The 57,671-nt window shown below is 59.8% G+C and carries 43 protein-coding genes (1 of these 43 running past the window's edge); 30 read left to right on the top strand and 13 right to left on the bottom strand.

Features of this window, described 5'->3' with window-relative positions; translation table 11 throughout:
• Positions 1 to 35, top strand: the end of a protein-coding gene (locus tag AC0L2K_RS14275) for a hypothetical protein (protein ID WP_473531629.1). The gene continues 115 nt to the left of window position 1, outside the view; the window shows 35 of its 150 coding nt (coding positions 116-150); the start codon falls outside the window, past its left edge; the stop codon is at positions 33 to 35.
• Between the two features lie 203 nt (positions 36 to 238).
• On the opposite strand, the gene AC0L2K_RS14270 is transcribed toward AC0L2K_RS14275, so the two are convergent.
• Positions 239 to 787 (bottom strand): hypothetical protein, encoded by a 549-nt coding sequence (locus AC0L2K_RS14270; RefSeq protein WP_473531628.1) that lies wholly within the window; start codon positions 785 to 787, stop codon positions 239 to 241.
• A 10-nt stretch (positions 788 to 797) separates the two neighbouring features.
• Entirely contained in the window at positions 798 to 1,973 is a 1,176-nt protein-coding gene (locus tag AC0L2K_RS14265; RefSeq protein ID WP_473531627.1) for a zinc-dependent alcohol dehydrogenase, read from the bottom strand.
• A 641-nt stretch (positions 1,974 to 2,614) separates the two neighbouring features.
• Here AC0L2K_RS14265 and AC0L2K_RS14260 point away from each other — a divergent pair.
• The 6 genes from AC0L2K_RS14260 to AC0L2K_RS14235 all read left to right on the top strand — a co-directional run bounded on the left by AC0L2K_RS14260 (position 2,615) and on the right by AC0L2K_RS14235 (position 9,477).
• On the top strand, positions 2,615 to 4,408 hold the full coding sequence (locus AC0L2K_RS14260) for a putative bifunctional diguanylate cyclase/phosphodiesterase (RefSeq protein WP_473531626.1): 1,794 nt from the start codon (positions 2,615 to 2,617) through the stop codon (positions 4,406 to 4,408).
• Between the two features lie 69 nt (positions 4,409 to 4,477).
• Entirely contained in the window at positions 4,478 to 4,999 is a 522-nt protein-coding gene (locus AC0L2K_RS14255) for a ubiquinone biosynthesis methyltransferase UbiE (RefSeq protein WP_473531625.1), read from the top strand.
• Positions 4,996 to 6,174 (top strand): class I SAM-dependent methyltransferase, encoded by a 1,179-nt coding sequence (locus AC0L2K_RS14250; protein WP_287177776.1) that lies wholly within the window; start codon positions 4,996 to 4,998, stop codon positions 6,172 to 6,174. Before AC0L2K_RS14255 ends, AC0L2K_RS14250 begins: the two co-directional genes overlap by 4 nt.
• The gene (locus AC0L2K_RS14245; protein ID WP_473531624.1) at positions 6,171 to 8,555 is read left to right on the top strand and encodes a SpoIIE family protein phosphatase; all 2,385 of its coding nucleotides are present in this window, start codon (positions 6,171 to 6,173) and stop codon (positions 8,553 to 8,555) included. Before AC0L2K_RS14250 ends, AC0L2K_RS14245 begins: the two co-directional genes overlap by 4 nt.
• A 2-nt stretch (positions 8,556 to 8,557) precedes the next feature.
• The gene (locus AC0L2K_RS14240; RefSeq protein ID WP_027154850.1) at positions 8,558 to 9,118 is read left to right on the top strand and encodes a slr1658 superfamily regulator; all 561 of its coding nucleotides are present in this window, start codon (positions 8,558 to 8,560) and stop codon (positions 9,116 to 9,118) included.
• 20 nt (positions 9,119 to 9,138) lie between these two features.
• Positions 9,139 to 9,477 (top strand): slr1659 superfamily regulator, encoded by a 339-nt coding sequence (locus AC0L2K_RS14235; RefSeq protein ID WP_023797948.1) that lies wholly within the window; start codon positions 9,139 to 9,141, stop codon positions 9,475 to 9,477.
• Positions 9,478 to 9,717: 240 nt separating this feature from the next.
• Here the strand turns inward: AC0L2K_RS14235 and melA (AC0L2K_RS14230) are convergent, their stop codons facing one another.
• The 6 genes from melA (AC0L2K_RS14230) to melA (AC0L2K_RS14205) form a co-directional block, all read right to left on the bottom strand.
• Complete coding sequence (gene melA / locus AC0L2K_RS14230) at positions 9,718 to 11,091, bottom strand: alpha-galactosidase (RefSeq protein WP_473531623.1); 1,374 nt, start codon at positions 11,089 to 11,091, stop codon at positions 9,718 to 9,720.
• Between the two features lie 22 nt (positions 11,092 to 11,113).
• Positions 11,114 to 12,784, bottom strand: coding sequence for an ABC transporter ATP-binding protein (locus tag AC0L2K_RS14225; protein WP_473531622.1), 1,671 nt, complete (start codon positions 12,782 to 12,784; stop codon positions 11,114 to 11,116).
• 13 nt (positions 12,785 to 12,797) lie between these two features.
• A complete protein-coding gene (locus AC0L2K_RS14220) occupies positions 12,798 to 13,925 on the bottom strand; it encodes an ABC transporter permease (RefSeq protein WP_473531621.1) in 1,128 nt (375 codons plus the stop codon).
• On the bottom strand, positions 13,922 to 14,926 hold the full coding sequence (locus AC0L2K_RS14215) for an ABC transporter permease (RefSeq protein WP_473531620.1): 1,005 nt from the start codon (positions 14,924 to 14,926) through the stop codon (positions 13,922 to 13,924). Before AC0L2K_RS14215 ends, AC0L2K_RS14220 begins: the two co-directional genes overlap by 4 nt.
• 122 nt (positions 14,927 to 15,048) lie before the next feature.
• Positions 15,049 to 17,133: an ABC transporter substrate-binding protein gene (locus AC0L2K_RS14210; protein WP_473531619.1), complete on the bottom strand. Its 2,085-nt coding sequence runs from the start codon at positions 17,131 to 17,133 to the stop codon at positions 15,049 to 15,051.
• A gap of 226 nt (positions 17,134 to 17,359) precedes the next feature.
• Entirely contained in the window at positions 17,360 to 18,832 is a 1,473-nt protein-coding gene (gene melA, locus AC0L2K_RS14205) for an alpha-galactosidase (protein ID WP_473531618.1), read from the bottom strand.
• Positions 18,833 to 19,063: 231 nt separating this feature from the next.
• On the opposite strand from melA (AC0L2K_RS14205), the gene AC0L2K_RS14200 reads away from it, so the two are divergent.
• The 4 genes from AC0L2K_RS14200 (at position 19,064) to AC0L2K_RS14185 (ending at position 24,044) form a co-directional block, all read left to right on the top strand.
• On the top strand, positions 19,064 to 19,930 hold the full coding sequence (locus AC0L2K_RS14200) for an AraC family transcriptional regulator (protein ID WP_051407739.1): 867 nt from the start codon (positions 19,064 to 19,066) through the stop codon (positions 19,928 to 19,930).
• A gap of 466 nt (positions 19,931 to 20,396) precedes the next feature.
• Positions 20,397 to 21,611, top strand: a complete 1,215-nt coding sequence (locus AC0L2K_RS14195; RefSeq protein WP_023797956.1) for a glycosyltransferase family protein — start codon at positions 20,397 to 20,399, stop codon at positions 21,609 to 21,611.
• Position 21,612: 1 nt separating this feature from the next.
• Complete coding sequence (locus tag AC0L2K_RS14190; protein ID WP_473531617.1) at positions 21,613 to 22,857, top strand: glycosyltransferase; 1,245 nt, start codon at positions 21,613 to 21,615, stop codon at positions 22,855 to 22,857.
• Positions 22,854 to 24,044 (top strand): glycosyltransferase family protein, encoded by a 1,191-nt coding sequence (locus AC0L2K_RS14185; protein ID WP_473531616.1) that lies wholly within the window; start codon positions 22,854 to 22,856, stop codon positions 24,042 to 24,044. The genes AC0L2K_RS14190 and AC0L2K_RS14185 overlap by 4 nt, the downstream gene beginning before the upstream one ends.
• Positions 24,045 to 24,135: 91 nt before the next feature.
• Here the strand turns inward: AC0L2K_RS14185 and AC0L2K_RS14180 are convergent, their stop codons facing one another.
• Positions 24,136 to 24,807: a methyltransferase domain-containing protein gene (locus AC0L2K_RS14180; protein WP_473531635.1), complete on the bottom strand. Its 672-nt coding sequence runs from the start codon at positions 24,805 to 24,807 to the stop codon at positions 24,136 to 24,138.
• A gap of 187 nt (positions 24,808 to 24,994) precedes the next feature.
• Here AC0L2K_RS14180 and AC0L2K_RS14175 point away from each other — a divergent pair, with 187 nt between their 5' ends.
• The 4 genes from AC0L2K_RS14175 (at position 24,995) to AC0L2K_RS14160 (ending at position 29,727) form a co-directional block, all read left to right on the top strand.
• On the top strand, positions 24,995 to 25,255 hold the full coding sequence (locus AC0L2K_RS14175; RefSeq protein WP_473531615.1) for a hypothetical protein: 261 nt from the start codon (positions 24,995 to 24,997) through the stop codon (positions 25,253 to 25,255).
• A 17-nt stretch (positions 25,256 to 25,272) separates the two neighbouring features.
• Positions 25,273 to 27,987: an ABC transporter transmembrane domain-containing protein gene (locus tag AC0L2K_RS14170; protein ID WP_473531614.1), complete on the top strand. Its 2,715-nt coding sequence runs from the start codon at positions 25,273 to 25,275 to the stop codon at positions 27,985 to 27,987.
• Between the two features lie 300 nt (positions 27,988 to 28,287).
• Positions 28,288 to 28,737, top strand: a complete 450-nt coding sequence (locus AC0L2K_RS14165) for a cyclic nucleotide-binding domain-containing protein (protein WP_287072643.1) — start codon at positions 28,288 to 28,290, stop codon at positions 28,735 to 28,737.
• Positions 28,738 to 28,872: 135 nt separating this feature from the next.
• Positions 28,873 to 29,727: an MBL fold metallo-hydrolase gene (locus AC0L2K_RS14160; RefSeq protein WP_473531634.1), complete on the top strand. Its 855-nt coding sequence runs from the start codon at positions 28,873 to 28,875 to the stop codon at positions 29,725 to 29,727.
• Position 29,728: 1 nt separating this feature from the next.
• Here AC0L2K_RS14160 and AC0L2K_RS14155 read toward each other — a convergent pair whose 3' ends face one another.
• Complete coding sequence (locus AC0L2K_RS14155) at positions 29,729 to 30,493, bottom strand: polysaccharide deacetylase family protein (RefSeq protein WP_473531613.1); 765 nt, start codon at positions 30,491 to 30,493, stop codon at positions 29,729 to 29,731.
• The gene (locus tag AC0L2K_RS14150; protein ID WP_473531612.1) at positions 30,490 to 31,578 is read right to left on the bottom strand and encodes a glycosyltransferase family 4 protein; all 1,089 of its coding nucleotides are present in this window, start codon (positions 31,576 to 31,578) and stop codon (positions 30,490 to 30,492) included. Before AC0L2K_RS14150 ends, AC0L2K_RS14155 begins: the two co-directional genes overlap by 4 nt.
• A gap of 73 nt (positions 31,579 to 31,651) precedes the next feature.
• On the opposite strand from AC0L2K_RS14150, the gene AC0L2K_RS14145 reads away from it, so the two are divergent.
• From AC0L2K_RS14145 to AC0L2K_RS14110, 8 genes are all read left to right on the top strand, one after another.
• Positions 31,652 to 32,830, top strand: coding sequence for a DUF3095 domain-containing protein (locus AC0L2K_RS14145; RefSeq protein WP_031254510.1), 1,179 nt, complete (start codon positions 31,652 to 31,654; stop codon positions 32,828 to 32,830).
• A gap of 110 nt (positions 32,831 to 32,940) precedes the next feature.
• A complete protein-coding gene (locus AC0L2K_RS14140; protein WP_031254512.1) occupies positions 32,941 to 34,284 on the top strand; it encodes a nucleotide sugar dehydrogenase in 1,344 nt (447 codons plus the stop codon).
• A 205-nt stretch (positions 34,285 to 34,489) separates the two neighbouring features.
• Positions 34,490 to 35,830 carry an adenylate/guanylate cyclase domain-containing protein gene (locus AC0L2K_RS14135; RefSeq protein ID WP_473531611.1) on the top strand — a complete coding sequence of 447 codons (1,341 nt, stop codon included), beginning with the start codon at positions 34,490 to 34,492 and terminating at the stop codon, positions 35,828 to 35,830.
• Between the two features lie 165 nt (positions 35,831 to 35,995).
• Entirely contained in the window at positions 35,996 to 37,891 is a 1,896-nt protein-coding gene (locus AC0L2K_RS14130) for an ABC transporter ATP-binding protein (RefSeq protein ID WP_287259353.1), read from the top strand.
• 26 nt (positions 37,892 to 37,917) lie between these two features.
• Positions 37,918 to 39,786 (top strand): ABC transporter substrate-binding protein, encoded by a 1,869-nt coding sequence (locus AC0L2K_RS14125; protein ID WP_473531610.1) that lies wholly within the window; start codon positions 37,918 to 37,920, stop codon positions 39,784 to 39,786.
• 2 nt (positions 39,787 to 39,788) lie between these two features.
• Positions 39,789 to 40,787 (top strand): ABC transporter permease, encoded by a 999-nt coding sequence (locus AC0L2K_RS14120; protein WP_473531609.1) that lies wholly within the window; start codon positions 39,789 to 39,791, stop codon positions 40,785 to 40,787.
• The gene (locus tag AC0L2K_RS14115) at positions 40,784 to 41,965 is read left to right on the top strand and encodes an ABC transporter permease (RefSeq protein WP_091594734.1); all 1,182 of its coding nucleotides are present in this window, start codon (positions 40,784 to 40,786) and stop codon (positions 41,963 to 41,965) included. The genes AC0L2K_RS14120 and AC0L2K_RS14115 overlap by 4 nt, the downstream gene beginning before the upstream one ends.
• A gap of 209 nt (positions 41,966 to 42,174) precedes the next feature.
• Positions 42,175 to 42,654, top strand: coding sequence for a class I SAM-dependent methyltransferase (locus tag AC0L2K_RS14110; protein WP_128173712.1), 480 nt, complete (start codon positions 42,175 to 42,177; stop codon positions 42,652 to 42,654).
• A 51-nt stretch (positions 42,655 to 42,705) separates the two neighbouring features.
• Here the strand turns inward: AC0L2K_RS14110 and AC0L2K_RS14105 are convergent, their stop codons facing one another.
• Positions 42,706 to 44,121: an adenylate/guanylate cyclase domain-containing protein gene (locus tag AC0L2K_RS14105; protein ID WP_023797974.1), complete on the bottom strand. Its 1,416-nt coding sequence runs from the start codon at positions 44,119 to 44,121 to the stop codon at positions 42,706 to 42,708.
• A gap of 191 nt (positions 44,122 to 44,312) precedes the next feature.
• Between AC0L2K_RS14105 and AC0L2K_RS14100 the strand changes: the two genes are divergently transcribed.
• The 5 genes from AC0L2K_RS14100 (at position 44,313) to AC0L2K_RS14080 (ending at position 51,466) form a co-directional block, all read left to right on the top strand.
• A complete protein-coding gene (locus tag AC0L2K_RS14100) occupies positions 44,313 to 45,137 on the top strand; it encodes a hypothetical protein (RefSeq protein ID WP_473531608.1) in 825 nt (274 codons plus the stop codon).
• 74 nt (positions 45,138 to 45,211) lie between these two features.
• Positions 45,212 to 45,736 carry a GNAT family N-acetyltransferase gene (locus tag AC0L2K_RS14095; RefSeq protein ID WP_287240414.1) on the top strand — a complete coding sequence of 175 codons (525 nt, stop codon included), beginning with the start codon at positions 45,212 to 45,214 and terminating at the stop codon, positions 45,734 to 45,736.
• A 58-nt stretch (positions 45,737 to 45,794) separates the two neighbouring features.
• Complete coding sequence (locus tag AC0L2K_RS14090; RefSeq protein ID WP_287173337.1) at positions 45,795 to 47,180, top strand: hypothetical protein; 1,386 nt, start codon at positions 45,795 to 45,797, stop codon at positions 47,178 to 47,180.
• 287 nt (positions 47,181 to 47,467) lie between these two features.
• Positions 47,468 to 50,767 carry an adenylate/guanylate cyclase domain-containing protein gene (locus tag AC0L2K_RS14085; RefSeq protein WP_473531633.1) on the top strand — a complete coding sequence of 1,100 codons (3,300 nt, stop codon included), beginning with the start codon at positions 47,468 to 47,470 and terminating at the stop codon, positions 50,765 to 50,767.
• Positions 50,768 to 50,785: 18 nt separating this feature from the next.
• Complete coding sequence (locus tag AC0L2K_RS14080) at positions 50,786 to 51,466, top strand: redoxin domain-containing protein (protein WP_027154820.1); 681 nt, start codon at positions 50,786 to 50,788, stop codon at positions 51,464 to 51,466.
• A 59-nt stretch (positions 51,467 to 51,525) separates the two neighbouring features.
• On the opposite strand, the gene AC0L2K_RS14075 is transcribed toward AC0L2K_RS14080, so the two are convergent.
• Positions 51,526 to 54,504, bottom strand: a complete 2,979-nt coding sequence (locus AC0L2K_RS14075; RefSeq protein WP_473531607.1) for a trifunctional glycosyltransferase/class I SAM-dependent methyltransferase/polysaccharide deacetylase — start codon at positions 54,502 to 54,504, stop codon at positions 51,526 to 51,528.
• Between the two features lie 917 nt (positions 54,505 to 55,421).
• On the opposite strand from AC0L2K_RS14075, the gene AC0L2K_RS14070 reads away from it, so the two are divergent.
• Together AC0L2K_RS14070 and AC0L2K_RS14065 are read left to right on the top strand one after the other, a co-directional pair.
• Positions 55,422 to 56,084 (top strand): coiled-coil domain-containing protein, encoded by a 663-nt coding sequence (locus AC0L2K_RS14070; protein WP_287240417.1) that lies wholly within the window; start codon positions 55,422 to 55,424, stop codon positions 56,082 to 56,084.
• A gap of 7 nt (positions 56,085 to 56,091) precedes the next feature.
• Positions 56,092 to 57,671 (top strand): protein kinase family protein (locus AC0L2K_RS14065; RefSeq protein ID WP_473531606.1); only part of this gene is annotated, 1,580 nt, incomplete at its 3' end.

Genomic DNA, 57,671 nt, shown 5'->3' with positions numbered 1-57,671 from the left:
TCGCTACAAAGAAAGGACTTGGTCGACCAGAATAGACTGCTCGCGGCTGACCGAAACGCAGGATGTGGCAGCATCACGCGTCACCTTGCCTATCTGCAGCTTTAGCCGGAACTTGCCATCGGGAACGGTGCGCCCGCGGCAGGCTCGGGCATGCGGCAATGCCTTGGTCGCCTGGAGCAGCGCCAATCGGCGCCGTGTGTATCGGCGGCAATCACGAGAGAAGGAGGATCAGGTTCGCTCAATTCTGGCTGGCAGGTGACGACATGTCTTTTCGTGCAAGGCCCCGCACAGCTTCAAGACCCCGTGGGAAGCCGCTGCGGTTACTAAAATCCTGCGGTTGCCGGCGGCCTCGAGCGTGCCGGGCGCTTACCTTTTGCGCCGTCAATAAATCGATGAGTGTCACACCGGCAACGAGCACCAATGCAAGTCCGACGTTGTCACGTTTTGGATTGTCATGCCGGAACGCCCATAGGAGTGTTCCGACGTCGAGCCCATCACCGGCCACACGGCTCCAAAGCCCGAACTGTCTGTCTGCCGACAAGGACAGAATGCCGCTGCTGAGTTCACGCGCTCCATAGGCGCGGATCACGCCTTCCTTACCAGGTATGCCGAGTGCGCGGGCGATGCGCTCGGAGGCTATGAGTTCGACCATGCCCAGCGCAATGCTAAACCATCCGAGTTTGCGCGCTACCATATCGGAGGGCGCGAGCGCCTTCGGGCCAGATTTTACGACCTTTGGGTCGCTTGGCCGTCTGCTGAGATTGCCGAATTTGCTAAGCATGTTCATGACACTGATCCTATGGCTTCAGTACGACTTTGACGCAACTGTCCTGCTTGTCGCGAAAGATCTTGTACATCTCGGGTCCTTGTTCGAGCCCGGCAGTGTGGGTGATGACAAACGACGGGTCGATCTGACCTTCTTCGATGCGGCGCAGTAGGTCGTCGGTCCAGCGGTTCACATGGGTCTGGCCCATCCTGAAGGTCAGGCCTTTGTTCATGGCTTGGCCCATCGGGATCTTGTCGACGAACCCACTGTACACGCCCGCGATTGAGATGACGCCGGCTGGCCTGCAGACATAGATCATTTCACGCAGCACGTGGGGCCGATCGCTCTCCATCAGCATCATCTGCTTCGCGCGGTCATAAACGGTGTCTGGTTGACGAAAAGACACGTGACTTTCCATCCCGATGGCGTCGATGCATTTATCTGGCCCCTTGCCGCCTGTAAGCTCGTTCAGCTTTTCAACAACGCTCTCCTCCAGGAAGTTGATGGTGATCGCGCCGCCCGCTCCGGCCATGGAAAGGCGTTCGGGCAGGCAATCTATGCCCACGACCTGCTTGGCACCGAGAAGAATGGCGCTGCGGATTGCCATCTGCCCCACCGGGCCACAGCCCCAGATCGCGACGGTATCGGAGGGCTCGATTTCGCACTGGACAGCAGCCTGCCAGCCAGTTGGCAATATGTCGCCAAGGAAGAGGACCTGCTCATCGGAGAGCCCGACCGGTACCTTGATGTGCGTTGCATCGGCAAATGGTACGCGAACATACTCGGCTTGTCCGCCCGGGTAACCGCCGGTCAGATGGGTATACCCAAACAGCCCAGCCGTCGTGTGACCGAACGCCTTGTCGGCGATGTTCTTGTTGCGGTTGGTTCGTTCGCAGACCGAAAAGTTCCGGCGCTTGCACTGGTCACATTCCCCGCAAATGATGGTGAAGGGAACGACGATGCGGTCTCCCTTCCTAAGCGCGCCGTTTACCCCGGATCCAACTTCCACCACCTCACCCATCATTTCGTGGCCCATAATGTCGCCTGGCAGAATTGCCGGAATGAGGTTGTGATAGAGATGCAGGTCCGAGCCGCAGATCGCGCAGCTCGTCACCTTGACGATGACGTCGCGCGGGTCCTCGATCTCGGGATCGGTAACCTCATCGCAACGTATGTCTTCTTTTCCATGCCAAACCAGCGCTCGCATGCTTAATCTCCCGTAGGCCCGGTTCGCGGCGTCGTGAGAGCGAGCTCGGCCGCTTTCCTTCAGGCTGCGAATTAGCTTTCCGAGGTCCAACCGCGAGGCAGCATCCATGTTCCCCGCCTCCGTTAAAAAACTTAGGCCGGCTTTTGAAGGTGGGGCTGACGGCATTGTCGGAGCGTCGAGAAGGCGGTGGCCGCCCTGCCGGACATCGTTAAGAAGGTCAAGGAAGATTCCCGGCTTCGCCGTGGGCGTGGTGCATGGCGGCAACGTGAAGGGGCCGGTTGCGAGTCGGGGTGGAGAAGGTTGGATTTCAGGTGCTCTCCCGCTATCACCTTCAAAATTGCCCAAACAATTCTCCGGCCCCTTCATGGCTTCCCGGAAGCCCAGCGTTTGCGGGATGTGCGGCCGAAAGCTGGGGAGAGCGGAAACAACTTTCCCTTCAATCTGCTCTCCGAATGTCCATCATTCTCCGAAGCTGGGGAACCTTTTGGATCTTCGCTCCGGCCCATCCGCGGGCACAAACTTTGCGTTTCCGCCAATGGTTCGGCCAATGGCGTCTCTATGACTTGCCCGCAAGCACCGCCGCAACCTATAGGTTTGCAACTAGCCTTATGGTTTGCTAGCTTCACCGTAGGGATGAGGAGATGCGGATTTTGTACCGCCTTTGGAAGTGGCTCTTACGTCCGAAAGCGCTGGGTGCCGGAGCGAACAGGGAGGAGCTATCACCGAGTCATCCGTCCTCCATCAGCGAAGCACGTCTCCTGGACTTTTTGGCGAACACGACTGATGGTGTGTCGTTCTATGATCAGGACTTCCGCCTGACGCACTACGCAACCAACCTCAAAAGCATCCACAGCCGCCCGCTAGTTGCGGGCGACGCTCTGTGGGAGATTTATCCGAACGTCGACACTGAGATCATCGAAAAATTTGTTCGCGTGCTGCGCGGCGGCACTCCAATAAATGTCAATCTCCAGCGATCGCTGGGGGAGGCGCCCCGTTCCGCTGTCGTTTTCGGCGCTGCGAATGGAATTGGAATCATCGAATCCAGAGAAAGGGAGCGGGGCGGGCGGGGCTCACCGGAAGAGCAAGAGCGTATGATGCTCCTTCATCAGGCGACGCACGACGCATTAACCGGATTGCAGAACCGGCGGGGGTTCAGCGAAAACCTGCAACAAGCTCTGTCGGTGGTCGATGAGCCAAATGCCACTGCCCTGCTGCAAATCGACCTTGACGGTTTCAAAGCGGTCAATGACACGCTCGGCCATGGCACGGGCGATACGTTGCTTCAACTGGCGGCAGGCCGGATCCGGGACACGCTGCAGGACGGCGAACTCGCATACCGGTTAGCTGGAGACGAGTTCGCCGTCATTCAATCGCGTACGGGACAGCCCGCCGAAGCGGAACGCCTCGCGGGGGCGTTAATTGAAGGATTCAAGGCGCCGTTCATGATCAACGACATCCCCGTCTTCGTCGGCGCGAGCATCGGAATTGCATTCGGACCGGGACACGCGACCGAGGGCGAGCAGTTGATGAAGGCCGCGGATATCGCCCTTTATGCAGCCAAAAGAGACGGACGCGGCTGTGCGCGAATTTTCAATCGCTCGATGCAGCTCCTGCTCGAACAGCGTGAAAACCTGAGGCGCAGTCTTCGAATGGCGCTGGACCGGAACGAGCTTTATCTTGAATATCAACCGCTCATTCGGGCTCCCGCGTCGGTCGTGGGCTTCGAAGCGCTGTTGCGATGGCGGCATCCCGAAGTCGGGACCATTCCACCGAGCGTGTTCATACCGATCGCCGAAGCCGACGGTCTCATGGACGAGATTGGACGATGGGTGATCGAAGAAGCCTGCCGCCAAGCAACGAGATGGCCGTCTTCACTGACGGTCGCCGTGAACCTATCGCCGGCGCAGTTCCTGAGCGGTTCGCTCACGGACACGGTTGCTCAGATCGTCGACGCAGTCGGAATCCGCGCCGACCGGCTTGAGCTCGAGATTACCGAAACCGTTCTTCTCGAGCAAACCGTCGACAACATTGACACACTGAATACCCTGAATGTCCTCGGGATAAGGATCGCGCTAGACGATTTCGGCACCTACTACTCCTCGTTGAGTTACCTTAAGAACTTCCCGTTCGACACATTGAAGATAGACCGATACTTTATAAAAGACTTAGAAACCGATCGAAAAAGTCAGACGATCGTGCGATCGATCATAGGCATGGCGCACGGCTTGGGGATAAGCGTCACCGCGGAGGGAGTTGAAACGCCGGGACAGGCACAGTGGCTGATCAGGGAAGACTGTGATTACCTCCAGGGCGATTTCCTGGGACGGCCACTCGGAGCCGAGGCGACGCGCGATTTCATCAGGCGATCTCCCAAGGAACTAATACGCGAAAGTGGGGACGAAATTTGGCGATCCAGCGTCCGGCCCCATGCATAGCGGCGTGGACGAAACTGAGGGGTCGCATCGCTCGACTAAAATGCAGCCAGAAACGAGTGAGGAACGCCGATGAATATTGCTTCTCATGACGAAGATGGCGAAGCACTCTTTGAGACAATGATCCAGATCGATTTGGACGTCAAAACTTTTATGTCTGATTGGATACTCTGCGATCAACTCTCGACCTACTCGGCGCGAATGATCAGCCATAACAGACCTGATTCCGTACGGCATTCAAACCTCTTTTCCTCTGCGTTGAACGAATTATTGGAGGTCGCCTTTCGTACGCGGCATTACGGCGGTGAAATAGCCTGTAGGGTGTCCCGCCGGGGTGAGACGGACAGGATCGAACTGACATTCCCTTGCATGCCCGAAGAACGACAATTCTTTGAAGAAGCGGTGTTTCAAATTACGGGATCCGAGGCAATGGAGCGCTATCTCAACTCAGTGTCCGGAGACCTCGCGCCCAGTCGTGAAGTCGTTCTCTTGGAACTCGCCATCGACTACAACGCGACCCTTCGAGTCGAGCAAGTCGGCGCTGATATCATCACCCTTGTCGTCGATCTTCCGCTTGAGGGCATGCCAAGTTGAGCGCGTACAACCTTTTCCCGCGTTTCAGAGCGCAATACGATGTAAACGATCAGGAGTTCTCGATATCGGGAATACTGCGGCCCCAGTCGATCGATGAGCTTGCGCCCAGCATTGCCCTGTTGAAGGAATCAATCGCTCGTGTACGCGGCACCCTGTACGTAAACGTCAAACGATTGACGCAAATGAACAACACCGCATTTCATGCTTTCTCGCGGGTCATTATTGACGCCTGTCGCGCTCGACCAGATCTCAGGTTCGTACTCGTAACGTCAAGCGTTGTCGGGTGGACGACCAGAAAATTCGGGCGCCTGAACGGAATCGAAGCGAACATCACGGTTCAAGAGTATGACAGTGATTTCTATCCGGGGCAGAGCTTCCTCGAAGAAGGCGGGTTCATTCCGATCCTCCGCACACAGACGAAGATGACTTGGCGCCACGAGCGCACAATCTTGCCGCGACACGGCATGCAATCCGGTATCATCATGGCCGACATCTGTTGCGGAATTGGTGATTTCGCCGTACTCGTGCAGAAAGAATTTCAGCCGTCACGGATTGTCGCTCTCGACCATTCCAGGTCAAGCCTTGCTTATGCGCGAAGCGTGGCTGCGGCGTTCGATATCGGAGGAATTGAATACACCTATGGCGACGCATCAGAAATGCTGCTCGACCAAGATCAGTTTGACTTGGTCACATGCCGACACTCCCTGCAGGTGTTCAACAAGCCCGAACTGATTCTCAAGGAACTCTTTCGCATCTGCAAGCCGGGCGGACGCGTCTACATCACGAATGAAAAGAACTCGCACTGTCTGGGCGAACCGCGCGCCGATAGCATCCAGTGGACCTATAATGAAGTCGCCAAGCTTTGGGCGCACTTCCAGATGGATATCGAGCTTGGCCCCAAAAGCCGTCGATACCTGGTCGAGGCGGGGTTCGAAGACATTCGAGTCGAGTCTTTCGTGGTCACCAACCACGACGGCGATCCGCAGGACTTCGCAGATGTCGTCGCGGCATGGGAGAACGTTTATGCAGGCGAGATGGCGACAAAGCGAGGTGACCCGCCGGCGTTCATCAGACGGTTCCGACAGGGTTTCCAGGATCACATTTTCGCTGCGCTCCACCCCAAGGGATACGCCGGCTGGCCAATCTGGGTTGCATCGGGACGTAAGCCACTGTGAGCGAGTCGCATGCCATTTCCCGCAAACCCTGGTCCGTTTTCCGGCCTAACAGCTTCCGCGCGAAATTCATAATCGTTGTAGGCGGGGCGGTGCTCTTCGACCTCCTGGTCGGTGGGAGCGTGGCCCTTTGGAACGTCAACCGGCTTTCCCGCGACGCGACGTACCAGATCGAGAGCGGCCTCACCAAGGCGAGCCAGGAATACCTCCAGAATTATATCGAGACGACTGCTCTGCGCGCCGATCTCCTCTTCGACCAAATGCACTCCGAGGTTACCGCACTTGCAGGCTCCATGCAGAGACTGATCGACCATCCAGAGGCGAAGGAGGCAATCGGCAACGCGCTGGCGACGGACTCCTATTTCAATGCGCCGCTCATACATGACCCCAAGGGAAACTGGATGCAGAGCCCACAAGGGTCGCCTTCGGTCTTGAGTATCTGGGGATATCTTCTCTCCCCCGATGGCCGACCGAAGCCCGAAATTCTCCACAAAATTCAGGAGAGTGCGGCGTTCGACATTTTTGGCCCAAGCCAAATGGCAACAGGCGCCAGGAAGTTGCAGGTCTATTACGTTGGACCGAAGGCAGCACCTATCATGCGCACGACTCCTTACTCCGATCAGGCGCAAACCTTCGACAAGCTCTATCCGGGCCACAACAACGCAAATTTCTGGGATTTCTTCTTTCCTGGCGTCTATGAGCGCTGGCAGGGGTGGATCAGGGACCCGAATTCGCGCCCCGTAAAAGGCGATGACATCACGGCGACTGCCCCATATATCGATGCGATTACCGGTAAGCTCATAGTGAGTTTCTTCCATCCGCTCTGGACGAAGGACCGCAAGGATGTCGCCGGCATGGTCGCTTCCGACGTAACGCTCGATCAACTCGCTGAAATCGTCGAAAGCGTGAAGGTCGCTGAGACGGGCTTCGGTTTTCTCACCATGTCGAATGGCAATGTGCTCGCGATCAAGCCCGAAGGCGAGAAAACGCTCGGGCTCAAGATTGCAAGTGGTGCGGCGGGTCAAGGCGTTACCGGACTCGATCGCTCGCTCAAAAAGAGTACGCATTCGGCCGTTGCGGCGCTCGAACTTCCTGCCGACGACAAGACGGTCATCAAGCATATTTCGATTTGGGAGGATGGCGAAGCCGAACCTCACATCGTCGCGCTTCGCCGACTGGAGGCAGTCAATCTCTGGAACAGCACGGGGTCCATCACAGCCGAAAACCAGATGCTCGGCTTCGTCGTCCCGGAGCGGGAAATCTATGCTTCCCTGCTTGCAGCGCAACAGAGCATTTCCAGCGCGACCAACCGGATCCTGGTCTCCCAGATCATCGCAATTATCATTTCGCTCCTGATTGTCTTTGCGGCTGTCTTCGGAATCTCAAAGCGGATCACCGCAGGCCTCAGCGCGCTTGCAGCAGCCGCAAAGCGGCTCCAGGCACAAGACTATTCAGTTCGAGTAAGCATTCCGACGCATGACGAAGTGGGAGAGGTGGGGGTCGCGTTCAACCGGATGGCGGAGGAGATCAGCTTCCATACGGAAAATCTCGAGCAAATCGTCGATGAAAGAACGAAGGAGCTTGAAGACGCAAATCAGGAGATTTCCGCCCTCAACAGCAAATTGCGAGATGAGAACCTCCGCCTTGGTGCAGAGCTTGCAGTTGCCAAACATATCCAGATGATGGTTCTGCCGAGAGCCAGCGAACTCGAAGCCATCCACGGGGTCGAAATCGCCGCTTATATGCGGCCGGCCGACGAGGTCGGCGGCGACTACTACGACGTCTTGCAAGAGGGATCGCGGGTCAAGATCGGGATCGGCGATGTGACAGGCCACGGGCTCGAAAGCGGTGTGCTGATGCTGATGGTTCAATCCGTTGCACGCGCACTGCAGGAGACTGGCGAGGACAATCCACGTCAGTTTCTCGATCGACTGAACAGAGCCATCTATAAAAATATCGAACGGACCAACACCGACAAGCATCTCTCGCTGGCCTTTCTTGACTTTGAGAATGGGAGGGTGACCCTGTCAGGGCAGCATGAGGAGGTTCTCGTCGTTCGTGCAAATGGAGAGATCGAGCGTATCGATACCGCCAATCTTGGTCTGCCGATCGGCCTCGAACGCAACATCTTGCCGTTTATCGCAACGCGCGACATTCCGTTCAACAGCGGCGATGTGATCGTGCTCCACACGGATGGTGTGACCGAGGCGGAAGATCAGGAGGGAAAATTGTTCGGTTTGATACGCCTCTCTAACAGTGCGCGCCACTATCATCGCAGGAGCGCCGAGGAGATCAAAACTGGAATTATTGAGGACCTGATGGCGCATATCGGAACACAGAAAATCCACGACGACATCACGCTCGTGATCATGAGGCACAAGTAGGAATGACAACACTGTTCGGAACAGCCGACTTTGCAATTGGAATGAGAGAGAGCGTCAGCCGCGTGCGATTGTTCGATGGACCTCTCGACCTGAGTTGGCATCATTGCGCTACTACTTCGGACTTCATCGCGGACGTTTTTGCCCTGCGCTTCCAGTCTTCTCGCAACGACTACAGGGAAGTGCGACACAGCATTGGCTATCTAGTCAACGAACTGATTGAAAATGCGGTCAAGTTTCGTGCGCCCGGCGAGATCACGATCGAGGCGGCCATGGAATCGGAAAGTTTTAAAATCAAGGTTTCGAATGTTGTTGACGTCGAAACGACCGCTAAATTTCAAAATCTTCTGTCGGAGATCACGGCCGGCGATCCGGGTGAGCTCCTGATCCAGCGAATCGAAGAGAATGCCGCGGACCCTCAGACAACAAATTCCGGTCTTGGATTGCTGACGTTGATGAGCGACTATGGCGCGAGCCTGGCTTGGGTCTTCAGCCCCGCCGACGAAAGGGACCAGGTTCGCCTGGAAACATATGCTTCAATTCTGGTATCAGAAACTTACAACTAAAACGAAATGAAGACAAAATCGTGGACATAACAACGACAAATTATCGCGTGTGGAACGAAGGAAGCGATGTTTATTTTGACGGCGTAATGAGGTTGTCCAGTTCTGAAGCCTATGCGCCCATTTTGCAGCTAATGATGAATGTCCTTACCTCCAATCCTACTACTATAACGATACATGTATCAGACTTGGAGTTCCTTAACTCGTCGGGCATCAATTTATTGGCCAAATTTACCATAGAGGTCAGAAAGCATCCAGAGATCCAACTCATTGTCCGGGGAAGCTCGGAAATACCTTGGCAGTCGAAATCGCTGCCAAATCTCAAAAAACTACATCCTGCGATGGTACTCTTCGTTGGCTAACAGGCGGGTTTATCCAGGCGTCAAAGACCATTCGGCTACACTTTCCGGACGTCTGCCTTTTGAGATGCGAATCGAATCCGTGTGCAAAGGACGGGAGCGGGCTCATACGCTCTGGCATCCGGCTGAATGCCGCTTCCGAGGCGGCGGCCGAAAGGCCGGTCAGGGTCATGACTTCCGGTACGGCTGAACGTCGGCTTTGGAGACGCCATATCGCGGCTCCAAACCGGGACCGTTCCGTCCTTACGCTGCCTGCACGTTTTTCGAGATCCGCGCCCACTCCGGAATCCAGTCGCGGTGCGCGGCGAGCAGGTCGTCGACCAGCGACCAGATCTGGTCGAGATCGAGCTCCGCGGCGGTATGCGGATCCATCATCGCCGCGTGATAAAGATGCTCGCGGTTTTCCGTCATCAAGGCCGCGACAGTCAGTTCCTGCACATTGACATTGGTGCGGATGAGCGCCGTCAGTTGCGGCGGCAACGCGCCGATGAAGGTTGGCTGGATACCGGACGCATCGACCAGGCACGGCACTTCGGCCGCGCAATTTTCCGGCAGCGAGGTGATGCAGCCATTGTTGCGGACATTGCCGTAAATAACTGAGGGCTCGCCAGTCCAGACCGAGTTCATGATCGAGGAAGCATATTCATGGCTCTCCTCGATCTCGATGTTCTCGGCGCTCCGGTAGGCGGCCGCCTGCCCTTTCCACCGCTCGATCTGCTCGATGCAGCGCTTGGGATATTCATCGAGCGGAATGCCGAATTTCTCGATCAGATCGGGCCTGCCGTCCTTGATGAAATAGGGCGCGTATTCGGCGAAATGCTCCGAGCTTTCGGTGACGAAATAGCCGAGGCGGGTCAGCATCTCGTAACGCACCTTGTTCGGGCAGCGCGGATTCCAGTGGCTGGGTTTCGGAAATCGCCCGTCGCGGTAGCCGCGCACGAGATCCGGATAAAGGTCGCGGTAGCTGCCATCGGCCTGCCGATGCTCGAATTTCAGGTAGAAGGCCATGTGGTTGATGCCGGCGGCACGGTAACGGATTTCATCGAGCGGGATTTCGAGATCTCGGGCGAGTTCAAAAGCCGTTCCCTGCACCGAATGGCAGAGACCGACCTGCTTGATGAGCGGATACTTTTCCGCAATCGCCCAGGTGTTGATCGCCATCGGGTTGACGTATTGCAGGAGGATGGCGTCGGGGCAGATTGCCATCATGTCTTCGCAGATTTTCCAGAGATGCGGCACGGTGCGCAAACCCCGCATGATGCCGCCAACGCCGAGCGTATCGGCGATCGTCTGGCGCAGGCCGTATTTCTTCGGCACCTCGAAATCAGTGACCGTGCAGGGCTCGTAGCCGCCGATCTGGAAGGCAACGACGACGAAATCCGCGCCTTCCAGGGCCTTGCGCTGGCTGGAATGCGTCTCGATGGTCGCCGCAGCGCCAAGCGTCTTGACCAGCTTTCCGGCGACGATCTCGCTTTCTTCCAGGCGCTGCGGATTGACGTCCATCAGCGCGATGGTAGCGCCCGAAAGAGACGGCCGCTGCAGCACATCGCCGATGACATTCTTCATGAAGACGGTGGAACCGGCCCCGATGAACGTGATTTTGGGTTGTCTCGTCATGAATTGCGCCTCTTGTCTGCGATTATGCGGCTACCTCGAACGCGGCCTTGACGAGCCGTTCAGTGTAGGCGGTCCTCGGATGGGAAAGAACCTCGTCGACGGGTCCCTCCTCGACGATTTTACCGTGCTGCATCACCACGACCCGATGACAGAGCGCGCGTACGACCTTGAGATCGTGGGAAATGAAGAGATAGCTCAGGCCGCGCTCATCCTGCAGCTTGCGCAGGAGGTCGATGATCTGGGCCTGAACGGAGAGATCGAGCGCCGATGTCGGCTCGTCGAGCAGGATGAATTCCGGCTCGAGTGCGATTGCCCGCGCAATAGCGATGCGCTGGCGCTGTCCGCCGGAAAACTCGTGCGGAAAGCGCGACAGGATGTTGTGCGGAAGCCCGGCGCTGACAAGCGCCTGCTCCACGCGCTGCAGCCGATCACTTTTGTTGTCGCCGAGCCGATTGACGATCAGCCCCTCCTCGATGATCTGGCCGACCGACATGCGCGGATTGAGCGAGGAGAACGGATCCTGAAAGACGACCTGCATGCGCGATCTGAGCGGCCGCATCTGGTCACGTGTCCTTGCGTGGATCGGTTCGCCGTCGAAGAAGATTTCGCCGCCGTCGGCCGTCAGAAGCTTCACCAGCGCCTGCCCGAACGTCGTCTTGCCGGACCCGGATTCGCCGACCAGCCCCAGCGTTTCGTACCGGTGAAGCTTTAGGCTGAGGCTGTCGACGGCGACGAGTTCCTTGAGCCGCGGCTTGAAGAACCCGCCATGCTTCAGCATGAACGACACCCGCACATTGCTGCCCTCGAGAATGACGGCTGAGTCCACCGGCGTCGGATTGGCCATGCCCTTTGGTTCGGACGCCAGAAGATGGCGCGTATAGGGATGCTGCGGGTTCTTGAAGAGCGCTTCAGTGGTGTTGTGCTCCTTCACCTCGCCCTGGCTCATGACATAGACGTAGTCGGAAAACTGGCGAACGACCGTCAGATCGTGAGTGATCAGGATTACCGCCATACCTAGCTTCTGCTGCAGATCACGGATGAGGTTGAGGATCTGCGCCTGCACGGTGACGTCGAGTGCCGTCGTGGGTTCGTCGGCGATGAGTACGTCCGGATTATTGGCGAGCGCCATGGCGATCATGACGCGCTGGCGCTGACCGCCTGAAAGCTGGTGCGGATATTGGTTGAAGCGGCTTTCCGGGTCCGGAATCTGCACCTGCCGCAACAGCTCCAGCGTACGCTCCGCTGCTTGCCTGCGGCTCATCTTCTGATGAACGCGGATCGCCTCGATGATCTGCGCGCCGACCGTGTAGACCGGATTGAGCGAGCTCATCGGCTCCTGGAATATCATCGAAATGCGGTCGCCGCGCAGCGCCCGGCGCTGCCGGTCGGAGAATTTCAGCACATTCTTCCCATCATATTCGATCCGCGAGTGCACGGCCACGGTGGCGCGCTTGGTGAGCAGGCCCATGACCGTGCGCGCCGTCACCGACTTGCCGGAGCCGGATTCTCCCACCACAGCGATGGTCTCGCCGCGATAGAGCTGAAACGAGACATCCTTGACCGCGTCGACGGTTCCGCCTTCTACCTTGAAGGTCACCGCGACATTGCGGGCGTCGATGATCGGACTGCCGGTCCTCACCGCATGATCGTGACGTTCGTCCGGCGCCATCAAGGTCTTTTCCGTCAGAGCCATGGTGCCGGCCTTCTCAATAGGGATCGACGGCGTCGCGAAGACCATCGCCCAGCGCATTGAACGAAAAGACGGTGACCAGCACGAAACCCACGGGGGCAAGGATCCAGGGATAGGACCCGATGACGGAGTATGTCGCGGTATCCTGCAGCATCAGCCCCCAGGAGACCAGCGGCGGCTTCACCGCGAAACCGAGGAAGCCGAGGAAGGATTCAAGCAGCACGACATTGGGGATCGCCAGCGTGACGGCGACGATGACGTGGCTCATGACGTTGGGGAAAATATGCTGAAAGATGATCCGGCGGTCGGTTGCGCCGATCGCCATCGCCGCCCGCACATAGTCGATCCGCGCCAGCGCCAGCGTCTTGCCTCGAACTTCGCGCGACAGCTGTGCCCAGCCGAGCGCCGACATCACGAAGATGACGAACGCGAGGAAGACATTGGTCGGCGCCGTCACCGGAATCAGCGAGGTGAGCGCGAGATAAAGCGGCAGTTGCGGAAAGGCGAGCACCAGTTCGACGAAGCGCTGTACCCATGCGTCGAACCTTCCGCCGAAATATCCGGACACCATGCCGACCGTCGTGCCGACTACCGTGATGATGAACACCACGGTCAGGGCGATCATCAGCGAAATGCGCGAGCCGTAGATGATGCGCGACAGCACATCGCGGCCGAACTTGTCGGTGCCGAGGAAATTGACCGGGCTTCCGTCGGTGGCGCCGAAGAAATGCCGCTGCGCCGGGATCAGTCCGAAAAGCCTGTATCCGAACCCTTTGACGAAAAAGCCGAGCGTCTGCGGGTTTTCGTAGTCGGGGCCTACGATCGGCTGGAACGTGACGGGGTCGAATTCATCTGTTTCACGAATCGGATAGCTGCGCGGCGGAAAGACGAAGTTCCCGCCCCGATCCGTCATGCTGATTGTCTGAGGCGGCGCGAAACCGACGCCGGTCAGCTTCGGATCGACGGGTGCGAAGAACTCCGCGAATATCGTCATGATCATCAGGAGGCAGACAAGGATCAGCCCTATCATGCCGGTCCAGGATCGCTTCAGACGGCGCCAGACAAGCGCGGTATAGGTTTCGTTGCCATTGCCTTTGGCCGGCGGCACGGAGGCGCAGATTATGGATTGGACGTCGGCTTTCATGCGTTGGTCCCTCCCCCAAGGCGAACGCGCGGGTCAAGTGCCGCGAGCAGCATGTCGGCGATGATGTTGCCGACGATCAGGGTCACCGACAGAACCAGCATGAAGGTCGCCGTGACATAGACGTCGCCGATCCACATCGAGCCGACGATGGCCGGGCCGACCGTCGGCAGGGCGAAGATGATCGCGGTTTCGATCTCGCCGGTCAGCATGTAGGGCAGCACGACGCCCTGATACATGACGAGCGGATGCAGCGCGTTCGGCACAGCGTGGCGCATGACCACCGTGCGCTCGCTCAAGCCCTTGGCCCGAGCCGTTTCGACATATTGGGCGTTCAGCGTATCGAGAAGATTGCCCCGCATGACGCGCATGTTGTAGGCGAGCCCGCCCAAAGTGGCGATCGCGATGACCGGCCAGACATGCTTGACCAGATCGACGAACTTGCCCCACGACCAGGGCGCCCCGCCGTAGCGGGCGGAATGGAAACTGTTGATCTCAGTGACATTGAAGTGGAACACCAGGATATAGACGATGATCAGCGCAATCAGGAATCGCGGTACCGTCATGCCGAGAAACGAGATCCCCGACAGCACGCTGTCCACCCAGGAATATTGCCGGGTTGCCGCCAAAACGCCGAAGGTGATGCCGATCACCGAAGCCAGGATATGGCAGACGAGCGCCAGCGCCAGCGTACGGGGCAAACGTTCGCCGACCACATCGGCGACAGGCTTGTTGTAGAAGAGACTGTGGCCGAAATCGCCGCGGGTGACGATGCCGGTGATCCAGTTGACGTACTGGAGGGGCAAGGGCTTATCGAGGCCATGCGCGATCTTGTAGGCCTGCGCCTGGGCGTCGGCCTTTTCGAAGGATGCGCCACCCTGGTTGATCAGTTGCGAGCGCACATAGTCGCCCGGCGGGGCCTGGATGATCGCGAACGTCACGACGCTCAGGACGAAGAGGACAGGAATCGCCGAGGCGATACGCACAAGCAGAAATCTGAACATGATCGTGTTTGCTTCTCTTGTGGCTCGTGGCGATCTGCTCCTTCACGAGGCGCGGTATCTCCACGGTTCAATTCGCAACCTCCCCTCCGGCGGATGCTCGCCGGAGGGGAGATCGACTGCGGTCAGTTGATCGGACCGCCTTCACCGGGCTTGCCCGGAAGCTGCTCGGGGAACAGCTCGTAGTCGCCCTGCTTGTCGGCCGCGACGAAGACCCGTTCACGGATGATCGTGTCCTCCGCCCAATTGAACATGAAGATCGGCACGCCTTCCGGAATGTTGGAGAAGCGCTTGTTGATGATGAGCGCACCCGGATATTCTGTCAGGCCGATCGTATCGAGATTCGTCGTCGAGACCTTCTGGAACTGCTTCATCAGATCAGCCCGCTCGTCATTGTCGTTGCTGGAGATGAACTTGTTGACGACGTCCACGAGTTCCTGTTCGAACGGCATCAGATCGACCGTGCCGTCCGTTCCTGCCCTGTGATGCCAACTCGTTTGCGGACCGGTCGGGGCAAGCTGGGTCGTGTTCTGCACAACTGAGGTCTGTTCCTGCTCGTTGCGGCGAACAAGCCAGTCGAAGCGCCCGGCATACTGGGTTGCGTCGCGCTTCGCGCCATCGATTGTGTTGAGCACGACCTTGAGGCCAAGCTGTTCCATCTGGCCGACCAGACCTTCCGCGAGATTGCGATCGGTGCTGTAGTCGGAATTCACCAGAAGCACGATCTGTACGTCCGAGCCGCCAGCTGTACCGGCCGGAAAGTTGACGGCGCCGTTGCCGTCCGTGTCCTTCAACCCGACCTTCTCCAGCAGCGCCTTGGCGCCTTCCAGATCGAACGGGTAGTACACCGTCGAGGCGCGGTCGTAAAAGCTCGTGCCAGAGGAAATGCCGCCGGGATAGATCGCGGTGAAGGGTCCTTTGACGAGGGATTCGCCGAGTTTCTTGCGATCGATGGCCATGGTCACGGCTTTACGGAAATCGACGTTGCGGTTGAGCTCGCGTACGGCCTGCGCCCGCTCGTCCGGCTCGCCCCAGCCATTGGCTGAAAAGTTCATGCGCAGATTGTAGCCGATCAGCCGGGCGCCAAAGGCCAGCCGCGCGGGAGCCGTTTCCTGTGCGGCGCGCTTCAGCGATTCCACGAAATTTTCAGGTTGCTCCAGGTTCGAGATATCGCCGGACCCGGCGATCGCCTGCACGTCACGATCGGCCCAGGTCGAAAGCTTGTAGTGCAGTTCGTTGAGATAGGGCAGCTGATTTCCCTCTTCGTCCACCTTCCAATAGTAAGGATTGCGGCGAAGCACGATGACGTCGTCCGAACGGTATTCGATAGGCACCCAGGCGCCCATGACGGGCATATTCAAGTATTCCGGCGGAAAGCCGTTCTTGTACTCGTCGTAGGTGGTGCCTGCATATTTCGGATGCTTGGTCTTCAAAATGTGCGAGGGGCCAGGGCAGAAGGTTCCATAGGCCATCGCATAGAGATGCTGGCGCGGGAACGCCTCCTTAAAAGTCCATTCGATCGTATATTTGTCTACCGCCTTCAGGGTGGTGCCTTCTCCGAACGTTTCCGGTGTTGCACCGTTCAGCGGCGAGACGTTCGGATCGACGACATTGTCGTCCCAATAGAACATCACGTCATCGGCGTCGAAGGGATCTCCGTCGGACCACTTTGCGCCTTCGATCAACTTCATCGTCAGTGTGTGGCCGTCTTCCGACCACTCCCAGCTCCGGGCAAGATTGGGCAGCGGCTCGACGTCTTTGGCATCGACCTGGAAGAGCGGCGCGGTGCGCGTCAGGCATTCGAACATCGCAATGTCAATGCCGCCCCAGCCTTGCGTCTGCCCGGCACTGTAGTTCCAGCCTTCCGGCCGGCCGCCGATGACGTGGCGCATCGTGTCGCCATAGACGCCTATCCCGTCGGGCATGTTGCCTGTCTTGAAGACCATCGGCTCCTTCGGCAGCCGCTCGGCCAACGGAGGCAGTTTCCCGGTCTTGACGAATTTTTCGGTGACCCACTCCGGCTCGAGATATTCGGATAGCGCCTTGAATTCCAGAATTGAATCGCGCGGCACGTAATTGATCTTGCCTTGCGCCGGAAACGGCGGCTGTTCCGGCACGATCGTCGGCTCGGAGGCCACGGCATGGATCGCGAACGCCGATACGCCGAACAGAAGCGCGGCGGCGGTTTTCATGCGGCCAAAAATGTTCATTGTCCTGGTTTCTCCCTTATGCTTCGGGCCTGCCGCGATGGCATGGCTCTCCTCCTACAAGCATCGAACGAAGCGGTATTCCGCTTTCTCAGAAGCGGTATTCCGCTTTCTCAGAAGCGGTATTCCGCTTTCTCGGATGACAGTGCCGTGCTGCCCGAGCGCATTCGCCGAGGCACGATCCTGGCCGCCCGGTTTTCCGGAACATTGGCTTATCGCAACCAATGTCTCAGCCGGCCGCGCGCAACTTCATGGCTTCCTTTTCGGCCCTGATCTCTTCGATCGAGCGAACCTCGCGGCGGGCGACGCCCTTCCATTCCCGCGTTTTTACCGTCGCGCGGCTCAGCCGCTCCTTGGCGCTGTCGATCGCATGGGCGAATTGCGGCAGCCATTGCGCTTGCGCCACAACCATCTCGTCGACCATCTGCCAGACTTCTTCCGGCGTGCAGATGGCGCCAACCAGCGGATCGTGCAGCACGGCCAGTTTCAGGAGGTCGATGTCGCCGGAGATTGCCGCGTGGACGGACATGCGCTGGACATTAATCGACGAAATGCAGGTCGCGGCGCAGGCTTCCGGAAGCGTGATGCCGGCCACCATGTTGATGCCGAAGCGATCGACGAAACCAGGCGATTCGATGATTGCATCGGACGGAAGATTGGTGATGACGCCTTCGTTCTTGACGTTGAAGTGCCCGCGATAGACCCGGCCGGTCTCGAGCGCCTCCAGTATGTGGCTGGCGTGCTCGTTCGAGCGGCGCCCGGGATCGAAGGGCTTTCCCGCATCTTCGAGGATTTGCGGGAACTCGGTTTCGAACCAGTTCCGGGTTTCGGTCGAATAGCGCAGATAACCGCCGGTTTCGCCGTGGATCCAGTCCGACATATCGATCCACTTGGCAGTCTCCTCAGGCCGTTTGCGATACCAGGGCAGATATTCCGACAGGTGGCCGTTACTTTCGGTCGAATAGACGCCGAAGCGCTTCAACACGTCGATCCTGAGTTTCTCCTGCCGCGAGAAGACCGGATGCGCCTCGAAGGCGGCGACGAGCTCATCCCTGCCGATCTTGCGGCCCTTGACGCGAACGTCGACGAACCAGGTCTGGTGGTTGATGCCGGAGCAGACATAATCGAGCTCGCCTTCCCCGGCGCCGAGGATCTCGGCAATCTGCTCGGCCCCATGCTGGACCCCATGGCAGAGACCGACCGTATCGACCTTGCCGAATTCGATCGCCGCCCAGGTGTTCATCGCCATCGGGTTGGCATAGTTCAGGAATTTGGCGCCTGGCTCGGCCAATTCGCGAATGTCCTTGCAGAAATCCAGAATGACCGGGATGTTGCGCTGGCCGTAGAGAATGCCACCGGCGCAGATCGTATCGCCGACGCACTGGTCGACGCCGTATTTCAAGGGGATGCGGATATCGTCGGCATAGGCGGCGAGACCTCCGACGCGCACACAGCTAATGATGTAGCGCGCGCCCTCGATCGCCTTGCGGCGGTCCGTCGTCGCGGTCACCCGTGCAGGAAGCTGACTCGACTTGACGATCCGCAGGAGAATTGACTCGATCATCTTGAGATTGTGCTCGCTGATGTCGGTCAGTGCGAACTCGATGTCGCGCAGCTCCGGCACACACAAGATGTCCGTGAACAGCTTCTTGGTGAAACCGACGCTGCCCGCGCCAATGATTGCGATCTTAAATCTGCTCATTCGAACCTTCTCCGCAAGCGGATTGGACCGATAGGTAAAATCGGTTCGTAGAAATCCAGTCCAGGCGTGTTATTCGGAAGACACGCAACCAGGCGGCGTGCAACCGGGGTTTCATCCTCATCTCTTTTGTTTTTTGGTCAATATGCGTAAGATCACGCCCCTCCGGTAGGGCGTAGATGTGCTTTGTAGGGTAATTTTGTGCTGCAAAAACTCGTCGACCTTGGACCGGTGATGAAAATGATTTCCCTGCCGCGCGCTCGGCAGCGATTGCACACCATGCCGACGAGCACCGGCTACGACGTGAGAACGGATGCCGGCTATAGCTGGGATGGCCGCAGGCGCGGGCAGACGCCGTTCACAGTGATACAGCACACCATCAGCGGCACCGGAAACCTGCGTTACGGAACCAGGTCCTACCGCATCGCTCCGGGCGAGACGATGCTGTTGGTTGTTCCGCATTCGCACCGCTACTGGGTCGAAAAAGGCGGGCGCTGGGAGTTTTTCTGGATATCGATGCATGGGGCGGAAGCGTTGCGCATCCATAGAGAAGTCCTGGCAACGAAAGGACCGGTGTTCAGCCTTCGGGCAGCGACCGTCGATAATCTGGCCGACTGCGCCTACCGGCTGGTCAAAGGCGACGGCTCAACGCCGGCACGCGCCTCGGCAATTTCCTACGAGGCGGCCATGGCACTCTATGACGACGTGTTCGAACTGCACGGAAATGACGTGGCGGAGAATTCGGTAGTGCGTCAGGTGACTGACTATATCGGTGCGCATCTGCATCTGCCGTTGCCGGTCGATGAGCTGGCGCGGCTTTCCGGTCTCAGTCGCGCGCATTTCTCACGTGTGTTCGCAGCGCATGAAGGTATTCCTCCGGCTGAGTTCGTCCTCAACAGACGCCTCGACCGCGCCGCAAAGCTACTGACCATGTCCGCCGACCTTCCGGTGAAGGATATTTCCGGCATGTGCGGCTTCGAAGATCCCAACTACTTCGCCAAGGTATTCCGACGTGGCTTCGGCGTCAGTCCGACAGAATTCAGAACCACTGGCATGTATGCAAGCGCCGGTTATCAGCAGGGGCAGATTTTGGACAGATGACAAATAGCGCTGACCTGTCACCCTTTGATGGCTGCTTTTAGCGCGAGAGAGACCGTCAACCTGGTCACTCGGACATCGGCTTTCAGGAGGCGGCAAAGCTTGGCCTTGTAAGCAAAAAGCGTCCCGAAAGGCGCCCCTCAATAGCTTGATTCCCTTGAGAGAACTTGGAGCGGATGAAGCGATTCGAACGCTCGACCCCAACCTTGGAAACGTCTATTTCTGCCAACGCCGCCTTATCCGAATCTTCGCTGCCAATCCGAGATGATCAAGACCAGAAATGATGCAGGTTCTTCTGGACCAGCGTGGCAACTGAGCAGACGCAGCTTCCTGGCTTCTGCATATGGACCCTCTTGGGTAATTGATAATTGCGCCGTCATGCTCCAAAACAGGTCGGCAGACCCGCGAGGATGGTTTCGTGCGGGGTCGTCCACGGTCCTCAGGCGAGAATTCCAAAAGACGTTCAACAATGACCCAGCACGTACAAAATGCTCGAATTCTCATGTACAGCCACGACACGTTCGGGCTCGGCCACTTGCAGCGCTGCCGGACGATCGCGCATTCGCTGGTCGAGGATTTCCGCGGACTTCAGGTGCTTATCATTTCGGGTGCGACTATCGCTGGCGCCTTCGACTACCGCGCCCGTGTCGACTTCGTGAAGATCCCCAGCGTCATCAAGTTGCGCAACGGCGAATACACCTCGCTGGAAAAGGATATCGATCTGCATGAGACGCTAAGGATGCGCCAGTCGATCATCCGCCACACAGCCGAGACCTTCCGGCCGGATATCTTCATCGTCGACAAGGAACCGCTTGGCCTGCGCGGTGAGATCGAGGACACGCTGTCCTACCTTAAGACGCGGGGCACCACGCTCGTGCTCGGCCTGCGCGAGGTGATGGACGCGCCGCATCTGCTCGAAGCAGAGTGGGCACACAGGGATGTGATGCGCAAGATAGGCCTGTTCTACGACAAGGTCTGGGTCTATGGTCCGCCGGATTTCTACGATCCGCTGATCGGTTTGGACGTGCCGCCGGCTGTCAGGGCAAAGATGAAGTTCGTCGGTTTCCTGCAACGGAGCCTGCAGAAGAACGAGTTGCCCGGCCACCGGCCCGACGGCGATTATATCCTCGTTACCACCGGTGGCGGCGGTGACGGCGGCGACCTGATCCACAGTGTCATCGATGCCTATCAGCAGGATCCGCAATTGCAGCATAGGGCGCTGATCGTGCTTGGGCCCTACATGCCGGCGCGCAAGCGCAACAAGCTGCTCAAGAAGGGGGCCAAGATCCCCTATATCAAGATCATCGAGTTCGACAACCGCATGGAAGATCTCATTGCCGGCGCCAAGGCGGTCGTGGCGATGGGCGGTTACAACACCTATTGCGAGATACTGTCTTTCGACAAGCCGGCGCTGATCGTGCCGCGCGTCAAGCCCCGCGAGGAACAACTGATTCGAGCACGGCGCGCAGCCGAACTCGGCCTCATTGAGATGCTTTTGCCGGAAGAAGCCGAGGATTCCCAGCGGTTTGCCAATGCGCTGGAGGTGCTGCCGGCCCGGCCCGGCCCATCGCAGAGCCATCCGCATCTGACGCTGGAAGGGCTGCCTCACATTTCTGAAATCGTCTCGGAACTGCTCGACCGGCGGGGCGGCCATCACCTTTCGGTCATTGAAGGCATGATCTGAGTTGCAACATCGCAAGATCGTCGTGGTTCTGAAGGGCTATCCGCGGCTGTCGGAAACCTTCATCGCGCAGGAACTGCTCGGTCTGGAGCGTGCGGGGTTCGACCTGATACTCTTCGCGCTCAGGCGGCCGACCGACGCAAAACGCCACCCCGTGCATGACGAGATCAAAGCGCCCGTCCATTATCTGCCGGAATATCTGCATGAAGAGCCGCTGCGCGTGGTTCGCTCCCTGTTTGCTTATCTGCTTCGGCCGGGCTTCTGGCGCGCGCTCGGATCGCTGGCTATCGACCTCGGCCGCGACTTTACGCGCAATCGCGCGCGCCGCTTCGGGCAAGCGCTCGTGCTGGCGGCCGAATGGCCGGAAGACGCGGGCTGGCTGCACGCACATTTCGCGCATACACCGGCATCGGTGACGCGCTATGCCAGCCAGCTTCGTGGCCTGCCCTGGAGTTGCTCGGCCCATGCCAAGGACATCTGGACTTCGGCGGACTGGGATCTGGCTGGCAAGCTTTCCTCGGCCCGCTGGACGGTAACTTGCACGAAAACCGGCTTCGACCGTCTGAAAAAACTCGCTAACGGCAACGCGTCTGTGCATCTGAGCTATCATGGGCTCGACCTTGATCGCTTCGGCAGTATCAGTGAGGCGCGAAAACAGCATGACGGCTCGGCGCCGGACCAACCGGTTATCATTCTGAGTGTGGGGCGCGCCGTTGAAAAGAAAGGTTACGATACGTTGCTGGAGGCCCTTGCCCTCTTGCCTGGTGATTTGGCGTGGCGTTTCGAGCATATCGGCGGCGGCGAGGAACTGGAACGGTTCAAGGCGCTGGCGCAAAAGCTCGGCCTGGATGGCCGCGTCTTTTGGAAAGGCGCGCTTGCGCAGGAGGAGGTGCTTGATCACTACCGCTGCGCCGACATCTTCGCCCTGGCCTGCAGGATCACCGCAAATGGCGACCGGGACGGTCTGCCGAATGTTCTGGTGGAGGCGGCTAGCCAGCGGCTTGCCTGCGTGTCGACCGATATTTCCGGCGTGCCGGAGCTTCTATCGCCGGATGAAACCGGGCTGCTGGTTCCGACGGAAAACCCAATTGCCCTGGCGCAGGCGCTGGAGCGCCTGATCCGTGATCCCGTGCTGCGCGCCCGCCTCGGCGACGCCGCAGAGCGGCGCGTGCGCGGTAATTTCGATCATTTGGCAAGCATTGGACAGCTCAAGGAACTGTTCGAGCGGGAGTGGCGGGCCGCCGAATGAAGCGGCTGCGCGCTTTCTTCTATGTCCAGCACCTGCTCGGTATCGGCCATCTCGCGCGCGCCAGCCGCATTGCGGCGGCTCTGGTCGATGACGGGTTTGACGTAACCGTCGTGACCGGCGGAGCGCCGATCGCGGGGTTTCCGGGCGTGGGTGTGAAATCTGTAACCCTGCCACCTGTCACCTCCGGTGATGAAGGATTTTCCGGACTTGTCGACCTGCAGGGCAAACCCATCGACGATGATTTCAAGAGATGGCGTTCAGAGATGCTGCTGCAGGCCTTCCGAGATTGCAGGCCTGATATCGTCATTGTCGAGGCTTTTCCATTTGGACGCCGGCAGATGCGTTTCGAACTCCTGCCGCTGATCGAGGCCATCGACGCGACGTCGCCCAGACCGCTACTGGCGACGTCGGTCCGTGATATCCTTCAGGAGCGCGTCAAGCCGGGCCGAAACGAGGAAACGGTCGATCTGATCAACAGGCATTTCGACCTTGTCATCGTCCATGGCGATCCGGCCTTCGCAACCATCGACAAGACATTTCCACTGGCTGGGGCGATCAAGGCCGAGGTCACCTACACAGGGCTCGTTGCCGCGCCGCCATCGCCCGCGGCCTCCGAGCGCTTCGACGTTCTGGTGTCGGTTGGCGGCGGGGCTGCCGGAAAGAGCCTTGTCAGCTCCACCATCGCAGCGGCGCGGAATGCCAACAAAGCTTGGAAATGGTGTTTGATCACCGGCCCCAACCTGCCGAAAGACGAGTTTGACGCGATCGCACGCGATGCCTCGCCGGTCCTGTCCATCTTCCGGTTCCGCGAGGATTTCGCCAGCCTGCTGACCGGCGCCCGCCTGTCGGTCTCGCAGGCGGGTTACAACACGGTCTGCGATGTCCTGCGCGCGGGTTGTCGCTCTCTGCTCGTTCCATTTGCAGCCGGCGGGGAAACCGAACAGACGGTTCGCACCCTGAGGCTCGAAGAACTCGGTCTTGCAACGGTGCTGATGGAGAAGGACCTAACGCCTGAAGGTTTGGCGCAAGCGATCGAACAGGCGCTTGCGGGACCGACGCCAGCCGCGCATCGTCTCGATCTGGAAGGCGCGCATCGCTCGGCGCAAATTCTGCGCCAGCGGTATCGAACATGGTCCCTAAAAGTGGGGCCCGGTTTCGGAGAAGTTCATGATCAAAACAGACGATAGATGCTAACGCGCATCGCGTCTGGCGAGATTCGTGCGACGCGCTTCAACTCCTCGTCTATGCATGTCGTTGTCCCAAACCGGGCGAAATGCGTCAAACAGTTCCAATCAGCATGAAGCGCGTATAATTTTTTGTCGGCAGTTCGCCGGAGAACCGCACCTCCCGTAGCGCCGCCATTGCTTCGAAGGCTGCAAGCGAAGCCACGCAGTTGATGTGCGTCGGCTCGCTGAAATAATCGTTCGATTGCAGCAGTACGGTCGTGCCCCGCGGAAGCAGAGCAAGCCAGGCGCGCAGATCGGCTATGTGTTCGCAGCTCGTATTGACCATCAGGTCGGGCCGCCCGGCCGCATAGTCGAGTGCGTACATATCTGCCGTCAGCGCCCGGAACCGGTCGCCGGCTTCCCGGTTGAGGGTCCGGGCGACCGGCGCGACTTCGGGATCGATGTCGATGCTATCGACCGCCGCGACGTCGAAGCGGGCGTCGTTGAAAAGCATTGCCGGCAATACGCCGTACCATCCACCCAGAACCCATATGCGCCCGAACCGGCCGCCGCAGCTTTCGAACAGCCTGTCGAGGGCCCACATCTTGCAGGCGACCTGCTTGTGGTTGAAGGCATTGGCGATATCGGCGTTCGGATGCCTGGTGATGACGCGCGCCAGCGCTGCCACCAGGGGGCACTTGACATAGGCAGCAATTCCCCGCGTCAGGTCAAAGGCTTGCTCGTGCCAGTCCATGCCGGCATTGCGTGGTTGCGTGACATCCATCATATTCGTCTTGTAGGTTGGGATTTCGGGCGACACAACGCAATCTTGCCTCCCGGAAGGCTGTTGATTCGCGGACGTGATTATGCTGCAAGCCGCTTCGCCATTGCCCGGTGCCGGAGAGAGCCTGTTGCATCTGTCCGGACCATCGGCGTCCATTCGCCAGCACCAGCCGCTCAGCTGCGGCTTCGTGCTGCTCGGCTATTCGCCGAAACCCTACCGAAGCCGCGAACCGTTTGGCCAGCCGCCTTCTTCGATGATCAGCAATGCCCATGTCGTTGTCATCGACCATGCGCCGGAACTGGATCGCGCCGCCTCGCAGGTTCCTTCCATCGTTGAGCGCAGGACAATTTCCGTGCGCTGCAGCTTCGAGCTTGTCTTTGGCGACAAAGAAATTGCCGACACGCCATTCGCCAGCAGGTGCTTTTACATCCTGCATCGTTCCAACTGAAGGGTCCACAGCCGCATATGGAACCCAGCCTAGCCCGCTATATCTGGACGCACACCAGGAAGCAGCAGCTCTGGATATTGATGATCGTCGTGCTTTCGATGATCCCGTATTTCATGTCCTTCGACCTGCCGAAGCTGATCATCAACGGCCCAATCCAAGGTAGCGGGTTCGAGCAACCGGGCGCGACTCAGCCATTCATGAGGCTGCACTATAACCTGCCGTTCATCGGAGAGGTCCAGTTCTTCTCCGGTTTTCAGCTCGACCGCGTGGCGACGCTGTTTGCGCTGAGCCTTGTGTTCCTCTTGCTGGTCGTCATCAACGGCCTGTTCAAACTCTACATCAACACCTACAAGGGCCGCCTCGGCGAACGCATGCTGCGGCGTATCCGCTTCGAACTGGTCGATCGTGTGCTGCGGTTTCCGCCGTTTTACTTCAAGCGGGTGAAATCCGCCGAAGTGGCGACCATGGTGAAGGACGAGGTGGAGCCGCTGGGCGGCTTCATCGGCGATGCCTTCGTGCAACCGGTGCTGCTCGGCGGCCAGGCGCTGACGGCCATGCTGTTCATCGTGGTCCAGAATTTCTGGCTCGGAATGATCGCGGCCGGGATCGTGGCGGTCCAGATCGTGCTCATCCCGCGAATGCGGCGGCGGCTGATCGTGCTCGGGCGCGAACGGCAGTTGACGGCGCGCGCGCTTTCGGGCCGGGTTGGCGAAATCGTCGACGGCATCGGCGCGGTTCACGTCCACGACACATCAAACTACGAGCGCGCCGACATAGCTGCCCGGCTCGGGCTCATCTTCAAGATCCGCTTCGATCTTTACCAATGGAAATTCATGGTGAAATTCCTCAACAATTTTCTCGCGCAGCTCACGCCCTTTCTGTTTTACATGATCGGCGGGTATCTGGTCATCCAGGGGCGGCTGGACGTCGGTCAGCTCGTGGCCGTGATCGGCGCCTACAAGGACCTGCCCGGACCGATGAAGGAACTGATCGACTGGGATCAGGCGCGGCAGGATGTCCAGGTCAAATATCAGCAGGTCGTTGAACAATTCACCGTCGATCGGCTCATTGCGCCGAGGATCGGGGCATTGACGATCGACGATCCCGATCCGATGACCAAGCCCCTGTCGGCGATCGGTCTGTCGATAGCAGATGATGGCGGTGCAATGCTCCTCGACCGTGTCTCCCTCAAGATCAAGCCGGGTGAGACGGTGGCGCTGCTCAGTACCGCAACAGGTGGAGCCGAGGCGCTTGCAGAAGCCTTCGCGCGGCTGAACTGGCCCGACGGCGGAAGGGTCGCTTCGGGCGCCGACGACTTGCTTGAACTCCCCGAAGCAGTGACCGGCCGGCGCATGTCCTATGCCTCGTCGGATGTTTTCCTGTTCCAGGCAAGCCTGCGCGATAACCTGCTCTACGGGTTGAAGCATGCGCCGCTGACATCGGTGCGTTATGACAGTGCTGCGGCAGACCAGCACCGCTGGAACATGCATGAGGCGCGCCTGTCGGGCAATCCGGATCTTGATATCCACAGCGACTGGATCAACTATGTTTCCGCCGGCGCTACCGGCCCGCACGACCTCTTTGAAGCCGTGCGCCGGGTACTCGACGCGGTTGTTCTATCGCGCGATATCCTGGATCTTGGCTTGCGCTCTTCGGCCGATCTCACGCGTCACAGCGAGCTTGCCCGGCGGATCGTCGAACTGCGTGCGGCGCTGCGAACCCGGCTGGAACACGAAGGGCTGAGCGGACTGGTGGTTCCTTTCGAACCGGGCGCCTACAACAAGGAAGCAACGATCGGCCAAAACCTGCTCTTCGGCGCTGCCGCCGGCCCCGAACTGGCCGACAGGGCTCTGGCGGCCAATCCCTATTTTGCTTCTGTGCTGAGGCAAGCCGGCCTCGACCGCACGCTCTACGAAATGGGCATGGAGATCGCCGAACAGGCGATCGAGCTGTTTGCCGACCTGCCGCCCGATCACCCGTTCTTCCAGCAACTTGCCTTCATGAGCGCCGAGGAGATACCCACTTACGAAACCTTGCTGCAACGGCTCAAGAACCGTCCCCACGAGGCGGTTTCGGAGAGCGACCGCGCCATGATCGTCACCTTGAGCTTTGCCTATATCGAGCCCCGGCACCGCTTCGGCCTGCTGAGCGATGAACTGATGAGCAAGATCGTCGCTGCACGCAACCTGTTCCATGAGAACCTGCCGCCCGAGCTGCAAAATGCCATTGAACGGTATGATCCTGCCAAATACATTGCCGCGGCCACCGTCATGGATAATGTCCTGTTCGGGCGTGTGGGCAACAACCATCCCGACGCGCCGGACCGCATACGCTCCATTGTCTATGACATTCTTGACGAACTTGGGCTTTATGCCGAACTACTGGATGTCGGCCTGGACTTCAACGTCGGCTCCGGCGGCAGGCGGCTGACCAGTGGACAGCGACAGAAGCTCGATGTTGCCCGGGCCCTGCTCAAGCGTCCTGATTTTCTCATTCTCAACCGGCCGCTGTCGGCGCTCGACCAGCGCATGCAGGACAAGGTTTTGCGGAACGTGCTCGAGGAAGCCAGGCGCGACGGCCATTCGCCGGCAATTGTGTGGGTCGTGACCAATCCGGCGATGGCGATGATGTTCGATCGCGTTATCGTCTTCGATTCGGGTAAATTGGTGGAAGACGGAACACCCGAGACACTTTTGGCAGGGAACGGTACATTCAAGGAACTGTTGTCATAGCAACGGACATTCAGATGGGATCATTCTGCCGGTGGGAATTTACTGCAAGGTCAAGGGATTCGACGAAGGGCGCAGCGAGGCTACACCCCGCCGAAACCCGAAGGGTTTGCCGCAAATTAACCCGGCTCTTCGGGTTTCCGGTTGGCGGACGCCATTTCCTGGCGGCATCGCCCGATCGCACGACATCGGGCTCGCCACCTTTCGCGCGGTTCGTCTCGCCATCCCGGAAACAGAATTCATTCCATCAGGGCGTCCGTTGCTCTAGTCTGGCAAACGCGAATTTTGGGGAGGTTTGCGACAATGCTGCTCAAGGATGAAGTTGCAATGCTGCAACGCGTTCCCTTGTTCTCTGCCATCGAGCCGACAAAGCTCAAGCTGCTTGCGTTCACATCCGATCGTGTGAGCTACGGCGCCGGCCAGATCCTTTTCCGGCAGGGCGACGAGGGAGACGCCGCCTATGTCATCCTTTCAGGCAGGGCGGATATTCTGGTCGATTCCGACAGCGGGCCGATAAAAGTTGCCGAACTGGAGCCCAATTCGATTGTTGGCGAGATCGCCATATTGTGCAACAGCTCTCGCACCGCCACCGTCAGAGCGGCAAGTCCGCTGGAAGTCTTGAGGATCCGCAAGGATCATTTCCTGAGGCTTATGAGGGAGTTCCCGGAAATGACCATCGAGATATTGCGGGTTCTTGCCGATCGCCTAAGCCATACGACCGCGGATCTGATCGACGCACGAAGCACCAAATAACGGATGACGTGCGCTCGATCCTCGCCGTCGCGATGGCACTGGCCTCTTGCTGAGAAGGTCACCCGGGAGAAAACCTGTCTCGCCTAGCAGCAGTTGTTTGGCTACGATGGGCGACGGGGACTGGGAAGGGGTAGCATGGACTACGAAGTTTTCCTGGTCAGGTTTTGGGGCGTGCGCGGCAGCGTTCCGGTATCGGGGCCAGAATTCTCTCGCTATGGCGGCAACACGAGCTGCATTGAGATGCGGTGCGGTAAACATACGCTTCTATTCGACGCGGGCTCTGGCCTACGGCCTGCCGGCCCGGCGCTTCGGACGTCAGGCGTGACCGATTTCGACCTGTTTTTCACCCATTGCCATTACGATCACATCATCGGGCTGCCGTTTTTTGCGCCGATCTATGACCGGCGCGTCAAGCTTACGCTTTGGTCCGGGCATCTTGCAGGACGCATGACGACCCGGCAGATGGTCGATGAGTTCATGCGGCCGCCGTGGTTTCCGGTGAAACTGGAGATCTGCAAGGCAAGCCTCGACTGCCGCGATTTCGTATCCGGAGACGAGCTTCGCCCGCGCGAAGGGGTGGTGGTCCGAACCGGCAGTCTTATCCATCCGGGCGGCTGCATAGGCTACCGGGTCGAATGGGGCGGCCGGGTCGTGGCGGTGATCACAGACACTGAGCACGAGCCGGACAAACTCGATCAGGCGGTGCTCGCCCTGATCGAAGATGCCGACCTCGTCATTTACGATTGCACCTACACCGACCAGGAAATGGAACGCCGCCGCGGTAACGGGCATTCGACCTGGCAACAGGGCGTCAAGCTCTGTGAGGCGGCCGGTGCGCGGCGGCTTGCGCTGTTTCACCACGATCCGACACGCACCGACGAACAACTGGACAAAATCGAGAAACTGGCCAAAGACAGGTTTGCCGGCGCTTTTGCCGCGCGGGATGGCCAGACGCTCAAATTTCCGGGCTCATTGCACAAAAAGCGCTGAGCTATTTTCCTCTACCGGCGCTGCGCCCCATCAATGTCCCGATCGGAAGCCATGCGCAGGCTTCAGTCTGTGCGGTGACTGTGAACAGCCGTTCGAGGAACAGCCAGGCTGATTCATCATGTACGAGATGGTGGGTGAGCAGGCCGACCGGTTCGCCGCCGTCGATTGCACGCTGCAATTGCGCGATGATAGCCTGAACCAATAGGCCATGATCGCGGCAGCCGCGCGTGCCATGCCAATCCATGATGTCGACATTGCTGTTGATGACCGCCAGTGGAGCCGGCTTCGGCGGCCCATAGACCGACAATGCCGAAAATCCTATCGATCCAAGGTCGGGTACCAAGCCGGCGTCGATCCTGTTCCAGGGTGGCACCAGCATCGGAACGGCACGTGCGCCGTGCAGGCCGGTTACGTGCGACAGCCCGCGAGCCAGATCATCGAGCACCGCCTCGCGTGGCCGATGCGCGCCGAGCTCCTGCTTTTTCTGATCCTCGGGCGCATGATTTCGGTGCGCCCAGCCATGGATGGCGACCGCGGTATGCGGCGCCTCGTCAAGCCGGACGACAAGCTTCTCATCAGTCAGGGCCGGAATGACGGCCAGAGTGACCGGAACCGCGAATTCACCGGTGAGGTCGAGCAGCCGATCAAGCGCGGGCGTCGGATCCACGGCGTCATCGTCACGCAGCCAGAACTCTGCCTTACGGCCCGCCCGTTGCCGGCACGCCAGTTCTTCCACCAAGGGCTGCCAGATCCGATCGGATGTCATGAAACCGGGATCTTCGCAAGAAGTTCGGCCAGACGCCCCGCTGCAACACCGAGGGAACGTTCTTCGAGGATGAAACGTCTGGCTTCCGCGGCCATGATGGTTCTTTCGTCGTTACGGGTGAGAAGCCTTTCAATGGCAGAAGCGAACGCCGCCACATCGCCCGGCGGGGTGAGAAACCCGGTCTGGCCATCCCGCACGACCTCCGGCACGCCGGCGATGTCCTGAGCCACCACCGGAAGGCCGGCGGCCTGTGCTTCAAGATAGGCAACGCCATAGGCCTCGCCGTAACCCGGCCAGACGTAAATTCCCCCACTGTAGAGGACATCCGCGACGGCGGCCGGCTCAATCGCGCCAAGCCATACGATACGATCGCCGGGCAAGCCGGCGAATTGCGCTTTGACCTCGTCACGGGCAGGCCCATCCCCGACGACCGACATGGTCCAGGGCAGGTGGCCGATCGGACCGAGCGCCTGCGCCAGCATGCGATAGCTTTCGACTTTGTCGCCCGGGCGCATCATGGCGACGGTAACGAGGCGCGTCGGACAACCCCGTGCCGGCATTTCCCGGAATGCCGATGTGTCGATGAAGGGCGAGAGCATACCGAGAGCGGCGTCGGGAATCGCATCTGCCAGTCCCTGACGATCCCTTTGCGTGAAGCAGATGTTCAGCGCTGCCTGTTCGACGGCTCGCGCCACCAACGCTTGCGTGTCGGCCCACAAACCGGCGTTGCGCCGCCTCGAATAGGAGGCTTCCGCTGTCACACAGGGGATAGCAAAGGCCGACGCCAGCTCGGGTCCGATCAGGTCGGGCGCCTTGTAATAGGGATGATAGGAGAACCAGAGATCGGGCTTGCCGTCACGATCCCAAAGCTTTGTCAGCCGCGCGGCTTCCTCTCGGGCTTCGATCTTGAGCGCATCGAAAATTTTCGGAACCGGTTCGCGTAGATAGAAGCGCAATTCGGATGCTAGTTCGACGCTATGCCCTGCATGCTCCAGCGCCTTGACCAGCGTCCGTGCCATCTGGCGGTCGCCGGAGGCAACGGGATGATTGGGCGACTTCAGCGGCGCGTAGAAGGCAATTCGCATCGCCCGACCCTATCATCGGAAAGCCTGCGCAAGTCAATTTCGAAGCATGATCGACTCACTTTCAAGCAGTGGAATGTGGTATCTGATGCTCATGGAAACAGCTGCAGCGTCCGATCCGTTTGTCGCTTCTTTGCCGGTCTTCGCAAGGTTCGAAAGCGTTGCCGATATCGATAACTATCGGCCTCTCCCGGATGGCTGGGCGCTGGCCACCGCCGATATTGTCGGCTCGACCAAGGCGATCAACGCTGGGCGCTATAAAACCGTCAATATGGCCGGCGCCAGCGTTATCTCGGCGCTGCTCAATGCGCTGGGTCGGCGGGATCTTCCCTTTGTCTTCGGCGGCGACGGCGCGCTCGTGGCGTTTCCCGGCTCGGCTCTGGAGATCACCCGCAACGCGCTGGCCGCTGTCCAGAGATGGGTGGCGGACGAACTGGACCTGACCTTGCGTGCCGCAATCGTGCCGATAGAGGATATAAGAGCGCAAGGCCTCGACGTTCGCGTGGCGAGGTTCCGGGCCTCCGAAGCGGTCTTCTATGCCATGTTCGCGGGCGGTGGCGGCAGTTGGGCGGAAGCCGAGATGAAAGCGGGGCGCTACCGCATCGATCCTGCGCCAGCCGGCACACGGCCGGATCTTACCGGCCTCTCCTGCCGCTGGAACCCGATCGACGCCCGGCACGGCGAAATCGTCTCGATCATAGCCATCCCGGGGCCGTCGCGCGACTTGCGCGGTTTTCAGTCTTTGGCTTCCGACATCATCGCCCTTGCCGGGGGGCAGGAACGCGATGGCCACCCGTTGCCGGTGAACGGTCCGGCCTACAGTTTTTCGCCCGCCGGCCTCGATATCGAGGCGCGGGCCATGGCGCCGGCAGGATGGCGGTGGCTGTCGAAGCTGTGGATATTGTTCCAGCTGACGCTTACGGCTGTCACCGATAGATATGGCTGGACGATCGGCAGCTTCGATCCGAAGATCTACAAACGCGACGTGGCCAGCAATTCGGATTTCCGGAAGTTCGACGACGGCTTGAAGATGACTATCGACGTTGACGCGGATGTGTTGCGACGGATCGAGAACCGGCTGAAACAGGCGGAAGAGGCGGGCATCTGCAACTATGGCCTGCACCGCCAGAAATCGGCCTTGATGACATGCCTCGTCGCCTCGCCGCTGCAGCGCGATCACGTTCATTTCATCGATGGCGCCGCCGGCGGCTATGCGATGGCCGCCGCAAGCCTGAAGGCGAAGGTGCCGGTCTGACGACAGCTTGCGGAAATCGATTTTCCGCAATATGCCTCGGGTTCTTGGGCAACCAGGTGAGCCTCGCCATGGGCGCGGACGGCCTGTCCGAATTGACGGAAAGCAGATTTTTGGACGCCTCACGATCGACATATGACCGTCTTCTGAACCTGATTTCGACACGCGCCGCGCAAGTCGGTGTGATCGGGCTGGGCTATGTCGGGTTGCCGCTGGCAGTTGCGATCGCACGCGTCGGCTTCCCGGTTTCCGGCTTCGACATCGAAGCCCAGAAGGTCGAGAGCCTGAACAACGGCCAATCCTACATTGAGGCGGTGACGTCGACAGCCCTTGCCGGCCAGGTGGCGAGCGGACGGTTCCGCGGCACTGCGGATTTTGCCGAACTGGCCGTCTGCGATGTCATCATCATCTGCGTTCCGACACCGCTGACGAAAAACCGTGAGCCGGACCTCTCCTTTGTCAGGAACACGGCAGGCACCGTCGCGAAGCATTTGCGTCTCGGCCAGCTGATCGTGCTGGAATCGACCACCTATCCCGGCACCACCGACGACGTGATCAAGCCGATACTGGAAGAGACCGGCTTGCAGTCGAATATAGACTTCTTCCTCGGTTTCTCGCCCGAACGCGAGGATCCCGGCAACCGCAGCTTTGAAGTCGCGACGATCCCCAAGGTCGTGGCAGGCGACGGCATTGAAGCGGCGATACTCGTGCAGGCTTTCTACCAGGGCGTGGTCAAGACCGTCGTTCCAGTTTCCACCACGGCGACCGCCGAGGCGGTCAAGCTGACGGAAAACATCTTCCGCTCGGTCAACATAGCCCTGGTCAACGAGTTGAAGGTCGTGCTCGGCGCGATGGGTATCGACATCTGGGAGGTGATCGAGGCGGCAAAGAGCAAGCCCTTCGGCTACATGCCTTTTTATCCTGGCCCCGGACTCGGCGGGCACTGCGTTCCGATCGATCCCTTCTACCTGACGTGGAAGGCGCGCGAATACGAAATGCCGACCCGCTTCATCGAGCTGGCGGCAGAGATCAACACGGCCATGCCGCGTCATGTGGTCGATGAACTGGCGAAGGCGCTGGACCAGCGCTGCGGCAAGGCGCTCAGCCGCTCGCGCATTCTCATCATCGGGCTCGCCTACAAGAAGAATGTGCCCGACATCCGCGAAAGCCCCTCATTGCGGCTCATTGAACTCATCGAGGAATGGGGCGGCAAGGCGGAATTCCACGATCCGCATGTTACCGAGATCCCGACCACACGGGAGCATATGACGATCAAGGGGCGGCGCTCGGTCGAATTGACCGAGGCGGCATTGAAGGATTTCGATGCTGTCGTCATTGCAACCGACCACGACGCGATCGACTATCAGGCGGTCGCTGATCACGCTCTTCTGATCGTCGACACACGCAATGTTTTTGGCCGCCTCGGGCTGGCCCGAGAGACGGTGGTGAAGGCCTGACCGCGTCTGAGCCGACGAGTTTTTTTGCCCGATGTCAGGATCGTGATTGCACTCCCGCGGCAGCCTCGCCACATAATGCCCCTCGCCGGCTTTTGCCCAAAGCCGGCTTCATTGACTTCGAGGGTCTTATCCCTGGGGTCGTTAGCGGACCGTGTTGGGGCGGATCAAAGGAGAATGGCTCGTCTTCGACGGGTCTCAAGACAGCATGAGCACAGCGCAAGCAGAAATTTCCAGCATTCTCATGGACAAGGTTGCCGATTGGCTCACCCAATCGGCGCTGGCGGGCGACGCCCTGGAAACATTGGTAAAGGGTTTTTGTGAACGGCTGGCTGCTGCCGGCCTGCCGCTGAAGCGGGTGCATTTGAGCTTTTCGATGCTTCATCCGCTTTATGACGCGCTTGGCTTCACCTGGATTCGCGGCCAGGGCATGGAAGTGGAAGGCTTCCGCAAAGAGGACGGCGCTCATTCTGACAGATTCCTGACCAGCCCATACTACCATCTGCTCAGCAACAAGCTCGACCATCTGCGGCGCCGGCTCGACCCGTCGGTACCGTCGGAATTTCCTGTTTTCGATGACCTCAGGCTTATGGGCGTGACCGACTACATGGCATTCGTGCATCCCTTCAACGGCAATACCAGTCAGGGCATGCTCGGGTCCTGGTCGACCGACAGCGCTGCAGGCTTCAGCGACAGCATGATTTCAGCGCTGCTGCGCATCCAGAACCATCTCGCTATCGCAACGAAGATGGCGGTGCTCACCAAGCTGGCCGACAACATGATGACCACGTATCTCGGCGGCGACGCCGGCAGGCGCGTGCTGGACGGCCAGATCAAGCGCGGCGAGGGCGACACAATCCGGGCCGCACTGGTCATGGCCGATATGCGCGGCTCGACAAGGCTTGCCGAAACTTCCGGCCGCGAAATCTACATCGATACGCTGAACCAGTTCTTCGATGCCATTGCTGCACCTTTCAATCGCAGAGGCGGGCAGATCATGAGTTTCCTGGGGGATGGCTTCATTGCCGTCTTCCCTTGCGAAAGGCACCGCTCGCAGTCCGAGATCGCCTGCCAGGCTGCTCTTGCGGCAGCGCACAAGGCCACGGCGCGCATGAAAGATCTCAATCTGCGCAGAAAGGAGCAGGGATTGGGCGACATAAACTTTGGCATCGGCCTGCATGTCGGCAATGTGATGTTCGGCAATGTCGGGCTTACGGACCGGCTCACATTCTCTGTCTTCGGCTCGGCTGTAAACGAGGTCCAGCGCCTCCAGACCCTGACCAAGAAATATCCGCACAGCGTTCTCGCCAGCAAAGACTTCGCCGGCTATTGCGGCGCCAACAGCTGGCTGACGCTCGGCAACGAGGAACTGGCGGGCGTCAAACAGAAGCTGACGGTGCTTTCACCCGATCTGTCGGGTGCTCTCGCACTCGATGAAGACGGTGCGCTGGAGCCGATTCACGACCGAATATCCGACGCCGAGCAGGTCATGCTGCTTCATCGCGATGCAGCGCGGCTGTCGGCGGCCGACCGGAGGAAGCTCCAGTAACCGCCACGATCTGATCCGAACGCCTTTGGTGCGCAGTCCGGTCGCCGGTTCCGCCAGGGAACTGGCGACCGATTTCGAATCCAAGTTGCTCTGCGCTGCCAATGCGTTAGTCTCGCTTTCTGGGCCCGCCGCCGGGCGGGCTGCCAGAGTGGGGCTGGTGTGAGAATGAATTCGGGTGTTGATCTGCTGCGGATCGAGGATGTTGGCATCTCTTTTGCCATTATCGGCGGACCGTTGCATGCCGTCAGACGTGCAAATCTTCGCGTCTTGCCCGGCAAGGTCACTGCGCTTGTAGGTGAGTCCGGTTCCGGAAAATCGGTTCTCAGCCAGGCAGTGATGGGCATTTTGCCGAACACAGCCCATGTTCGCGGCCGTATCCTGTTTTCCGATCCTGAAAAGCCCGGCACGACGCAGGATATCCTGCAGATGCCGCGTGACGGACCCGAAATCCGGGCGTTGAGAGGCAGCCGCATCGGCAAGATCTTTCAGGAGCCGATGACATCACTGTCGCCGCTGCACACGGTAGGCAATCAGGTAAGCGAATCCCTGCAGATTCATACGCCCATGGCGCGGGCGGAGCGCAAGGCGCGGGCCGAGGAAATGCTCGACCTTGTCGGCTTTCCCAACCCCAAGCGCGCCTATGACATGTATCCGTTTGAACTTTCGGGAGGATTGCGTCAACGCGCCATGATCGCCATGGCGCTTATCTGCCGGCCCGCCCTGTTGATCGCCGACGAGCCGACAACGGCGTTGGACGTCACCATCCAGGCGCAAATCCTGCAATTGCTGCGCGGGCTTCAGGCCAAGCTGAACATGGCGATGCTGCTGATCACGCACGACCTTGGCGTGGTCGCCAATGTCGCCGACGAGGTGGTGGTCATGTACCATGGCGAGATCATGGAAGCGGGACCTGTCGAGGCGATATTCCGCCGGCCAGGCCACCCTTACCTGAAGGGCCTGATGGCAGCCGTTCCGCATTTCGACCTGAAGCCTGGCGAAAGGCTAAAGGCGCTCCGCGAGGTGCCGGTGAATGTCGGGAACCTGCTCGGCAAGCAGACGGCGCCGGCATCGAAGGGGCCGGACGACGTCCTGCTGTCGGTCAGGGATCTGACAAAGACCTTCACCATCCGCAAGTCCGGATGGTTCGGCGGAGATCATCAAACCTCTGTTCGCGCCGTCGACGGCGTGAGCTTCGATATCAGGCGGGGTGAGTGTCTGGGTCTTGTCGGCGAAAGCGGCTCCGGCAAAACCACCGTCAGCAAAGTCCTCATGCGGGCTGTCACACCAAGCGGCGGCTCTGTGATCTTCAACGGCAGCGATGGTCCGATCGACGTCCTGGAAGCCGAGGGAGACGCCCTGCGCATGCTGCGCGCGAAAATCCAGATGGTCTTCCAGGACCCGGTTTCGTCGCTTTCACCTCGCATGACGGTGGAGAACATCTTGAGCGAGCCGCTGGAAATCCATCAACGTGGCAATGCCGCGTCCCGACTCGTCACGGTCAAGAGCCTGATGCAGGCAATCGGGCTCGATCCGCGCTTCATAAAGCGTTATCCGCACAGTTTCTCCGGCGGGCAGCGTCAGCGTATCGGCATCGCGCGCGCGTTGGCGCTGGGGCCTGAACTCCTGATCTGCGACGAGCCGGTTTCGGCACTCGATGTATCCGTCCAGGCGCAGATCCTGAACCTTCTGAAGGACCTGCAGAAGGAACTGGGCCTGACCTACCTGTTCATATCCCACAACCTGGCGGTGGTGGACTACATGGCAGACCGCATCGCGGTGATGTGCGGCGGCCGTATCGTCGAGCTCGCGCCGCGCGAAATTCTGCTTAGGAAACCGGTCCACCCCTACACGCGCTCACTGGTCGCCGCAGTACCTTTCCCCGATCTCGACAGGCCGATGGACTTCAAAACGCTGAAGCTCGACGGCGCTTCCGACACCAGCGCATGGGGACCGCAATTCCGCGACGGGAGCGACAAGGATATGCTGTCGCCGCTCGACCTTGGCGGCGGCCACCTCGTGCTGGCCCGGCGTACGGCCGATGTCAGCGAGTTACGCCATTGATCAGCCGGCGCACCGTCCTTGGACTTATGGCTTCGGCATTTCTGCCGGGCACGTCGCGCGCCGGCGATCTGGAGCCGGAATTTCTTCAGCCGCAGCTGAAGGCCAAGGCGCTGCCGGCACTCGCCGAACGCTTGCCCAAGAGCCCGCGCGCGTTGAACCTCGCCGCGATGGGCCGGCAGCCCGGCCAGTATGGCGGCACGCTGCGCACGATCATCGGCAGCCAGAAAGATATCCGGATGATGACGATCTACGGGTATGCTCGCCTGGTCGGCTATGACGAAAAGCTCAACTTGCAAGCCGACATTCTCGAAAGTTTCGACGTAGCGGATGATCGCGTCTTCACTTTCAAGATTCGGGAAGGCCATAAATGGTCTGACGGTAGCCTGCTGACGCCGGAGGATTTTCGCTATTGCTGGGAAGATGTCTGGCTGAACGATGAGCTTTCGCAAGGCGGGCTTGCCCCTGCCCTGCTGGCGAACGCCAAGCCGCCACGCTTCGAGATCGTCGATCCGTCGACGGTCCGCTATAGTTGGGATGCGCCCAATCCCGACTTCCTGCCCAAGCTTGCTGCTGCTTCGCCGCTATCGCTGGTTCTGCCGGCCACCTATCTCAAGCAGTTCCACAAGAAATACCAGGATCCATTTCGGCTCGCCGGCCTGATGAAGGAGAACCGGGCCAAGAAATGGACGCTCCTGCATATCCGCATGTCGCGGCAGTATCGCCCGGAGAACCCGGAACTGCCGACGCTCGATCCATGGCGGAACCGGACCAAGCCCCCGGCCGAGCAATTCGTCTTCGAGCGCAACCCGTTCTTTCATCGAATAGACGAGAATGGCCGGCAAATGCCCTATGTTGACCGGATTGTCATGAATGTCAGCTCGCCGGCGATCATTTCCGCCAAGACCGGTGCGGGCGAGAGCGACCTGCAAAGCATGGGAATTGACTTCACCGACTACTCCTTCCTGAAGGATGCGGAGAAGCGCTACCCGGTGAAGATGCATCTTTGGAAACGCACACAGGGTTCGCGGCTGGCGCTGCTGCCCAATCTGAATTGTGCCGACCAGGTGTGGCGCGGCCTTCTTCGTGACGTTCGCGTGCGCCGCGCCCTTTCGCTCGCTGTGGATAGGCGCGAGATCAATTTGGCCGTGTTCTACGGACTGGGGCAGGAAAGTGCCGATACGGTCCTGCCGGAGAGCCCGCTCTACCGGCCGGAATTCGCGAAAGCCTGGGTCGCCCATGATCCCGACCAGGCCAATGCCCTGCTCGACGAGGCCGGGCTTCAGACGCGTGACGATGACGGCCTGCGGATACTTCCCGACGGACGCCCAGCGCAGATCATAGTGGAGACGGCCGGCGAAAGCACGCTGGAAACCGACGCGCTCGAACTCATCACCGATCACTGGCGCAAGATCGGGATCGCCCTGTTCATCCGGACTTCGCAGCGCGATATCTTCCGCAGCCGCGCGCTTGGCGGCCAGATCATGATGTCGATGTGGTCGGGCATCGACAATGGCGTGCCGACCGCCGACATGAACCCGTACCAGTTGGCCCCAACTATGGACGACCAGCTGCAATGGCCGCTCTGGGGTGCTCACCACTTGTCTCATGGCAAGGTCGGTGAGGCGCCCGATCTTCCGCCTGTGGTCGAGCTGATGGCTTTGCTCAAACGCTGGAAGGCATCGACCGAAGCCACGGAGCGTGCCGAAATCTGGAATTCAATGCTGTCGATCTACACCGACCAGGTGTTTTCGATCGGCACCGTGAACGGAACGCATCAGCCGGTTCTGGCGTCCTCGCGGCTGCGCAATCTGCCTGACAAGGCGCTCTACGGCTACGACCCGACCGCCTATTTCGGTGTCTACATGCCGGATACATTCTGGCTTGGAGAGTCCTGAGCGTGCTTCGATATTTTGTCTGGCGCATTGCCGTGATGGTTCCAACGCTGCTGGTCATATCGGCACTGGTGTTCACGATCATCGAACTTCCACCCGGCGACTATTTCGACAGCTATGTTGCCGAGCTTCGGGCTCAGGGCGAAGCGGTGGATTCCGATCGCATCGAGATGATGCGCAAGGACTATGGTTTCGACCGGCCACCGGTCATTCGCTACTTCTACTGGGTCGGCGGGATGCTGCGCGGCGATTTTGGCTATTCCTTCGAATATGAGCTGCCGGTCCGCGACGTCGTCGGGGACCGAATGTGGCTGACCGTGCTGGTTTCCTTCGTCACGATCATCTTCACCTGGCTCATCGCCTTTCCGATCGGCATGTACTCCGCCACGCATCAATACAGCTGGGGCGACTACGGCCTGACTCTCTTCGGCCTTCTCGGCCTTGCCATTCCGAACTTCATGCTGGCGCTGATCCTGATGTATTTCGCCAACATCTGGTTCGGCACATCCATCGGCCATCTCATGGACCAGCAATATCTCGGCGAGCCGATGAGCTGGGCCAAGGCGAAGTCGATACTCGCCCATCTCTGGATTCCGGTCTTGATCATCGGCACCGGGGGCACGGCAAGCATGATCCGGCGGCTGCGCGCCAATCTTCTCGACGAGCTACACAAGCAATATGTCGTGACCGCGCGCGCCAAGGGACTTCATCCGTTCAAGGCGCTGGTCAAATATCCGCTGCGCATGGCGCTCAATTTCTTCATTTCCGACATCGGCTCTATCCTGCCGGCCATCATCTCCGGCGCCGAAATCACGGCGATCGTGCTGTCTTTGGAAACGACCGGGCCGATGCTGATCAAGGCGCTGCAAAGCCAGGACATGTACCTGGCAGGGTCGTTCCTCATGTTCCTCGCCTTCCTGACGGTCATCGGTGTCCTGATTTCCGACCTGGCGCTGGCGCTGCTTGATCCAAGAATTCGTTTGCAGGGCGGTAGCACCAAATGAGCACGCATTCGCCGCTGCCCGCTCCGGGTGCTCCGCTGCAACACTACGTTTCCACCGCGCCCTTTGACCTGGAGTCGGTCGAGGCGATGACGCCGGAGCAGTCGAAGGTCTTTCAGGCGTCGCAGTTGCGGCTGATGTGGTGGAAATTCCGGGAGCACCGGCTTGCCGTTATTTCAGGCATATTCCTGGCAGCGCTTTATTTCGGAATACTGATCTGCGAGTTCCTGGCCCCCTACAATCTGCACACGCGCAACATGGACTACATCTATTCGCCGCCGCAGCGGGTGCACCTGTTCCACAACGGCCAGTTCGTCGGGCCGTTCGTTTATGGCCGCCAGATGACGCTGGATATGGACACGCTCAAGCGGAACTACATCGAGAATCAAGATGATGTTCAGCGGATCCGTTTCTTCTGCAAGGGCGACAGTTATCGGTTCTGGGGCCTGATCGAAGGTGACAGGCATTTTGTCTGCCCTGCCGAAAACGGCCAGCTCTTTCTGGCCGGCACTGACAGGCTGGGGCGCGACGTGCTCTCGCGCATCATCTATGGCGCACGCATTTCACTGACAATCGGCCTCGTCGGCATCAGTTTCAGCTTCCTGCTCGGCATCGTCATCGGCGGACTGGCCGGCTATCACGGCGGTATATTCGACCTGATCGTTCAGCGGATAATCGAAGTTCTGCAGTCAATCCCCAGTATTCCGCTATGGCTGGCTCTGGCGGCGATCATGCCGATAACCTGGAGTCCGATCCTGATCTATTTCGGCATCACCGTCATCCTCGGGCTACTCGACTGGACCGGATTGGCGCGGGCCGTGCGTTCGAAGCTTCTAGCGTTGCGCGAGGAGGATTACGTTCTGGCTGCGCAATTGATGGGCGCCAGAAGCAGCCGCATCATCGGGCGGCATCTCATTCCCGGCTTCATGTCGCATCTGATCGCGACGGCGACGATCTCCATACCCGGCATGATCCTGGGCGAGACGGCGCTGAGCTTCCTCGGGCTCGGCCTGAGGGCGCCGATAACCAGCTGGGGCATCCTGCTCACGGAGGCGCGCAGCGTCAGCGTCATCGCGTTCTATCCATGGCTGCTTTTGCCGATGCTCCCCGTCATTCTCGTCATCCTGGCGTTCAACTTTCTCGGCGACGGCCTGCGGGACGCCGCAGATCCCTACAAGTGAGATCGCTATTCCGCCGCGCGCCGGGCCACCCGCTCCACCCGGTATGATCCTGTCGGCAGCCTGTTCGGTTATTGCAGGGTTCATCGTTCGCCTCTATACGTGCCGGGACGCGATGGGCGGTTAACATGTCGCCCTCGGGTTTCACCCGTGAACCGCTCTGGTCGCGGGCATTGCTGATCTCTTGAGCTGGTTTCAGGACACACACGCATATGACTCGCCTTGAGAATTTCATCAGCAGGATGACCGCACAGCGCGACATTCTCGATCAGGTTTGCCCCGAGGTGGCGAAGATGGAAGGGCCGGTGCTCGAGCTCGGCCTCGGCAACGGCCGGACGTACCACCATCTGCGCGAGCGCCTGCCCGGACGCCGGATCGTGGTGTTCGACCGTGAACTTAGCGCACACGCCAGCTCAATTCCCGACGCTGAAGACTTCGTGCTCGGCGAAATACGCGAGACGGCGAAGAGGTTCATTGGCATCGACGCGGCTCTCGTTCATGCTGACATCGGCACCGGCTATGACGATCGCGACGCAGTGACCTCTACCTGGCTTCCCGATCTGATCGCGCGCCTGCTTCGCGTCGGCGGCTTCGCGGTCAGCGGCACGCCCCTCGAGCACCCGCTGTTGCAACGCCTCCAGCCGCCGCCTTCGGTGCCCGCCGATCGTTATTTTGTCTGCAGGCGCGTGTGAGGGGCCGAGACGACCCAAACATTTGGCGGCCAAATCTTCGGGGCCAAATCTTCAGGGGATCATAAATACTGCTATCTCCCGCTCGATGCCGCGCAGCGAGACCTCGTGGGGCACGGGCGTCAGCGCGTTCCTGTTCAACAGATCGGCGGTGAGATTGTCGCCGACCACGGCACGAGTGGCGAAGATCGCCTGTGCATTGGCAAGGTTCTGGACCCGCGAAGCAATGTTGACCGTCTGGCCGAAATAGTCCTGTCGCTCGTTCATGGACACGGCGATGCACGGGCCGGCATGGACTCCGATCTTGAGCAGCAGATCCTCGCGCCCGCTCTTGTCGTTGAGCTCACGCATGGCATCGCGCATCCTGAGGGCCGCAGCAATCGCACGATCAGGCGTCGCGAAGGTCGCCATCACCGCATCACCGATCGTCTTGACCACCGCGCCTGCCTCCGCCGCAACGATCTCGTGCAGAACCTGGAAATGCACGCGCACGAGATCGAAGGCCGAAAGATCGCCCACCCGCTCGTAAAGCTCGGTCGATCCGCGCAGGTCGGTGAACAGGAAGGTCAGGCTGGTGATTTTCAGGCGCTGGTCGATGTCGAGCGTATCCGTGCGATAGAGATCGCGGAACGTCTGGTTGGTGAGCAGGCGCTTGGCGGTCAGGAAGGGCCGGCGTTTACCCAGGAGACCATGCAATTCCTGGCCGGCGATGAAGACCGTCGGCAGCACGCGTGTGTCGGTCCTGTTCTCCAGCGAAATGCGCAACGGGCCGGGTTGCATCTCCAGCGTCTGGTTCTGGACATGGTCGCGGTCGAAGACCAAAGAGAGGCTTCGGCGCTCTTTTGTTGGTTCGCCCTTCACGTCGATGAACTGTGCTGAATGGGTGACCGGCTCGAAGACGATGACGAATTCAGACGGAAGCTGTATGGGCAGAACCGCCTTTTCGCCGGGGGCAAGCTCGATATCCTCCAGCGAGAACGCTTCGATCTTTTTCGCGAAATCCTCTTCCGGCAGATCGACGCCGGACGCCCAGTAGATCTGGCGGTAATATTCCAGCAAGGGCAGTTCGTGTGGATTGTGGGCGGCAATCCTGCGCACGCGGGGACTGACGGTGAATGTCACCTCGACCATCTCGTCGAGGGTCGGCGAATAGCCCTCGGAGCACAGCGCGCAGGTGTATTCGTCCTTCTGCAGGGTTTTCAGCGTGGCGTTTGTGTCGAGCACGCCGCCACAGCCGGGGCATAGAACATTCCAGGAAATGTCGAAGATGCCTACCCGTGCCGCATGGAGAAAGGCGCTTATGGCGCGTTCCTCGTCGAGGCCATGCTTGCTGGCGAAGGCTGGCGCATTGATGCGGCAAAGTTCGCGGTCCTTGCCCTCCGCGATGGTTCGCTTGATCGCGTCGATTGCCTGCGGATCGACACCGGTCGATTGCCGCAGAAGCGAGAACAGATCCTGAGCTTCGTTCATCGTGCAGGCTCCGGAAAATGCGCCCCCGGAGGCGTCTTTGGTCCCAGTACTCCATCTTACTTCGAAACGCATCCTACGGCCAATCGAATAGATGGGCATGGTGACAGTTCAATTTCCATTCGGCGGATTTTCACCGGCCGCAAGCGGCACTATGATGGTCCATGGGGCATTCATCTTGGGGACTTTCTCCCATGCCGACATCCAACAACCCGCCATTTCCCGCGGCCCTGCGCCTATTCTCTGTGGTGGTCATCATCGTGCTGATCGTAGGCGCCGGCCTGTTTTTCGCGCCTGTGCTGGTCAAGCCGCGCTGGCCTTGGGCCGTCACGCCGTTCAATGCCCGCTTCCTCGGCGGCTTCTACACCGCCGAAATGGTCGTGATGGCGGCGCTGCTGGTCTGGAATCGCTGGTCGCCCGGCAGGCTCGTGCTTGTCATGGCCTTCATCTTCACCGTCATCGTGTCGCTGGCTTCGTTCATCAATCTCGGCTATTTCAACTTCGAGCGCAAAGCTCCCTGGCTCTGGTTTTTGGTCTATCTCGCTTCGGTCGCGGTATCCGGGCTGTTCCTGTGGAGGGCCAAGGCCCGTCCTTCTGCAAAAGGCGTGACCTTAAATCCGGCATGGCGCGGCTACATGCCGGTGGAATCGGCGATCCTTGGGCTCTATGGCCTAGGCCTGTTGCTGTTTCCCCTGACATTCGGCAGCCTCTGGCCATGGCCGATCGATGCCTTCCATGCTCAGGTCTACAGCGCCATCTTCCTGGCCGGTGCGGGCGGTGTATATCTCGTCTGGAGAAGCGCGCCGCGCGAGGAACTGCTGGTGCTCGGCCTGGCGCAGTTTCTCACTGGCCTGCTTGCCATCCTTGGCCTCGTTATCACCGACGCTGCGGTGCACCGGATTGACTGGACAGCGACCAAGACGTTGTGCTGGCTCGGCCTTTTCGGCTGGATCGGCATCAGCGGCGTCTTCAAATTCTACGCCGCCTCTCGGTATTTTAGCTCGCAATCGGCGTCATAGGTTGAAGAGACCGCTGGATTTTCAGGTGACGTCCGGTGCATCGTGCCGGGCCGATCGCCTTTGCCGGGAAAACCATGACCAGCACGACCTCGCCATCCCCAAAGAAAATCCAGCCGCAGCTCCGGTCCGTCCGGCTAAGCGATGCGGAGGCGCTTTGCGCTATCTTCAACATGCCGGGCTTCCGCTGGGGCACGCTCAGGATGCCCTTCGAGATGGTGGAGCAGGTGGAGCGGCGCATCGCCAAGTCCGGCCAGGAAACCACCTGGATCGTTGCCGAGTTGGACGGCAAGGTCGTCGGCCATGGCAGCCTGGTCGTGCAGGGTTCGCCGCGCCGTTCGCATATCGGCGAGATCAATATCGGGCTTGACGATGCCTTTGTCGGCAAGGGTATCGGCTCTGCCATACTTGGCGCGCTGCTTGACGTGGCCGACAACTGGCGCGCCCTGAAGCGAGTCGAATTGACCGTCTTTGCCGACAACGAGCCGGCCGTCCGTCTCTACACAAGACACGGCTTCGAGGTCGAAGGCCGGCATGTGAAGGCCGGGTTTACCGACGGGCAGTACCACGACCTCCTGAGCATGGCCCGGCTGCGGTTCTGATATCCGCTGTTGTCTGGTCTCCCTTGGCGTTTGCACCGCAAGCGGCTAGACGGGACCAATGACCGCCGTCTTTGACCCAACCCCTACGCCTCCGGTGGAAATTCTGGCGGTGCTGTCGCTGCTCTGCCCGGAAGTCGTGCGTGACATCGAGCAGAACTGGAATGCGCCGGTTTCAGATTATGCCCGCCATGTGTGGCGGCCGGTGGCAAGGCCTGCATCGGGCCCGGCAATCGCTGCCCGCTCGATCCTGCGCGAAGTCCTGCATCAGCGCCTTGAGGTGTTCATGCAGCCCGAAGAGATCGGCAAGGCCCTCGAAGAATTCGAGCACAGACCGGTGATTCAGTCCGGCCTGCACTGCCTGCTTCTGATGGACCGGATCACCTTCGATGCCCTCCTGCTTGCCTGGCTCGGCGCGGTCGAAAACGGGCTGTCGGCCTTCTTCAGCTTCATGGGAACGACGATGACCATGGAGACAATTGGCCGGGAGGGGCCGGGATGGCTCGATGTCGGCGACGACAAGGTTAACCTGTTTGGAATGGGGCGCCACAAACTGTGCCGCAAAAGCGCCTGCGTGGCCGGTCCCGTCTCCCTCAACAAGCGCGCGCTCGAAGCGGTGGGCGACGAAACGGATGCCAGCCGCTGGCTGGGTACACTGCTTGCCAGCCAGGACAAGGTGTTTGGAACCGCCGCCGATGCGCTGATAGCCCTCAACGAGGATCTGGTCGCCGATTGGGATCGTTCCGGCATGGCCCAGCCGATTTTCATCGATGATCGGCTCGCCGCGGCTGCCATGGCGCGGCATCTGGAACATGACGGCAGCCTTGTTTCCAGGCTGCTCCTTGAGCCCGCAAGGCGCCAGCGTCTCGAACGTGCCTTGCAAGCAGCCGCATCGAGCCCATTTGGCAGGTTCCTGCCCAATGCCACGGCCTATTTCTGGGGCATCCGCGAGGAGCGCGTGCGCAAGCTCGTCCTCGAGAACGGGCACCTGATCGAGCCTGGCAGGCCGCATGGTCTTTCCATTCCGTTCGAGCGGCCGCATCTCAGGCAGGCGCTGCTGGACGGAGTGCTGCTGCCGAACTTGTTCCTGATGTTCCTGGTCCTTGCCATATTGCCGCGCGTGCGGGTTGTGGGCGGCCTGAGACAGATTGGTTATGTAGCGCTTTTCCACTCGATCCTGCTGGCGGCGCTAGATGAAAACGCGCCGGAAGAGCGCGATCTGGCTGCGGAATTGCAGGTTCGGGAAAATGCCTGGGGCATGCGGGTCATCGACGAAAAGATCTCGGTCCGCGAGCAGCTTGCCGGCCTGCCGGAAGGGGCGCTCTTCCCGGCCCTGCTCCGGCAATACCGTTTGCGGACGTTTGCCGAGGCGACCGACGACCTGAAGCTGGTTCGCGAAAACGCCCGATGGCGCAAGATCGGCCAGGCAGAGATCAAGGCGAACTGAGCCTACTTCAGGCTGATTTTCTGGTGCGCAACCGCAAGCGACGGCGATCTATCGGTGAGCCTCTGGCGTCTGATCCGGCCGCTTCCTCGACGCTGATGCCTTTCGGGATTTCGACGACGGCTTCCGCCTCGATCGGCAGCGCTCTGCCACCGGACCCACACGGATCGCTCGATGCCCATTTGCGCTGCCGCTTGCTGGTCGACGGCTATCGGTTCATTCTTGTGAACCTTGGCCGTGAAGTGCGTAGCGAGATCACGCCGTCACGGCCCCTAGTGAGGTCTTGTTCGATGGACTGCTCGGGCTGCGGTTTCGAGGTTGAGGGCGGTTACGCTTTCTGTCCGAGGTGTGGCAGGCGCCAGCCCGTGCCATGTGCCAGTTGCGGCTACCGCTGCGCACCTGATTTCGAGTTCTGTCCGAAATGTGGGGCAAGCGTCGGTGCGCCCGCAAAAGCCGTCGAACGGCCTGCTCCGACGCCAAGCCGGACCATTGTGCAGCCTTCTCGAACTCCGTCGCTGCTTCCGAACATCGAAAGCGAAGATGGGCAGTATCCCGTCTCTGACGCCGATCGCCGGACGGTAACGGTCCTGTTCGCCGACCTTTGCGGCTTCACAACACTCAGCGAGCAGCTCGACCCCGAGGTCATGCAAGCGCTGCAGAACAAACTGTTCAAGGAATTGACGGCGGCCGTGCGAAACTTTGGCGGTTTCGTCGACAAATTCATCGGCGATGCACTGCTCGCTTTGTTCGGTGCGCCGGTCGCGCATGAGGACGATCCGGAACGTGCGCTTCGCGCCGCTCTCGACATGATCGCCCGGACGGCGCGGCTCGGCGAAAGCACCCCCCACTCCGGCTCGCCTCTGTCACTCCATATCGGCATAAACACTGGTCCGGTCGTCACTGGCGGATTGGGCGTCGGCACCGCCAAATCCTATTCGGTGACCGGCGATACAGTGAATACGGCGCAACGCCTGCAATCGCTGGCCGCACCGGGTGAGGTGCTGGTAGGCGAGCTCACTCACAGGCTGACCCGGCACGCCTTCTCTTACGAGTCGCTGGGTGATGTCGTGCTTCGCGGCAAGGCTGGCAGTGTGCTCGTCCATCGACTGGATGCACCGCTTGCGGCGCCGCGTGCAGCGCGTGGGCTCGAGGCGCTCGGCCTCAGTGCGCCGATAATAGGTCGTGGTGCGGAGCTCAATAGAATGCTGGCGAGCCTTGACCAGGCGTGCGGCGGCTCGGCCCAACTTGTCCGCCTCGTCGGAGAAGCCGGTATCGGGAAATCGCGGCTGGTGAACGAGTTCGTCGCCCGCGTCGGCGACGAGGATCGTTTTCGCAACGTCGCCGTGCGGCAGGCCACGTGCTCACCGCTGGGCGAACAATCATTTGGCGCCTTGGGCGCAGTGGTGCGCAGCGCTGCCGGGATGATGAAAAACGACAATGGGGACGAAATGCGGGGGAAGCTCGCAGGCTTGCTTGCCGATCTCGGCCTGCAGGGCGAGGAGGCGAAGCGGCTGATGCCTTTGCTCTACCATGTGCTTGGCCTTGGCGACCCCGATGCCACCTTGCAGCATGTCGAGCCCGAGCAGCTGCGGCGGCAAATTCTCTACGCAGTCCGCACAATCATCGAACGGCGGCTTGCGTTGTCGCCGCTGTTGATTGTCGTCGAAGACCTGCACTGGGCCGACGCCGTGTCGCTCGAGGCACTACGTTTCGTGATGGACAGGTTAGTGCGCACGCGGTTGATGGTGCTGGTCACGCATCGTCCGGCGCCGGACAATGACCAGCTCGACTCAAGTCGGGTCAGTCACACAGCGCTGAGGCTTTCGCCGCTCAACAGCGATGACGGACGCGGCCTGCTGGTGGCGCTTTTCGGCGAGAGCTGGGTAAACTCCGCAGGAGGGCTTCTCGACCAGATCCTCGAGCGCGCGGGCGGCAACCCCTTTTTTGTAGAGGAGATCATTCGCGGCCTTATCGATCGCGGTGTACTGATGCGCGAGGGCCAGCGATGGCGGACTGTGGCAGGCGAAGTGGCAACCGGCATTCCCGCCACTATCCAGGCAATGTTGCTTGCTCGCGTCGACCGGCTGCCTCAAGAGGCGCGCCGGTTGGCCCAGGAAGCCGCGGTAATCGGCCCGCGCTTCAATGCCACACTTCTGAAAACCGTGACAGCCGACCCCGGCCGGCTAGAAGCCGGCTGCGAACTGCTTTGCGATGCGGAAATCATCGAGGAAGTTGCCGGATCAGGCTCGGTCTCGTCGCAAAGCTACCGCTTTACGCAAACACTGCTGCAGGACGTGATCTACCAGAATCTGCTCCTGCAACGCCGGACCGACATCCACGGGCGGGTCGGCGCTGCCTTGGAGCAACTGTGCGGCGACAAGCCGGAACGGCTCGAGGATTTGACCGTGCTCGGTTATCATTTCGCACAGAGCGCCGAGGGGGAGAAGGGCGCGCATTACCTGCAGGCGGCGGGCGATCGCGCTCGCATGATATACGCCAACGACGACGCCCTTCGTTTCTACGATCGAGCACTGACTGCGTTGGGCGCGATCGGGCAAACACCGCTCAAACTGGCGATTGCAGAGCGCATTGCCGATTTGAGCGGCCCGGTAGGCCGCCGCGAGATCGCGCACCACCACTACGAGACGGTGTTGCAGGCATACCGCAAGTCAGCCAATCGTGTCGCTTCGGCGCGAGTTTTGCGTAAGATCGGTCGGCTGCTCTGGGACGTCGGCAAGCGGGACAACGCAGAATCCCGCTATGCTGAAGCGGCAGCGCTCCTCGATGGAGCGGATGCTCCGATAGAGCAAGCGCAACTCTGGCAAGAACGTGGCCGACAGGCGTTCCGTAGCGGAGATCACGCTCTCGCGGTAAAATGGGCAGACGCGGCGCTGGATTGCGTACGCACTCTGACAACGGAGCATGTCTCCGAGGTAGGATGTGATGCCACTCTTGTGACCGCCGAGGCACTTAATACCAAGGCTGTTGCGCTGGCTCGCCTTGGGCGAAGCCGTGAAGCCGTGCGTCAGGTTGAGCGTAGCATTGAATTGGCCGAAGCCGCCGGTCTACTGGGCGCGGCCTGTCGCGGCTACACCAATCTCGGCGTGCTTTACACGACTATCGATCCGGCACAGGCGATGGAGGTCTGTCGGCGCGGTCTTGAAGTGGCGCGCCATATTGGTGATTTGGGTTTCCAGGCGCGCCTTCTCGCCAATCTGGCTGTCGCTTGTTGTACTTTCACGGATCGCTGTCCAACGGAGGGCGTGCCTGCTGCCGAGAAGGCCATCGAGATCGACCGGGCGCTCGACCAGCGCGAGCACCTGGCGGTGCCGTTGATCGTGCTTGGGCAGATCCACCAGTGCCACGGCCGTCCGGAACTGGCGGTCGGCTTGTTCCACGAAGCACTGGACGTAGCCCGCGAAACGGGCGAACCCCAACTGCTGTTTCCGTGCTATGATGGTCTCGCAACGCTTAATCTCGACCTCGACAATCTGGCCGAGGCCGAACGCTACTTTTCCCTGGCGCAGGGCATATGCGCCCAGCACGGGCTCGACCCGGAAGCGCTTGTGGTGCTGCCTTTTCTCGACTAGCCGGGTTGGAGGTTGGAAATGTCCGCGCGTAGTGACTTGGTACCGCTTCAACCGGGCGACCGTGCGCCGAACTTGGTACTCGACGCCATTACCCAGGAAGGCAAGATCGCGCTTGACGACTATCGCGGACAAAAACCGGTGCTGGTCGGCCTGTTTCGAGGTCTGCATTGTGCGTTTTGCCGGCGCTATATCGCCGCCCAGGCGCGGCTTGATCCGGAGCTGCGCGAAAAGGGCGTGGAGAGCCTGACGGTGGTCAACACCCCGATCGAACGGGCGCGCCTCTATTTCCGCTACCACCCGATGCCGAATCTGCTTGCGGCCTCCGACCCTGAGCGCGCTTCACATCGTGCTTTTGGACTGCCCAATCTCGAATTCACCCAAAACGAGACGAACTGGCCGTACAAGGTCTCGATGGCAGCGGTAAAGGATATGCGGGTCGACATACCAGGCGAGTTGCCCGGTCCTATGGATCCTATTGCGGCCACCGAAATCCTCAACAAGATGGACCATTACGAAGTGACCGAAGCCGACGAGCAGATGGTGGCAACGGGACACGGACAACTGGTCGGTCAGTTCCTGCTGGACCGGCAGGGGATCGTCCGCTGGAGCTTCACGGAGGTTCCAGAGGGTGGGCGATACATGTTTGGGGCGCCAAGCCCTCAGGAGCTGATGTCAGCCGTGTCCCAAGTCGCCCAATAGACTTGCGAACGAGGTAAGGTAAACGGGCGGGACACTGAAATGACACTGACGAGACGAGTTCACCGTTCTTCGAGCACGGCCTCGACCTTGGCTACAAAGTCATCGAGTGAGCGATCCCCGCGAATCTCGATGCGCGGAAGGTCGATGGGATCGCAAGCGAGGTCCGCCGGCCCGTGTCTGCCGCCGAAGCCGATCCGATAGCCGCACTCCTTGGCCAGCCGGCCAAGCCGTCGGTCGGTGACAGAAAAGGGTGCCGCGAACGCCGTGGTTGGCCGACCGGTCCACCGTTCGATGAACATGCGAGAGCGCAGGAGCTCGGCGGCCAGGTCGGAGCTCGACAGACCATCGATGGCGCGATGCGTCGCCAGATGGCTTCCGAAGAACGCACCTTCGGCGGCGAGGCGTCGCACCGTCCCGGCGTCCATAAGCTGTGTCGGCGGACCGCTGTCGGCGTCCCACAGTGCACTTTCACCCACCAGGTCCGTCACCAGGAACACTTCCGCGGTCAGGTCGTTCGCTCGCAAGATCGGCCAGGCATGGTCGGCAAAGTTCTGGAAGCCGTCGTCGAAGGTGATGAGCACTGGGCGGCCAGCGAAAGGTTGACGGCTGGCGATGAACCGTTCCAGCTGCTCGGACCTAATCGCGTGAAAGCCATTGGCGCGCAGCCATGCCATCTGACTGTGGAATGCGGCGGGCGTGAGCCGAAAACGGGCGAGCGCGGCCGGACCTTCATCGGCGACGCCGTGATACATGAGGACAGGGATACGTTGCCGCCGCTCGCTACGCGCAACGTCGCGGCGCAGGGCCCGCGCCCCGCCCCAGACGATATTTCGCGCGACCCCGATTTCGAGGCGCGCGCGGATTGGCGCATGATCGATCATCGGTTCCGTCGCCACCTCGTCCGGTGACAGGCGGCGGAAGCGGTCTATGCGATAGAGCTCGGTCTGGATCGATTGATCGAGGACGAGGCCTTCGGTCCCTGCCAGCGTCTCTGAGATCGCTTGTGCACCGAATGTGTTCCAGTCGAAGCCGGTCCTTTCAACATTGTCGCGTAATACGAATGCGTGTGCGTTGATGAAACTGCCGCCAGGCGCCAATGCCTCGACGATTTTTTTGGCGATGCGCCGCAACTCGGCGAGATCATCCAGATAGTAGAGCACTTCCGAACAGACGATCAGGTCCATCTCACCAGGCAGCGTGTCCGCGCAGAAATCCAGTACGCCGAACTCGACATTCGGCTGATCGCTGCATCGCGCGCGCGCTCGCCCGATAGCGACGGCGGAGATGTCGGTTGCGGTCAAATGGCCCACTCGCGGCGCCAGCTGCCGCGTGAAGTGCCCCTCCGCGCAGGCCAGCTCGAGCGCCCGTCCGATCGGACCGGCAGGCAGAATTTCGAGCTGCCGCTCATACTTTTCCTGCTCATAGGACGAACCGTAGTTCCAGGGATCCTCGGTCGCGAAACGGCGATTCCAGAACGACCTGCGATCATCGTCGTGCCCATCCGCAGCCGATGCACGGCGCGGTGGTGCAACCGGCTCTGTAGCTTCGGCGCTCGACCGAACCAGCCTCCGCGCTTCCGCGGCCAACCGCGCGAGTTTGCCGAAGTGGCTGTGCCGATCGGACCGGCGTCCGGCGATGGACAACAATGCCTCGGCTGCAGATATGTCTGACATGTCGGCACCGGCGCCCTGTTGCGGGGCATGTACAGGCGGTCGCCTCGCAAGCCGCGCGGCACTGTGTATAAGCCGCCTAGGGGGCACGAAATCCCGGGCCAATTCAATCCAATGGCGCCTTGTCACTTTCCCGAGTACGCCGAACTGCACGACAGCCTCGATCTGGCCATCCATCATCAGATAGGCATAAATTTGATCGATTCCTTCCGGAAGTTCGATCGAGGTCGGATTTCGAATATCGACGCGAATTCCAAGCGTCCGCGCCAGCCGGCGCGACGCGGCAAGATCGTCGAAGTCGAGAAGCATTTCCTCAAGGTGATACTGGACGCGGCGACCCGCGACGGGATCGTCCCAGACCTTGCCGAGTTCGGTGATCAACTCGGTGAGGGAGCCGCCGAACCTGTCCCATCTGGCAGCCAATTGCGCTGGCACCGATAGGCTTCCTACCATAAGGCCATCGAAGGCCACCTTGGCGATCTCACGCGCCCACTTACGTCCTGCCGGGAGCGCGCGCAGGGTCTGCGGGCTGATCGAGCGGCGGCCGCTGCCGCAATCCGACGCGGCGTTCCACAACGCGAACCACGCGAGTGCTTCGGAAGCGGTGCGGCCGTTCGTTTCGATCGCACCATTGGCGTGAGCCGATGCTGGCTTTTTGACCCTGGGATCAGGAGAAAAGCCGCGGGCGATCACGATTTCCGCATCGGCCAGCATCTGTGTCGAATTGCGGGTGAGCGAGTTGGGACTGGTCCGATAGAAAGCGAGCGACTCGTCGACCATCACCCAACGTTTGCCTAGACGTGCCAGGCGCTGCCACAGATCCCAGTCCTCGCAGGTGCGCAGCGAAACATCGAAGCCGCCCAACTCGACAATTGTCTTCCGGTCGACAAGCAGCGCGTGAGTGCGGATGGGGCAACGGCGCGCGAATGTTTCGAAGGGCTGGATCGCAACCTCCGTCGGGATGCTCGACGGGGTGAGTTCGCCATCGGGCATCACGCGCCGGGAACCGCAATAGGCGGTGACCGCATCGGGCGCGGCTTCAAGTGCGGCCAGCATTTTCGCAAGGAAGCCGGCGTCCACCCAATCGTCCGCATCCAGGAACATGAGCCAGCGTCCGCGCGCTGTCGAAATCCCGCTATTGCGCGCGCCGGCGGCGCTATACGCAGAAGCGCTCAACGTCCGAAACCGGGCATCGTGCTCCACATAGCCGGCGATGATCGCGGCGGTGGCGTCCGTGGAGACGTCGACGACGACGATCGCCTCCCAATCCACTATTTCCTGATCGACAAGGCAATCGAGTGCGCGCGGCAGCGTTACCTCCGCGTTGTGCGCAGGAACCACGATTGAAACCAAGGGATTATGCGCCACGCCGTCTTACCCGCGCCTGGTTCGAAGGTAGCACAAGAGTCCCGAAACATAGCCGGCGATTTCCTGCCAAAGGAAACGGTCCTCAGCGACACTGCGTCCAAACAGTCTCCTGCGAACGCTTCCGAGCCGCCGCGACGCCGCCATTTGGCTGCAGAGCGAGCTTGCTCCTGTCGTGCTACCGATGTTGGAAGCCGGGCGCAGCATTCGCATCCGAGCCGCCGAGCTTGGGCGCCAGCTGTCGCAGAGGGACGTCAAGGCCAAGCATGCCGCATAGTCATGTCGTCGATCCCCGGAGTCGGCAACGCCATGACCACGAGCTGCGGTCCTGGCATCGTGCAATAGCTATGGCAACCTGACGTCTTTTGCAATCGGGACGCAATAGATGCAAGCCCACTGAAGCGTTGGTGTGAATGACTGCAGTGATTGGGACTATTGCTCCCCTGCTATCGACCGAAACGCCTCGATTCCGAGGCGCATTCTCGAACAGTCATTCTCCGTGCGAAACAAGACCTTCCTTCTACCGTTGGGCCCGCATCGGAAGCTGATCGTCGCAGTATACAGCCGGGTGCGAGACAGTATGTGCACCGCCAGACCCGCTATTTTAGATACTTCTAATGAATATGCGCTACTTAATTGAGTTCCCAGTAGCTATAGACTGACATTGTATTACTCATTTCTATAGCAGATTGCGTCAAATGGTCGATTAGATTAGCCGGTTATGCCTGCTATAACGAAGAGATGTGCGAGCGACGTAACTCGGAACCCGTTCATTTGCCGCTAGTCAAGAGATGTAAAAGGGACCCACGAATTGGCTTAAGGCAAGAAGATTCCGGCTTGCGGGCCGGCTATTTTGCTGACATGTTTGGGCGTTTTTGAGTTTTGCACTGTGGCAGGTGTTCAAATGAAGGGGCATAAGGATGGCTAAGGAATCTTCGAGTACCGCTTCAGCAAGTAAAGCGGACGAAAATCTGATAAGCAATGCAGATGGAAACGGGCTGGCCTTCATGGGGGTCCAGGCCCGCGAGGCCGGCGTCTCCGGCGACGCTGTAGGTGTCGACAAGATACGTGATCTGCTGTTCGGCAACCAGATGCAGGACTACGACCGCCGTTTTTCCAAGCTTGAAGAACGGTTCTTGCAGCGCTTCAAGGATGTCGAATCCGAGGCCAAGCGCAATCTTGAAATGTACGAGTCAAATGCAAAGAAGCAGGTCGAATCGCTCGCGGCGCAATTGCGGAACGAAAAAGATGCACGAGCCGAGGCCGACAAGGAGATTGACCGGAATCTGCGCGAGCAAAATCAGGCGCTTGAAAAGCAGGTGCGCGCGTTGTCGGATCAATTGAGCGAGCTTGAGCGCGAAGTCGCGGACCGGATAAATCGAAGCGATCAATTGCTGCGTGAGGAAATCAAGCAAAAGAATGAAAGCATTCAGATGCTGATTGAGAAAATGTTTTCCGATCTCAGCAACGTCAAGACCGACCGAAATCTTTTGGCCGGCCTGTTTGTCGAGGTTGCAAAATGTCTAAATCAGGATCCCGTCGGCAGCAAGCACAACTCGGAACGCAGCTGGAAAGTGAGTTGATCGGAACTTGACGTCGACCGTCGACCCAATCAGCCTTCCTCAAAGAGCAGCTTCGAACGATCCAGAGATTGATCGCGAGGCTCTGGCTAATCTTTTGGTCGAAATTGCCCGGAACGTCGATCCGGACTATCGTGCGCGTCTCGACGGAGTTCCAACCGCCGATCCTCGCATGGAAACGCTGCGCCAGTTGCTGGTCGGCCGCGAAATTTCGGAGCTTTCACGAGTTGCGCACCTGCTCGACGAACCTGAGCAGCTTGCGTCTGCAGTGGGGGGTGTTCTCCCCAGTGCAGCCGCACGTGCGCCTCATGTGCAACTCGGCGAGGCCCTTACGCCAGCTGTCGAGAGGGCCGTGCAACGGTCCATCCAGAAGAGCCCGCGTACGCTTACGGATATATTATACCCGGTGTTTCTGCCGGCAATTCGCAAGTCGATCGGGGAAAAGATCGATCAGACCTTTCAGTCGCTGAATGAAACTTTAAGACATATATTTACCTGGCATGGACTCAAGTGGAGATTTGAAGCTTGGAGAACGGGTGCAAGCTTCTCAGAAGTTGTTCTCAAGCATTCTCTTGTCTATCGTGTAGAGCATGTATTTCTCATCAACCGCAATTCCGGGATTTTGATAGCGCATGTAACAGCCGATAATGCAACGAGCGAAGATCCTCAACTCATTTCTTCGATGCTTAGTGCTATTCAAGATTTTGTGAAAGACTCGTTTAACGAGAAAGAACAAAGCGGCCTAGACACTATCCGTTTCGGAGAGCTTCGTCTCTGGTCGGAAGATGGACCGTTTGCGACCTTGGTCGCGGTGATCCGGGGAAATCCGCCAGAGGAATTACATGAAATCGTTCGCGATGTGTTGTTTCGCATCCATGATGAATTCTCCCAGGCATTAGAGCAGTTTGACGGCGACAGTTCGCAGTTGGCCGGCATAGAGACGCAGTTGCAATCCTGCGTTGAACTGAAGCAGGAGGACTCAAACCAGGGATTTCCGTGGCTGGTGGTGGCTGCAGTCCTGCTGGTTTTGATTCCAGCAGGCGGTTGGTTCTTTCTTTCCTGGCAATCCGGGCAACGCTGGCAGGCCTATGTGTCGCGGCTGAGTACCCAGCCGGGCATCATCGTTGCCGAACAAAAGGTGCGCGATGGCCAATTCTATATTGCCGGCCTGAGAGACCCGCTTGCCGCCGACCCGCAGTCGCTGTTGTCCGGAACCCAGGTCGATCCCGCCCGCGTTCATTCGCAGTGGCAATTCTATCAGAGCCTTGAGCCGGATTTCGTGCTGAAGCGGCTGACGGCGTCGCTGACCCCGCCGAAATCGGTTCGGCTTTCGATCGTCGAGGATCGCATCGTTGCCGAGGGTGACGCTCCCGACACCTGGATAGATCGGGCACGCGCAGCGGCCCGACAGCTTGAGGCAGGCGGACCGGTATTCGACATCTCCAAGGTTCGTGATGTGAGCCCCGAAGCACGCGCGGCGGAGCACTGGCAGGCCTATGTGTCGCGACTGGGAACCCAGCCGGGCATCATCGTTGCCGAACAAAAGGTGCGCGATGGCCAATTCTATATTGCCGGCCTGAGAGACCCGCT

Source organism: Mesorhizobium sp. WSM4817, assembly GCF_055811135.1.
Note: the sequence above shows the minus strand (reverse complement) of the source record. Positions and strands in the feature narration are given on the sequence as shown.

Coding starts and splice junctions, on each gene's coding strand:
- AC0L2K_RS14270 (WP_473531628.1), bottom strand. CDS start 787: ATGAACATGCTTAGCAAATTCGGCAATCTCAGCAGACGGCCAAGCGAC.
- AC0L2K_RS14265 (WP_473531627.1), bottom strand. CDS start 1,973: ATGCGAGCGCTGGTTTGGCATGGAAAAGAAGACATACGTTGCGATGAG.
- AC0L2K_RS14260 (WP_473531626.1), top strand. CDS start 2,615: ATGCGGATTTTGTACCGCCTTTGGAAGTGGCTCTTACGTCCGAAAGCG.
- AC0L2K_RS14255 (WP_473531625.1), top strand. CDS start 4,478: ATGAATATTGCTTCTCATGACGAAGATGGCGAAGCACTCTTTGAGACA.
- AC0L2K_RS14240 (WP_027154850.1), top strand. CDS start 8,558: ATGACAACACTGTTCGGAACAGCCGACTTTGCAATTGGAATGAGAGAG.
- melA (WP_473531623.1), bottom strand. CDS start 11,091: ATGACGAGACAACCCAAAATCACGTTCATCGGGGCCGGTTCCACCGTC.
- AC0L2K_RS14225 (WP_473531622.1), bottom strand. CDS start 12,784: ATGGCTCTGACGGAAAAGACCTTGATGGCGCCGGACGAACGTCACGAT.
- AC0L2K_RS14220 (WP_473531621.1), bottom strand. CDS start 13,925: ATGAAAGCCGACGTCCAATCCATAATCTGCGCCTCCGTGCCGCCGGCC.
- AC0L2K_RS14215 (WP_473531620.1), bottom strand. CDS start 14,926: ATGTTCAGATTTCTGCTTGTGCGTATCGCCTCGGCGATTCCTGTCCTC.
- AC0L2K_RS14210 (WP_473531619.1), bottom strand. CDS start 17,133: ATGAACATTTTTGGCCGCATGAAAACCGCCGCCGCGCTTCTGTTCGGC.
- melA (WP_473531618.1), bottom strand. CDS start 18,832: ATGAGCAGATTTAAGATCGCAATCATTGGCGCGGGCAGCGTCGGTTTC.
- AC0L2K_RS14200 (WP_051407739.1), top strand. CDS start 19,064: ATGAAAATGATTTCCCTGCCGCGCGCTCGGCAGCGATTGCACACCATG.
- AC0L2K_RS14195 (WP_023797956.1), top strand. CDS start 20,397: ATGACCCAGCACGTACAAAATGCTCGAATTCTCATGTACAGCCACGAC.
- AC0L2K_RS14185 (WP_473531616.1), top strand. CDS start 22,854: ATGAAGCGGCTGCGCGCTTTCTTCTATGTCCAGCACCTGCTCGGTATC.
- AC0L2K_RS14180 (WP_473531635.1), bottom strand. CDS start 24,807: ATGGATGTCACGCAACCACGCAATGCCGGCATGGACTGGCACGAGCAA.
- AC0L2K_RS14170 (WP_473531614.1), top strand. CDS start 25,273: ATGGAACCCAGCCTAGCCCGCTATATCTGGACGCACACCAGGAAGCAG.
- AC0L2K_RS14165 (WP_287072643.1), top strand. CDS start 28,288: ATGCTGCTCAAGGATGAAGTTGCAATGCTGCAACGCGTTCCCTTGTTC.
- AC0L2K_RS14160 (WP_473531634.1), top strand. CDS start 28,873: ATGGACTACGAAGTTTTCCTGGTCAGGTTTTGGGGCGTGCGCGGCAGC.
- AC0L2K_RS14155 (WP_473531613.1), bottom strand. CDS start 30,493: ATGACATCCGATCGGATCTGGCAGCCCTTGGTGGAAGAACTGGCGTGC.
- AC0L2K_RS14150 (WP_473531612.1), bottom strand. CDS start 31,578: ATGCGAATTGCCTTCTACGCGCCGCTGAAGTCGCCCAATCATCCCGTT.
- AC0L2K_RS14145 (WP_031254510.1), top strand. CDS start 31,652: ATGTGGTATCTGATGCTCATGGAAACAGCTGCAGCGTCCGATCCGTTT.
- AC0L2K_RS14135 (WP_473531611.1), top strand. CDS start 34,490: ATGAGCACAGCGCAAGCAGAAATTTCCAGCATTCTCATGGACAAGGTT.
- AC0L2K_RS14130 (WP_287259353.1), top strand. CDS start 35,996: ATGAATTCGGGTGTTGATCTGCTGCGGATCGAGGATGTTGGCATCTCT.
- AC0L2K_RS14125 (WP_473531610.1), top strand. CDS start 37,918: ATGGCTTCGGCATTTCTGCCGGGCACGTCGCGCGCCGGCGATCTGGAG.
- AC0L2K_RS14115 (WP_091594734.1), top strand. CDS start 40,784: ATGAGCACGCATTCGCCGCTGCCCGCTCCGGGTGCTCCGCTGCAACAC.
- AC0L2K_RS14110 (WP_128173712.1), top strand. CDS start 42,175: ATGACTCGCCTTGAGAATTTCATCAGCAGGATGACCGCACAGCGCGAC.
- AC0L2K_RS14105 (WP_023797974.1), bottom strand. CDS start 44,121: ATGAACGAAGCTCAGGATCTGTTCTCGCTTCTGCGGCAATCGACCGGT.
- AC0L2K_RS14100 (WP_473531608.1), top strand. CDS start 44,313: ATGCCGACATCCAACAACCCGCCATTTCCCGCGGCCCTGCGCCTATTC.
- AC0L2K_RS14095 (WP_287240414.1), top strand. CDS start 45,212: ATGACCAGCACGACCTCGCCATCCCCAAAGAAAATCCAGCCGCAGCTC.
- AC0L2K_RS14090 (WP_287173337.1), top strand. CDS start 45,795: ATGACCGCCGTCTTTGACCCAACCCCTACGCCTCCGGTGGAAATTCTG.
- AC0L2K_RS14085 (WP_473531633.1), top strand. CDS start 47,468: ATGGACTGCTCGGGCTGCGGTTTCGAGGTTGAGGGCGGTTACGCTTTC.
- AC0L2K_RS14080 (WP_027154820.1), top strand. CDS start 50,786: ATGTCCGCGCGTAGTGACTTGGTACCGCTTCAACCGGGCGACCGTGCG.
- AC0L2K_RS14070 (WP_287240417.1), top strand. CDS start 55,422: ATGGCTAAGGAATCTTCGAGTACCGCTTCAGCAAGTAAAGCGGACGAA.